Raw genomic sequence first — 55,148 nt, 5'->3', positions numbered from 1 at the left:
CCAGGATGGCCAACTGCCGGTCGTCCCCGGTCGAGCGGGCCGCCCGCCGGCCCCGTGCCCCGGCGCCGCGTCCGGGTGTACGGGCGGTGGCGGTCATGAGCGCAGATGCTACTACCTCGACACCGTGTCGATTCCACTCGACAGTGTGTTGACCAACGTCGACGGCGCTGGATAGGGTCCGGTCCACCACCCCTGTGACGGGAGACGCGCGATGGCCTCCGACCACGTCGACGTGTTGATCGTCGGTGCCGGTCTCTCCGGCGTCGGTGCCGCCTGCCACCTGCGCCGTAACCGCCCCGACAGGACGTACGCGGTGCTGGAGGCGCGCGGCGCGATCGGCGGCACCTGGGACCTGTTCCGCTACCCGGGCATCCGGTCGGACTCGGACATGTTCACCCTCGGCTACTCGTTCAAGCCGTGGACCAACCCGCTGGCCATCGCCGACGGCGACTCGATCCGCGACTACGTCCGCGAGACGGCCCACGAGTACGGCGTCGACGAGCACATCCGCTTCCACCACCGGGTGCTCGCCGCCGAGTGGGACAGCGCGAGCGCCCGCTGGACGGTGCGCGCCCACCGCGACGACACCGGCGAGGACGTCACCCTCACCTGCGCGTTCCTGTTCACCTGCTCCGGCTACTACCGCTACGACACCGGCTACACCCCGGACCTTCCCGGCGTGCGGGCGTACACGGGGCGGCTGGTGCACCCGCAGCACTGGCCCGCCGACCTCGACCACACCGGCAAACGGGTGGTGGTGATCGGCAGCGGCGCGACCGCGGTGACCCTGGTGCCGGCCCTGGCCGAGCGGGCCGCCCACGTCACCATGCTCCAGCGCTCACCGACGTACGTGATCGCGTTGCCCTCGCGCGACGCCCTCGCCGACGCGCTGCGCCGCTTCCTGCCCGCGAAGGCCGCATACCCGGTGGTGCGGTGGAAGAACGTGCTGTTCGGCACGGCCACCTTCCAGCTCAGCCGCCGCGCACCGAAGCTGGTGAAGCGGTTCCTGCGGCGGGCGGCGAGGGGGCGGCTGCCCGCCGGCTACGACGTCGACCGGCACTTCGCGCCCCGCTACGACCCGTGGGACCAGCGGCTGTGCGTGGTCCCCGACGGCGACCTGTTCACCGCCCTCGGGCAGGGCCGGGCCTCGGTGGTCACCGACCGGATCGAGACCCTCACCGCCACCGGCCTGCGGCTCGCCTCCGGCGCGGAGCTGACCGCCGACGTCGTGGTCACCGCCACCGGCCTCAACCTGCTCGTCCTCGGCGGCATGACGATCACCGTGGACGGCGAGCGGGTCGACCTCGCGCGAACGGTGGCGTACAAGGGCATGATGCTCTCCGGAGTGCCGAACTTCGCGATGACCATCGGCTACACCAACGCCTCCTGGACGCTCAAGGCCGACCTGGTCGCCACCTACGTCTGCCGGCTGCTGACCCACCTCGACGCCACCGGCCAGCAGGTCGTCACCCCGCTCGCCCCCGCCTCGGGCGACCTGGAGCCGCTGATCGACCTGAAGTCCGGGTACGTGCTGCGCAGCGTCGACGCGTTGCCGAAGCAGGGCGCGGCGACGCCGTGGCGGCTGCACCAGAACTACGCCCGGGACGTGCTGCTGATGCGGCACGGCCGGCTCACCGACGCCGGGGTGCGCTTCTCCCGCGCGGGCGAGGCGGCCAGCACCGGCCGGCGGGACCCCGCCGGCACCCCCGCCGGCTGACCGGACCCCGCCGACCGAGCAGAGGAGACCGACGTGCGCAGGTTCGACTTCGCGGCCGGGACGGCCGTGGTCACCGGGGCGGCCAGCGGCATCGGCGAGGCCCTCGCCCACGGCCTGGCCCGGCGCGGCGCCGACCTGGTCCTGCTCGACCGGGACGCCGACCGGCTCGCCGCCGTGATGGCCGCGATCCGGGCCGACCACCCCGACCGGCCGGTCACCACCCACCTGGTGGACCTCGCCGACGCCGCCGCGACCACCGTGGTGGCCGAGGAGATCTGCCGGCGCCACCCCCGGGTGCGGCTGCTGGTCAACAATGCCGGCGTCGCCCTGGGCGGCCGGTTCGACCAGGTCACCCTCGACGAGTTCGGCTGGGTGGTCGACGTCAACTTCCGGGCCGTGGTGCGGCTGACCCACGCCCTGCTGCCCGCCCTGAAGGCCGAGCCCGGCGCCCACCTGGTCAACGTGTCCAGCCTGTTCGGGCTCATCGCCCCCGCCGGGCAGACCGCGTACGCGGCGAGCAAGTTCGCCGTCCGCGGCTTCACCGAGGCGCTGCGCCACGAGCTGGTCGACGACGGCATCGGGGTGACCTCCGTGCACCCGGGCGGCATCCGCACCCGCATCGCGCAGAGCGCCCGGGTCGGCAGCGGCGTGCCCGCCGAGGAGTTCGAGGCCGGCCGCCGGCAGTTCGAGAAGCTGCTCTCCATCGACCCCGCCGTCGCCGCCGAGGTCATTCTGCGCGGCGTCGAGCGCCGCCGGGGCCGGGTGCTGATCGGCTGGTCGGCGAAGCTGCCGGACCTGCTGGCCCGGCTCGCCCCCGCCTCGTACGGGCGGGTCATCGCCCTCGCCCTCCGCCGCGCCCCCCGGCCGGCTGCCGCCGCACCCCCGTCAGGCCGTCCGGCAGGGCCGCCCACCACCCCGGCTCCGGCGGACGGCCCCGGGGGAGCCGGCGTGACCGGGCCGGACAGCCCGAAGGGGCAGCCGGCGTGACCGGTCCGGCCGACACGACCCTCACCGTCCGGGGGCGGGCGGTCCGCTGCCGGGTGGCCGGGCAGGGCTCGCCGGTGGTGCTGCTGCACGGCATCGGCCGCACCCTCGCCGACTTCGCCGAGCAGCACGACCTGCTCGCCCGCGACCACCGGGTGGTCAGCCTCGACCTGGCCGGGCACGGCGGATCCGCACCGCTGGACGAGCCGCACACCCTGCCGGCGCTGGCCCGGGCCACCGCCGACTGCCTCGACGCCCTCGGCGTCGACCGCCCCGCCCACCTGGTCGGCAACTCCCTCGGCGGGGCGGTCGCGATGCGGCTGGCCGTCGACGACCCGGCCCGCGCGGCCAGCCTGGTGCTGGTCAACAGCGCCGGCTTCGGCGCGGAGGTGACGATCGCGCTGCGCCTGCTGGCACTGCGACCGCTCGGCCGGCTGCTGCTGCGGCCGAGCCGGGCCGTGATCCGGCGCACCGAGCGGGCCCTGTTCCACGACCGGCGGCACGTCACGCAGGCGCGCCTCGCCGAGGCCCTCGCGGCGGCCCGCCGACCGCACGCCGCCCGGGTGATGCTGGAGCTCGTCGGCAGCCTCGGCACGTTCCGCGGCGTCGCCCCCGGGTGGCGCGCCGAACTGCTCGACGCCGTGGCCCGGTTGGACCTGCCCATCCTGGTGGTCTGGGGCGACCGCGACCTGATCCTGCCCGCCGCGCACCTCGCCGCCGCCCGCGCCCGGCTGCCCCTGGCCCGCGCCCACCTGTTCGCCGACACCGGCCACCTGCCGCAGGTCGAGCGGGCCGAGGAGTTGCACCGGCTGGTCACCGACTTCTGGGCCGACCACCCCGCGCATGGCTGAGGACGGTCAGGGCGGGCTGCCGCCGCGCTTGTCCTCCTGGGCCAGCACCGCCTCCCGCACCTGCGGGTCCTCGCGCTCGGCCAGCTCCGCGGCGAGCCGCGGATCGCCGGCCAGCCGCCCCCGGTTGCGGTGCAGAAAGGCGTCGAACCCCCCGGTGTACGGGCAGGCCAGGTCGCCGAGCACGGCGTCCGGCCGGTACCGGCAGCCGCCGCAGTAGTCGCTGAGCTCGTCGATGTACCGGCCGTCGACCGCGTACGGGCGGGTGTCCACCCGGCCCAGGTCGGCGTACCGGCTCATGCCGACCACCGTCGCGTTCATCACCCAGTCGGCGCCGTCGACGAAGCACCCCTTGAACCAGTCCACCAGCTCCGCCGGCCGCCAGCCGCGCTGCAACGCGTAGTTGCTGAGCACCAGCAGCCGCTGTGAGTGGTGCGCCCAGGCCCCGTCCCGCACCCCGGCCAGCACGTCGGCCAGGCAGCGGGCCTCGACCGCGTCGGCGTCCAGGTCGGCGAACCAGCCGGGCAGCGGCTCGGTCGCGGCCAGCCAGTTGCCGCCCCGGAACGCGGGCTCGAAGTACCAGTAGAGCTGCCAGAGGAACTCCCGCCAGCCGAGCAGCCCTCGGATGAACGGCTCCACCGCCGACAGCGACGCGGTCCCGTCACGCCACGCGCCCTCGGCCGCCCGGATCGCCTCCGCCGGGTCGAGCAGCCCCAGGTTGAACGACGACGACAACACGCTGTGCGCCAGCATCGGGTCGCCGACGCTCATCACCTTCTGGTAGCGGCCGTGGTCGGGCAGCCGGTGCTGGACGAAGTGCCGCAGCCGGGCGTCGGCCTCGGCGTACGTGGCGGGGTAGCGGCGCGGCCCGTCCCGGCCGACGAACCGCATCCCCTCCTTCTCCCACCGGTCCAGATCGTCGCGTACCTCCGCGTCGATCTCGTCCTCCACGATCGGCGGGGGAGCGGGGGCGACCGTGCCGCCGGAGCGCCGGGGCCGGCGCGGCACCCGCCCCGGCGGGCCGTCCAGCACGCGGTGCTCACTGCGGGCCCAGCGGTAGAACTCGGCCATCCGCAACGGCCCCCGCCGGTACGCGTCCGCCCAGGCGGTGAATTCGTCGCGGCTGATGAGGAAGCCCCGGGGCGGCAGAATGGTCAGCCCCGGCACGGAGCGGGCGAAGGCCAGACCCGCCCGCGACGGCGGGTGGCACACCTCGACGGGCCCGTCGACCCGGGCCAGGGCCTCCCGGAACGTCCCGGCCCGCACCAGCAGCGCCCGGTCGCCCAGCTCTGCGGCCCGGTGGCGCAACGCGGACAGGATCAGGTGGGCCTTCTGCCGGTGCAGGGGACGCCGCCGGAACAGCTCCCGGGCCTCCACGAGCAGCACCGGCTGCACCCCGTCGTCGAGGAAGTGCGGCCCGAGTTGATCGGCGAGCAGCCATCGGCGCGAAGACATGCGTCGATTCTGCCCAGTGCGGCGGGGCGTCGCCCGCCGTGCCGGCGTGTCCTGGGAGTGGCGCACGCCACACAACACCCTTCTCGCCAGGTGGCGACCGGGCCCCGGCGGCGCGACCCGGGCCGGCGGCCGGCGATGATGCCGCCAAGGGCCCACCCGCGGGCCCTGGCGCCCCTGGGCCCCGGCCCGGACGTGGCCCGGGCCACGTCCGGGCGGCCCGCGTTCCGGCCCGCAGGGGGTGCGACGCACCATAGATACATGACGCATCCCACCCCTGCGGCGCGCGCCGTCGCCCCCTCCGCCACGGAGCGGGCGTACCGGCACCTGAAGCGGTCGATTCTCGAACAGGTCTACCCCGGCGGGCTGCTGATCAGCGAGGGGGAGATCGCCGAGGCGGTCGGGATGTCCCGCACCCCGGTCCGGGAGGCCCTGCTGCGGTTGGAGGCCGAAGGGCTGGTCACCCTCTACCCGAAGCGCGGCGCGCTGATCCGGCCCGTGTCCGCCCGGGAGATCGTCGACGTGATCGAGGCGCGCCGGCTGGTGGAGCTGCACGCCGCCGAGCGGGTCTGGCCCCGCCGCGCCACGCTGCGGGCCGACCTGACCCGCTGGCTGGACCGGATGCGCGAGGCCCACGCCGCCGGCGACATCACCGCCCTGATGTCCGCCGACCGGGCCTTCCACGCCACCGTGGTCGAGGCCGCCGGCAACGAGATCCTCGCCGAGCTGTACCACCGGCTGCGCGACCGCCAGCTACGCATGGGCGAGGCCAGCTTCCGGCTCTCGCCCGGCTGGGCCGAGATGGCGATCACCGAGCACACCGCCCAGCTCGCCGCCCTCGACGGCGACGATCCGCAGGCCTGGCTGGACAGCGTCGCCGCGCACATCGACAACGCCGCGACAGTGCTGCGGACCCTTCGGTGAGCGTCGCCGCCACCGCCGTACCGACACCGACCGCCGCGCCCCGCCGCTCCGCCGCGCTGGTCTGGGCGGTGGCCCTCAGCGCGTACGTGGCGGCGGTGTTCCACCGCAGTTCCCTCGGCGTCACCGGCGTCGACGCCGCGCACCGCTTCGACATCAGCGCCTCCACCCTGGCCATCTTCACCGTCGCCCAGCTCGCCGTGTACGCCGCCATGCAGGTGCCGGTGGGGGTGCTGCTCGACCGGTTCGGCTCCCGGCGGCTACTGATCGCCGGCGGGGCGCTGATGGTCGCCGGCCAGCTCTGCTTCGCGGTGGCCACCGACGTCGGGCTCGCTGTCGCCGCCCGGGTGTTGGTCGGCCTCGGCGATGCGATGACCTTCATCAGCGTGCTGCGCATCGTCGCGTTCTGGTTCCCCGGCCGACGCAACCCGATGCTGGTGCAGCTCACCTGCACCTTCGGTCAGTTCGGCGCGGTCCTCGGCGCCGTGCCGCTGGTCGCCCTGCTGCACCGCGCCGGCTGGACCCCGGCGTTCCTCGCCGCCGCCGCGCTCGGCGCGACCGTGCTCACCATGATCGTCGCGGCCGTCAGGGACAGCCCGCACCGCGAGCACACCGCGGCGCCCACCCCCGACCTGGCCACCGTACGCCGGGAACTGGCCGCCGCCTGGGCCCAGCCCGGCACCCGGCTGGGGCTGTGGACGCACTTCGTCACCCAGTTCTCCGGCTCGGTGTTCGCGCTGCTGTGGGGGTACCCGTTCCTCGTGCAGGGGCAGGGAATGGCGCCCACCGTCGCAGCCTCCCTGCTCACCCTGATGACCCTGGCCGGCCTGCTGGCCGGGCCGCTGATCGCCCACCTGTGCGCCCGGCACCCGTTCCGCCGCTCGGTGCTGGTGCTCACCGTCACCGCGGCCACCGCCGCGATCTGGGCGGTGGTGCTGGCCTGGCCCGGCCGCGCCCCGGGCTGGCTGCTGGTCGCCCTGGTCGTGGTGCTGGCCGCCAACGGTCCCGGCTCGGCCATCGGCTTCGACTACGCCCGCACCTTCAACCCGGCCAGCAGGCTCGGCAGCGCCACCGGCATCGTGAACGTGGGCGGCTTCGCCGCCTCGATCGCCCTGGTGCTGGCCATCGGGGTCGTGCTGGACCTGGCCACCCCCGCAGGCCGCGCCGCACCGGACCTGACCGCCTTCCGGTGGGCCTTCGCCGTGCAGTACGGCCTGTGGGCGCTCGGCGCGGTCCAGGTGCTGCGCTACCGCAATGCCGCCCGCCGCCACCTCGCCGACCTGGCCCGCGACGTCGCCCCGGTCACGCAGCCCGTGCCGGCCCATCGACCCGCGTGATCACCCCCGTGGCCTCGGCCGTGGTAAGCGTCGGGCGTTGCTGGGCTCGGCACGGTGATCGGCGGTAGTTTCGCCGGGGAGCGTGATCGACGTGGGGTACCCGCCCGGTGGCGCTCTCCGTCGTCGTCCCGCCCACCGCGGGCCGCCGGCATCGACAGCGGTGGAGCAGGAGGAGAACGTGAGCCAGGAAGTCCGGGGAGTCATTTCACGGCGCAAGGGCGCGCCGGTCGAGGTCACCACGATCGTGGTGCCCGACCCGGGGCCCGGCGAGGCGGTGGTCCGCGTCCAGGCCTGCGGGGTCTGCCACACCGACCTGCACTACCGCGAGGGCGGGATCAACGACGAGTACCCGTTCCTGCTGGGGCACGAGGCGGCCGGCATCGTCGAACAGGTGGGCGAGGGCGTCACCGGCGTCGCGCCGGGCGACTTCGTGGTGCTCAACTGGCGGGCCGTCTGCGGGGTCTGCCGCGCCTGCCGGCGGGGCCGGCCGTGGTACTGCTTCGCCACCCACAACGCGGCCCGGAAGATGACCCTCACCGACGGCACCGAGCTGTCCCCGGCCCTGGGCATCGGGGCCTTCGCCGAGAAGACCCTCGTCCACGCCGGACAGTGCACCAAGGTCAACCCGGCGGCCCGGCCCGCCGCCGTCGGCCTGCTCGGCTGCGGGGTGATGGCCGGCCTCGGCGCGGCGATGAACACAGGCGGGGTCACCCGCGGCGACTCCGTGGCCGTCATCGGCTGCGGCGGGGTCGGTGACGCGGCCGTCGCCGGTGCGGCCCTGGCCGGGGCGACGACGATCATCGCCGTGGACACCGACTCCCGCAAGCTCGACTGGGCCCGGAAGTTCGGCGCCACCCACACGGTCAACGCCTCGGAGGACGACCCGGTCGAGGCGATCCGCGCTGCCACCGGCGGCTTCGGCGCCGACGTCGTCATCGACGCCGTCGGCCGGCCGGAGACCTGGAAGCAGGCGTTCCACGCCCGCGACCTCGCCGGGACGGTCGTGCTGGTCGGCGTGCCGACCCCCGAGATGACCGTCGACGTGCCGCTGCTGGACGTCTTCGGCCGCGGCGGCGCGCTCAAGTCGAGCTGGTACGGCGACTGCCTGCCCAGCCGCGACTTCCCCCTGCTCGCCGAGCTCTACCTGCAGGGCCGGCTCGACCTGGACGCTTTCGTCACCGAGGAGATCGCCCTGGACCAGGTCGAGGAGGCGTTCACCCGGATGCACCATGGCGACGTGCTGCGCTCGGTGGTGGTCTTCCCGTGACCGTCCGTGTCGACCACACCGTCACCTCCGGGACGTTCTCCCTCGACGGGCAGACCTTCGACGTCGACAACAACGTCTGGGTGGTCGGCGACGACAGCGAGTGCCTCGTCGTCGACGCCCCGCACGACGTCGACGCGATCCTGCGCGCCGTCGGCCGGCGCCGGGTGGTGGCGATCGTGGCCACCCACGCCCACGACGACCACGTCCGGGTGGCCCCGGAGCTGTCCCGGGCCACCGGCGCGCCGGTGCTGCTGCACCCCGACGACCGGGTGCTGTGGGACCTGGTGCACCCCGACACGGCCCCCGACGGGGAGCTGCACGACGGGGCCACGATCGAGGTGGCCGGCACCGGCCTGCGGGTGCTGCACACCCCCGGCCACAGCCCCGGCGCGTGCAGCCTGTACGCCCCGCAGCTCGGTGTGGTCTTCACCGGTGACACCCTCTTCGCCGGCGGACCGGGCGCCACCGGCCGCTCGTACAGCGACTTCGGCACCATCGTCGACTCGATCCGCACCCGGCTGCTCACCCTGCCGCCGGAGACGGTCGTGCACACCGGCCACGGCGACAGCACCACCGTCGGCGCCGAGGCCCCGCACCTCGACGAGTGGATCGCCCGGGGCCGCTGACCATCCGCCGCCACCCGCCCCGGCCGGCGTTCCGGCCGGGGCGGGCCGGGTCGGCACTCGCGGTCGTCGTCGCCCACCAGCACCGTCCCGTCGTCGGGTCCGTGCCGGTCGACACCGGATCGGCGGCCGACCCGCTGATCCGGCATGTGCTTCGTCCGGTTCGGGGCACCCCGCGCCCGGTGACGCTTGTGTCCGAGCTGACCGATTCTGGGCGTGACCGGGCTCGCAGCCCGGGCCGCTGCCCCGCATATCCGGAATGACGGACACGTGGGTCTGGTTGTGTCCCCCGTACCGTCCGTCGGTAAACCCCTACGGCGGAACGGTCCCCCCGAGGGGCGCTCAACCCGGAGCGCGTCGCAACGATCGAAAGGGCAACCATCGTGAAGGTTGACTTCACTCGATGGCTCCCGGCCATCGCGAAGACCACCGACCGGATCCCGGCCATCGCGAAGACCCCGAACCGCAGGATCGTCCTGAGCATCGCCGGCGTCGCCGTCCTCGGCGGCCTGGCGTTCGGCCCCATGGCCGTCGCCGCACCGGTCACCAGCGGCCCGCACGCCGGTGCGGTGGCCGCGATCGACCTGGCGACCGGCAAGAACCGCGAGGGCGCCACCGTCGAATCCGCGCTGACGACCGGCGAGAGCATCAGCAGCACGACGCCGGCCGAGAAGCCGGACCGGGACGAACTGATCCCGCACGGCCTCGAGGGCGCCCAGTCGCGCATCCCCCTCGACGACGCGCAGCTCGAGAACGCCGAGGTGATCATCAAGGCGGCCAAGGAGACCGGCGTCGGCGAGCGGGGCGCGGTGATCGGTGTGGCCACCTCGCTGCAGGAGTCGAAGCTGTACAACCTGGGCCACCTGGGGGCGTACAACGACCACGACTCGCAGGGCCTGTTCCAGCAGCGCCCGTCGTCGGGTTGGGGCTCGCCCGACGAGATCACCGACCCCGAGTACGCCTCCGAGGCGTTCTTCGACGCACTGAAGAACGTGGGCGGTTGGAACGAGCTGCCGCTGACCGCCGCCGCGCAGACGGTGCAGGTGTCGGCGTACCCGTACGCGTACGCACAGTGGGAGGAGCAGGCTGCGGACGTCGTCCAGCAGCTCTGGTGACGCAATCCTGACAATGCCCCGGCAGGCCCTTCACGGGGCCGGCCGGGGCATTGTCGTGGCCGGCCAGGGCTAGATCGGGAAGCGGCCGCGGCGTACGTGCCAGTGGCGGCCGGCCTTCAGATGGTCGACGATCGCGCGCTGGAGCACGGTGCGGCGCGGCAGCCGGTCGAGCGGCGTGGTCAGGGTGCGGAACACGAACCGCAGCACCTCGACGTCGGCGTTGAGCCCTTCCGGCTCCTTGTAGGGCTCCAGCTCGAACCTCCGCTGGAACCGGACGATGTTGGAGTCCCCGGGCAGGTACTCCAGCAGCTGCGGGTCGAGCAGCCACGAGCCGCAGGAGAACGCCGTGTAGCGCTCGTCGGGGAAGTGGCGCGGGAAGAACGCGCGAGCCTCGTCGAGCGACGCCGCGACCGCTTCCGGGGTCATCGGTCCCGACTCGGGGATGTGCAGGTCGATGGCGGTGCCGCCGCGCTGGTGCTGCAACCGGCCCAGCTCGTAGATGCCGCCGCGCGCGTGCAGGGTCAGCCAGCTCTGCATGACCGGCCAGCCCTCGCGGTGCATCCGCCGGTCGATCGCGAGGTTGCGGCCCAGGTCCGCGAGGGTCACCCACGACGCGGCAGCGGCGATGCCGTGATCGCGGTGGTACCCCGTGACGACGTCGACCAGGGCCAGGTACGCGTACACGTAGAGATGCCGCCAGGCGGGGCCCCGTTCGCGCGGCAGCGCCGGACCGGGCGACAGCCAACCGTGGCCCCCGAGATCGGCGCGGACCAGGGCGATCGAGCGGTCGAGCAGCCAGCGCAGCTCCGGAGTCCACAGCGGAGAGTCGGGGTCGGGCCAGCCCGCCATGATCTCGGCGGCGTCGTCCGGCCGCACCGCGAGCCGGTCGAGGATCGCGGGCGCGTCGGCCTTGGCGGGCAGCGGAGCCGACGGCCGGTCGCCGGCGAGCCGGTGCACGCGGTCGACGTCCTCGACGGGTACCCCGAGCCGGGCGGCGGTGTCGTCCAGATCCACGCGGACGACCCTACCGGCCGGTCGGCGTCTACCACCGGGCAGATCCCGCCACGGCGACCCGGTCCGCTTCACCCAGCGGCTCATCTCGCCGCCGCCGGCGGCCAGCATGGTCCGGGCCCAGTTCGCGTTGGCGTCGTAGGCGAGTCTGAATCGTTCAAGGTCTCCTTGTCGGGTTCACTGGACCGATGGACGAGTCGATCTGGAATTCGGTGCAGGCGTCGCGCGGCTGGTTGGACGCCGCCAACGGCACCGGGGACGCGGAGCTGACCTGCCGGATCCTCAAGCTGACCGAGGAGGCCGGAGAAGCTGCCGGGGCGTGGATCGGGGCGCTGGGCCAGAACCCGCGCAAGGGTGTGACGCACAGCCGCGAGGACGTCGCGGCCGAACTGGCCGACGTGGCGTTCACCGCCCTGGTGGCCATCGAGAGCCTTGGCCTCGACCCGCGGTCCCTGCTGCACGCCTGCGCCGCCAAGGTCCGCGCCCGTACGGGCGCCGGGTGACCGCCTCCGGGTGCGGCGCGCGGCGGCGTCCACCCGAGCACCGGCGAGCGGTCGGCAAGTGAGGTGGATTACCCCGGACGGCTGGAACAGCCCGTGGGGTGGGTAGGTTGTAGCAAGTGTCGGTGTGCTCAGTGTCCCCGGGCCTCACCTGAATTGCCTTCGCGGAATACCGTCCGGCTGGAGCCGCGTTGTGCCACGCGCCGAGAGGCGACCTGCACACCGACACCGAACCGCCCCCGGCCCAACGGCCGGGGGTGGTTTCGTGTCCCAGGCCGAGCGGCGACCCGCACGGGCTGGGCCCCTGCTCGCGGGAAGCCGGTCCGGGCCGTCCTCGCCCCGGTCGAACCGCCCGGACCGGTGACCCGCGGGTTCCGCACGGCGGAAAAGATCCGGGCCGGGGACACGACCCGGGCCGGCCTGGCCTATGTTCAGGAGGCCAGCGTCCGTCGAACGGGGGAGGGGGTGCTTCGGATGGGTCTGCGGACCTTCATCCAGGGCTGGCCGGTCTACCGGCAGCTCACCGGCACCGACCCGCTCGGCCGGGGCGCGGCGGCCCAGTCGGCCCGCTCGGCGGCGCTGACCGCGCGCACCGAGACCGCCGACAGCGTGGCCCGGTCGGTCTGCCCGTACTGCGCGGTCGGCTGCGGCCAGCGGGTCTTCGTCACCGACGGGCGGGTAACCCAGATCGAGGGGGACCCGGACAGCCCGATCTCCCGCGGCCGGCTCTGCCCGAAGGGCTCGGCCAGCAAGTCGCTGGTCACCAGCCCGCTGCGGCAGACCACGGTCCGCTACCGTCGGCCGTACGCGACCGAGTGGGAGGACCTGGACCTCGAGACGGCCGTCGACATGATCTCCGACCGGATCCTCGCCGCCCGCGAGGAGACCTGGGAGGACGTGGACGACGCCGGCCGGCCGCTGAACCGCACGCTGGGCATCTCCAGCCTGGGCGGGGCGACGCTGGACAACGAGGAGAACTACCTCATCAAGAAGCTGTTCACGGCGATGGGGGCGCTCCAGATCGAGAACCAGGCCCGCATTTGACACTCCGCCACCGTCCCCGGTCTGGGGACCAGCTTCGGTCGCGGCGGCGCCACGGACTTCCAGCAGGACCTGGTCAACGCTGACGTCATCGTCATCCAGGGTTCCAACATGGCGGAGGCCCACCCGGTGGGCTTCCAGTGGGTGATGGAGGCCAAGAAGCGCGGCGCCAAGGTCTTCCACGTCGACCCCCGGTTCACCCGGACCAGCGCGGTCGCCGACACGTACCTGCCGATCCGGGCGGGCACCGACATCGCGCTGCTCGGCGGCGTGGTGCGGTACATCCTGGAGAACGAGCTGGACTTCCGGGAGTACGTGCTGGCGTACACCAACGCGGCGGTGATCGTCAGCGAGCAGTTCGCCGACACCGAGGACCTGGACGGCCTCTTCTCCGGCTACAACACCGAGACCAACTCGTACGACCAGGCGAGCTGGCAGTACGAGGGCCAGGAGCGCAACTCCGGGGGCGAGGACACCGGGAAGGAACGGGACAGCGCGGCCGGCCTGGAGCGCGAGTCGCACGGCGTGCCCGCGTCGGGGCGGACCCGGCGGGACGAGACGTTGCAGCATCCGCGCTGCGTCTACCAGATCCTGCGGCGGCACTTCTGCCGGTACACCCCGGAAATGGTGGAGCGGGTCTGCGGGATCCCGCAGGAGAGGTTCCTCGAGTTGGCCCGCGCCTGGACGGAGAACTCCGGCCGGGAGCGCACCGGCGCGCTGGTCTACTCGGTGGGCTGGACGCAGCACAGCGTCGGCGTGCAGTACATCCGCACCGGCGCGATCATCCAGACCCTGCTGGGCAACATGGGCCGGCCGGGCGGCGGCATCCTGGCGCTGCGCGGGCACGCCAGCATCCAGGGCTCGACCGACATCCCGACCCTGTTCAACCTGCTGCCCGGCTATCTGCCGATGCCGCACCACGCCGACCACGAGACCTTCGACGACTGGGTGGGCAGCATCAGCCACCCCGGTCAGAAGGGTTTCTGGGGCAACTCCCGGGCCTTCGCGGCGAGTCTGCTCAAGGCGTACTGGGGCGACGCGGCGACGCCGGACAACGACTTCTGCTACGGGTACCTGCCCCGGATGACCGGCGACCACGGCACGTACCAGCAGGTGCTCAACATGATCGACGGCAAGATCAAGGGCTACTTCCTGCTCGGCCAGAACCCGGCCGTCGGCTCCGCGCACGGTAAGGCCCAGCGGCTCGGCATGGCCAACCTCGACTGGCTGGTCGTGCGGGACCTGTTCCTGATCGAGAGCGCCACCTTCTGGAAGAACAGCCCCGAGGTGGCCACCGGCGAGATCGTGCCGCAGGAGTGCCGCACGGAGGTGTTCTTCCTGCCCGCCGCGTCGCACGTGGAGAAGGAGGGCACCTTCACCCAGACCCAGCGGCTGCTCCAGTGGCGGGAGAAGGCCGTCGACCCGCCGGGCGACGCCCGCTCCGAACTGTGGTTCTTCTACCACCTGGGCCGCAGGCTGCGCGAGAAGTTGGCCGGCTCCCCCCACCGGCGCGACCGGGCGCTGCTCGACCTGGCCTGGGACTACCCGACCCATGGTGACCTGGCCGAGCCCAGCGCCGAGGCGGTGCTGCGCGAGATCAACGGCTACGACACGGCCTCCAGCCGGCCGCTGTCCGCGTTCACCGAGGCGCGCGACGACGGCTCCACCGCGATCGGCTGCTGGATCTACACCGGCGTGTACGCCGACGGCGTCAACCAGGCAGCCCGGCGCAAGTCCCGGCACGAGCAGGACTGGGTGGCCGCCGAGTGGGGCTGGGCGTGGCCGGCGAACCGTCGCACCCTGTACAACCGCGCCTCCGCCGACCCGCAGGGCCGGCCGTGGAGCGAACGCAAGCGCTACGTCTGGTGGGACCCGGAGAAAGCGGAGTGGACCGGCTACGACGTGCCGGACTTCGAGAAGAACAAGCCGCCGACGTACCGTCCGCCGGAGGGCACCGCCGGGCCGGACGGGATCGCCGGCGACGACCCGTTCATCATGCAGAGCGACGGCAAAGCTTGGCTGTACGCCCCGAGCGGGGTGCTCGATGGCCCGCTGCCGACGCACTACGAGCCGGCCGAGTCCCCGATGCGCAACCCGATGTACGGCCAGCAGGCCAACCCGGCCCGCAAGGTCTACGAGCACCCGGTGAACCCGATGAACCCGAGCCCGCCGGAGGCGCACAGCAACGTCTTCCCGTACGTGTTCACGGTCAGCCGGCTCACCGAGCACCACACGGCCGGCGGGATGAGCCGCACCGTGCGGCCCCTGGCGGAGTTGCAGCCGGAGATGTTCGTGGAGGTGTCCCCGGAGTTGGCCGCCGAGGTCGGGCTGGCCCACCTGGGCTGGGCGCACATGGTCAGCGGCCGGGCGGTGATCGAGGCGAAGGTGCTGGTCACCGACCGGCTCACCCCGCTGCGGGTGGACGGGCGGATCATCCACCAGCTCTGGCTGCCGTACCACTTCGGCACCGAGGGGCTGGTCACCGGGGACTCGGCCAACGACCTGTTCGGCATCACCCTGGACCCGAACGTGCTGATCCAGGAGAGCAAGGTCGGCACCTGCGACGTGCGGCCCGGCCGGCGGCCCACCGGGCCGGTCCTGCTCGACCTGGTCGCCGACTACCGGCGGCGGGCCGGGATGACCGTGGACCGGAGGGTCCCGCTGGTCACCACCGACGCGGTGGGCGGCGACGACGCGGCCGGCAGCACGAACGAGCGCTCGCCGGAGGCGTCGGCGGGCGAGAAGAGGGGCGAGGATGCCTGACGCCAACAGCTTCTACGGGCCGCTGGACCCGGCCCCGGACGCCGGCTGGACCGACGCGCGCCCCCGGATGGGTTTCTTCACCGACACCAGCGTCTGCATCGGCTGCAAGGCGTGCGAGGTGGCCTGCAAGGAGTGGAACGACGTGCCGGGTTCCGGGCTGGACCTGCTCGGCATGTCGTACGACAACACCGGCGCGTTGACCGCGAACTCGTGGCGGCACGTGGCGTTCGTCGAGCAGCCCCGCCCGGCCGGGCACCGCACGCCGCCGTTCGCCGGCTATCCCACCACCGGGTCGGTCAGCGCCGCGTCGGCGGCGGTGGCCGCCGGGACGGCCGACGACACCGGCACGGAACCCGGGCTCCCGCCGGGCGATCCGGTCGCCGCCGCCCGGATGGCCGCCGGGCCCGAGTTCCTCGGCATGCCCGGCGCCCAGCCGCCCGGCCGGGCCACCGGCGCGGCCGAGCGCACCGACTTCCGCTGGCTGATGATGTCGGACGTGTGCAAGCACTGCACCCACGCCGCCTGCCTGGACGTCTGCCCCACCGGCTCGCTGTTCCGCACCGAGTTCGGCACGGTCGTGGTGCAGGAGGACATCTGCAACGGCTGCGGCTACTGCATCTCCGCCTGCCCGTACGGGGTGATCGACCAGCGCAAGGGCGACGGCCGGGCGTGGAAGTGCACCCTGTGCTACGACCGGCTCGGCGCCGGTAACACCCCGGCGTGCGCGCAGGCCTGCCCCACCGAGTCCATCCAGTACGGCCCGTTGGACGAGCTGCGGGAGCGGGCCGCCGCGCGGGTGGCGACCCTGCACGAGCGGGGGGTGCCGGAGGCCCAGCTCTACGGCCACGACCCCAACGACGGCGTCGGCGGCGACGGCGCGTTCTTCTTGCTCCTCGACGCCCCCGAGGTGTACGGGCTGCCCCCGGACCCGGTGGTCACCACCCGGGACCTGCCCCGGATGTGGAAGCGCGCCGGGCTGGCCGCCCTGACCATGGCGGCGGTTGCCGTCGCCGCGTTCGTCGGAGGTTCCTCGTGAGCCCGCACCGCCCCCCGGTGGGTGACCGGTTCCGCCGCTTCCTGGGTCGCCTCGACGCCACCGGCCGGCCCGGCGGGGCCCCTACCGCCCCCACCCCCGACCAGCCCCGCCCGGCTGCCTCCGGGGAGCGGCGGCGGCGTGGCGGCGGGCGGCGTGGCGGCGGGGAACAGCTCAACGTTCCACCGGCCGAGTTCACCTCCTACTACGGCCGGCCGGTGCTCAAGCCGCCGGTGTGGAAGTGGGACATCGCGGCGTACCTGTTCACCGGCGGTCTGGCCGCGGGCTCGTCGCTGCTGGCCGCCGGCGGCCAGCTCACCGGCCGGCCGGCGCTGCGCCGGGCCGGTCGGCTCACCTCGCTGGCTGCGGTGAGCGCCAGCGCGTACTTCCTCGTCAACGACCTGGGCCGGCCCGACCGGTTCCACCACATGCTGCGGGTGGCGAAGGTGACCTCGCCGATGTCGGTGGGCACCTGGATCCTCACGGTGTTCGGGCCCGCCGCCGGGGTCGCCGCCGTCGCCGAGGCCGCGCCGTGGCTGCCCGAGCGGGGCGTGCTCGGGCTGGGCCGCAGGCTGCTGCCCCCGGTCGGGCAGGCCGCCGGGCTGGTGGCCGCCGCGACCGCGCCGGCCCTGGCCACGTACACCGGGGTGCTGCTGGCCGGCACGGCCGTGCCGTCGTGGCACGAGGCGTACCCGGAACTGCCGATGATCTTCGCGGGCAGCGCCCTGGCCAGCGGCGCCGGCGTGGGCCTGCTGGCCGCGCCCGGCGATCAGGCCGGCCCGGCCCGGCGGATGGCGGTGGCCGGCGCGGCCCTGGAGCTGTGGGGCTCGCACCGGGTGGAGCACCGGCTCGGCCTGCTCAGCGAGCCCTACCGCACCGGCACTCCCGGGCGGCTGCTGCGCGCCGGCCGGGCGTTGACCGCCGCCGGGGTGGCCGGGGCGCTCGTCGGCCGGCGCAGCCGTGTGCTGTCCGGGCTTTCCGGCGTCGCCCTGCTCGCCGCGTCGGTGGCCACCCGGTTCGGGATCTTCCACGGTGGCGTCGCCTCCGCCCGCGACCCGAAGTACACGGTCGTCCCGCAGCGCGAACGGCTCCGCCGCCGCGAGGCGGAGCGCCCCGCCGTCGAGGGCTGAGGCCCCTCCCGGCGGACGCTGAGGCCCTTCCCGCGCGGCCGGGCGGGCACTGTGATCGAATAGCCGACGGAGGCGTTCAGGCGGCTGGTGCCCCTCCCGGTCTTCAAAACCGGTGTGGTCCGGTACCCGGGCCAGGCGGGTTCGATTCCCGTCCGTCTCCGCCAGGCAGCCCTAGGAGAGGACGCGATGCGCGACGCCGATCCACGGCGGCGGGTGCCGCGCACGGATCTCCTGCTGGCCGACCCGCGGCTGGCCTCCGCCGCCACCACGCTCGGCCGCGGCCGGGTGAAGGCCGCGATCGTCGCCGCCCAGGACCGCGCCCGCCGCGGCGAGATCACCCCCGAGCGGGTACGCGACGCCGTGCTCGACGCCCTGCCCGCGCCCGCCCCTCGGGTGGTGCTCAACGCCACCGGCGTCGTGCTGCACACCAACCTCGGCCGGGCGGCGCTCTGCGCCGCCGCCGTGGACGCCCTCGTGGCCGCCGCCGGGCACACCGACGTGGAGCTGGACCTGACCACCGGCCGGCGGGCCCGGCGCGGCAGGGACGCCCTCGACGCGCTCGCCGCCGCCGTGCCCGACGCGGGTGCCGTGCACGTGGTGAACAACGGCGCCGCCGCACTGGTCCTCGCCGCCACGGCCCTCGCCGCCGGCCGGGAGATCGTGGTCAGCCGGGGCGAGCTGGTGGAAATCGGCGACGGGTTCCGCCTGCCGGAACTGCTGGCCAGCACCGGCGCCCGGCTGCGCGAGGTGGGCACCACCAACCGCACCAGCCTGGCCGACTACGCCGCCGCGATCGGCCCCGACACCGGATTCGTGCTCAAGGTCCACCCGTCGAACTTCGTGGTCACCGGGTTCACGAGTGCCGTCGGCGTCGACCGGCTGGCCACCCTCGGCGTGCCGGTGGTCGCCGACATCGGCTCCGGGCTGCTCGCCGCAGACCCGCTGCTGCCCGCCGAGCCGGACGCGGCCAGCACCCTGCGGGCCGGCGCCCACCTGGTCACCGCCAGCGGCGACAAGCTGCTCGGCGGCCCCCAGGCCGGGCTGCTGCTCGGCGACGCCGACCTGGTCGAACGGCTGCGCCGGCACCCGCTCGCCCGCGCCCTGCGGGTCGACAAGCTGACGCTGGCCGCCCTCGCGGCCACCCTGCACACCCCGGACACTCCCACCCGGGCCGCGCTGCACGCCGACCCGGTGGCCCTGCGGCAGCGCACCGAGGGGCTGCGCGACCGGCTGGCCGCCGACGGCTGCAAGGCCGAGGTGGTGCCCGCCGTCGCCGTGGTCGGCGGGGGCGGCGCGCCGGGCGTCGAGCTGGGCTCGTGGGCCCTGGCCCTGCCCGAGCGGTACGCGGGGCCGCTGCGCGCCGGCACGCCGGCGGTGCTCGGCCGGGTGGCTCAGGGGCGGCTGCTGCTGGATCTGCGCTGCGTCCCTGTCTCCGCCGACGACGCGCTGCGCGTGGCGGTCCTGTCCGTGCCCGTGGACGCCTGACGTGTGGGTGGTGGCCACCGCCGGGCACGTCGACCACGGCAAGTCGACCCTGGTCCGGGCGCTGACCGGGATGGAGCCCGACCGGTGGGCCGAGGAGCGGCGCCGGGGCATGACCATCGACCTCGGCTTCGCCTGGACCACGCTGCCCTCCGGCGGCACCGTGGCGTTCGTCGACGTCCCCGGCCACGAGCGGTTCGTGCCGAACATGCTCGCCGGCGTCGGCCCCGCCCCGGCCGCCCTGCTGGTCGTCGCCGCCGACGAGGGGTGGATGCCCCAGTCGGCCGAGCACCTAGCGGCGCTGCACGCCCTCGGGGTGGCGTACGGGCTGCTGGTGGTGACCCGCGCGGACCTGGCCGATCCGGGGCCGGCGCTGGCGCACGCCCGCGCGGAGATCGCCGCCACCTCCCTGGGAGCCGTGGACGCTGTGGCGGTCAGCGCCGTCACCGGGGCCGGCCTGCCCGAGTTGCGCGACGCCCTGGACCGGCTCGTGGCGCGGCTGCCCGACCCGGCGGCCAATGCCCCCGTGCGGCTGTGGGTGGACCGGTCGTTCACCGTCCGGGGCAGCGGCACGGTCGTGACCGGCACCCTCGGCGGCGGCCGGCTGTCCGTCGGTGACCACCTCGAACTGGCCGACACCGGCGAGCCGGTGCGGGTGCGTGGCCTGCACTGCCTCGGCGCGCCCCACGGCCGGGTCGACGCGGTGGCCCGGGTGGCGGTGAACCTGCGCAACGTGCCCCGCGAGCGGCTGGGGCGCGGCGACGCCCTGCTCACCCCCGGTCGGTTCCGCCGCACCGACCTGCTCGACGTGCGGGTCGCCGGGGACCCGGCCGCCGACCTGCCGGCCACCCTCACCCTGCACGTCGGTGCCGCAGCCGTCACCGCCCGGGTCCGCCCGCTCGGCCCGGACACCGCCCGGCTGCGGCTGGTCCGCCCGCTGCCGCTGCTCGTCGGCGACCGGGCGCTGCTGCGCGACCCCGGCCGGCACCACGTCGCCGGTGGGGTGACCGTCCTCGACGTGGCCCCGCCCCCGCTGACCCGGCGGGGGGCCGCCGCCGCCCGGGCCCGGGTGCTCGCCGGCCTCGACGGGCGGCCGGACCTGGCCGGGGAGCTGCGTCGCCGGCTCCTGGTCCGCCGGGGCGAGCTGGCCCGGATGGGGGTGCCGGTCACCACCGCCACCCCGGTCACCGGGGACTGGTTGGCCGACCCCGGCCACTGGCGGGCCCTCGCCGCCCGGCTGGCCGACGAGACCGCCCGGTACGTCGCCGCGCACCCGCTGGAGCCGGGCGTCCCGGTCGACGTGCTGCGTCAGCGCCTCGACCTGCCCGACCGGGCTCTGGTGGAGGCGCTGGTCCGCCCGCCGTTGCGGGTGCGCGCCGGCCGGGTCGGCGAGGACGCCGGGGATGCGCTGCCGGAACCGGTGGCCCGGGCCGTGGCCCGGGTCCGCGCCGAGTACGGCGACCGCCCGTTCCAGGCCCCCGAGGCGGACCGCCTCGCCGGCCTGGGCCTCGGGCCCCGGGAGATCGGAGCGGCCGTGCGCGCGGGGGCGCTGCTGCGGCTCGCGGAGAACGTGGTGCTGCAGCCGGGCGCGGTCGACGACGCGGCCCGGGTCCTCGCCCGGCTGCCGCAGCCGTTCACCCTCAGCGCCGCCCGGCAGGCCCTGGACACGACCCGCCGGGTCGCTGTGCCGTTGCTGGAGCTGCTGGACCGGCGGGGCGTCACCCGCCGCCTGCCCGACGACGCCCGCACGGTCGTCGCCCCGCCCGGCGTGGCCGCTTCATGATCGTCTGACCGTCGCGGGGGGTCTCCTCCGGCGGGTCGGCTCCGTCCACGGCGAACGATCATGGGTGGAGGGGGTTCCGCCGCGACGCGGCCCCGGCGGGGCCGGGCGTGGCCTAGCGTGGCGGCATGGACCCTTCGGCGGTCTGGCGGGACAAGAGCCACCGGTGGCGGATCGAGGCGTACCGGGCGCCGGACCTGCGCTTCGCCGTCTTCGCCACCAACGGCCCCACCGAGTCGGCCCCGTTGTGGCTGTTCGGGATGGCCGCCCTGGCCCGCTGGTTGATGACCCACGCCATCTCGTTGGACGACCTGGAGACCGACTGAGCCGGCCACCCCCTCGTCCGGGGGAACCGTCCCCGGTTCCGGAGTGTGGGCCGGTGTCGTCCCCGTACCGTGCGGGGCGTGAAGGACCGAGGAATGCGGACGGTCGTGACGGTGCTCGCCGGCCTCGCGGTCATCTACTTCGGCAGCAAGGGTCGCAGCCCCGACGAGGGCGGCGGGGTCTCCGGCGGGGTGGTGGTGCTCGCGGTGCTGGCCGCCGCCCTGGCCTGGCACCTGACCAAGCCGGGCGACAACGCGACCAAATGACCGCCGGTCCACCCCGCGGCGCCGGTGGCGGGTACGGGCGGGCACCGAACCGGGGGCGTCAGCGGGCGGCGGCGGTGCGGCCGACCTCGCCGGCGGACTCCTCGCCGAGGGCGACCCGGACCAGCGCCGAGGCGAACCGGCCGAAGTCGCCGCCGCCGACCAGCCCGGCCAGCCCGTCCGGGTTCGCCGGCAGGCCGAGGCGCTTCGCCCCGGTCAGCGTCCGCCGGTCGGTGTACGGGCGAACGTCGGGCCACACCTGCTGCGCCTCGCGCAGGAAGATGTCCGCGCCGGTGGGGCCGATGCCGGGAAACTCGGTGAGCAGCCGTCGCAGCGCGGGCCGGTTCCCGCCGGCCTCCCGGTGCAGCCGGCGCAGGTCGCCGTGCCACCGGTCCAGGCACAGCCGCGCGCCGGCGCCGAGCATCGTTGCGGTCCGCTCGTCGTAGCGGCGGTAGTGCCCCCGGCCCAACGCGTCGACCCGCTCCTGCCAGCCGGACGCCTCCATCGCCTGCGGGGTGCGGTAGCCGGCGGCGGACAGTTCCCGCGCGGCGGCCACCGCGACCGACGCCCGGATCCGGGTGCTCAGCAGCGTGGTCAGCACCAGCAGCTGGTACAGCGGCCCGGGCCGGTCGGCGAGCCGGATGCCGGCCTCCTCCGCGTACGTGCGGCCCTGCCGGTCCAGCAGGGCCCGTGCCGTCCTCCGCGCATCTGCCACACCCCGGGGATACCCCGATCGCCGCCGCCCACCCACCCGGCCCCCGACGTCGCGCTAATACACGGAATCAGTGGCCTTTGATGCGGTGCGAGGCCACTGATTCCGTGTATTAGCGCGATCCGGGCGTGGGGGGTGGGGCGGCATGGGGGCAACGGCGGCGGGTAAGCCGGTCGTGGCGTGGCCCACGCCGCGCCGTCCAACCCGGAAGGGAGACTCCCGTGACGAACCCTCAGCAGCCGGAGTTGCGCCGCAACGCGCGCAACGACGCGGTGCAGGACGCCAAGGGGCCCGGCGTGTCCGGTCACCCCGGCCACCGTGGCACGTCCCAGGGCGACCGGGGCCGTACGGTGCCGCGCGGCCAGGTGTCGCCGTACGGCCCGGCCGGCGGCCAGGTGGCCGACGACGAGAGCGCCGAACGCGGCTAGCACCCCCGGGAAGATGACGGCCGCAGCCGGTTCCAGGTGGCTGCGGCCGCCATCCCGTACGCCAGGTGCGGCACGAGGTCCGACAGCCAGTCGGTGCGGCTCCACCCGCGCGGATCAGTTACCCCCAGCGCGGTCATCGAGCCGTCCGACATCGCCATCACACTCCCGCCGAGCAGGGCCACCGCGACCGGCCCCGCGGTGCGCCGCCCCGCGAGCAGGGCGAAGGCGGCGCCGGCGGCGATGCCCATCCCGTACCCGAGCAGGGGCCCGAGGCCCGAGCGGCGGTTGGCCGCCCGGTCCTCGGGCCCGAGGTCGATGTGGGCGATTCCGGCCACCCGTCCGGCGGTCTCCTCGGGTGTGCTGCTCGCCGGTCGGGCGCGCAGCACCATGTCGAGGTAGCTGACCATGTTGAGCGCGGCGCTGCCCACCGCTCCGGCGATGGCCCCGTCGACCAGTTTGGCGCCGGTCACTTCGGGTCGCCCGGTTCGCGCTCACCCTTAGGGCCGTACGTCCGCTCGCCCCGCACGACGCCGCGCTGTCCCCGGTCCTCCTGCAGGATCCGGTTGGCGACCTGGTTGGCCTCCTGGTCGGCCGCCCGACCGGAGTTCTCGATCAGATCGCGCAGTCGCGCCCGTTCCTTGTCGTACGCGCTGCTGCCCGGCCGTGGTCCTGGCATAGCCGCCTCCTGACGTCGCGGTGACCGTTGGTCACGCCGTCTACCCGCCTGCGCCGGAGCCAACCGTCGCCCATGCCCGGGGGCGTGCCGGCGGCCCGGTGCGCAGGTGTCACACCGGGGCGCGGACCACGGCGACCGGGCAGTCGGCGCGGTGCAGCACGGCGTGGCTGACCGAGCCGAGCAGGAGACCGGTGAACTCGCCGCGTCCCCGGCAGCCGACCACCAGCAGCTGCGCCGCGTGGGACGCCTCGGTCAGCGCGGCGGCGGCCCGGCCCCGGGTCAGCACCCGCTCGACCCGCACCGCCGGCCGGCGTTCGCCGAGAGCGGCCAGCGACGCCGCCAGCACCCGCTCCTCCTCGCCGCGCAGTTGCCCCTCGTCGTACACCAGGGGCTGCATGTCACCGGGCCCGGCGGAGGCCGGGTGCCGGTAGGCGTGCACCGCGCGTAGCGCGACGCCGCGGGCCGTCGCCTCGTCGGCGGCGAACTCGACGGCGGCGCGGGCCGCCGCGGAGCCGTCCACCCCGACCACGACCGGACCGGCGGCCCGGTCGGCGCCGCGGGCCACCAACACCGGGCAATCGGCGTACGCCGCGACCTGGATCGCCACGGAGCCGACCGCCAGCGCGGCGAAGCCACCCAGCCCCCGGTCGCCGAGGACGATCAGCGCGGCGGTGGGCGACTCGCCGACCAGCACGGCGGATGCCTCCCCGTCGATGACCTCTCCGGTGACCCGCACCCCCGGTGCTGCCGCCTCGGCGTGCGCCACCGCCTGCGCGACCAGGCGTTCGGCCTGTTCGCGCAGGCCGGCGCCGGGCGGCGCGTCGGGCACCGGGCCCAGCGGCACCCGCAGCAGCGGCCAGACGAAGCCGTGCACCACCCGCAGGGTCCGGCCCCGGCGCGCGGCCTCCCCGGCGGCGAGCCGGACGGCCCGCTGGGCCGGTTCGGAGCCGTCCACACCGACCACCACCGCCGCGCCGCTGGCCGCGTTCACCGCCGTACCTCCTCCGCCGTGGTGTCGCGGTCAGTATCCCGGCCGTACGGGTGTCGCCGAGGCGATACCGCGCACGTCGGGGCGTCGCTACGCTGCCCCGGAACTTCACCGGAGAGGGCGACGCCCATGGAAGAGGCCGACCGGGCGAGCACCGCCCGTATGATCGATTTCTGGCTCGGCGGGGAGGACCACTTCCCGGTCGACGTGGCCGCCGCGCGGGCCTTCGAGGGGGCGTACGGCCCGTGCGCGCCGTTGTTCCGCGAGCTGCGCGCGTTCCTCGGTCGGGCGGTCCGGACGATCGCCGGGGCCGGGGTGGACGGCTTCCTGGTCTTCGGCGCGGGGGTGCCCACCAGGGGCAACGTGCACGAGGCCGCCCCGGAGGCGACGGTGCTCTACACCGACGTCGACCCGGTCACCATCCGGCTCGGGCAGCGCATCCTGGCCGGCAGCGACCGGGCCGGCTACGGCTACGGCGACGCCACGGACGTCGGCACGGTCGACTCCGCGTTGCTGCGCCGCTTCGTGCCCGGTTGGGGCCGCCGTCCGGTGGGGGTGGTCTTCCTCGGGCTGGCCGCCTTCCTCGACGACGCGACGCTGGCGCACACCCTCGACGAGCTGTACGCGGCGGTGGCCCCCGGCAGCTTCCTCGCCGTCGACTTCGACGGTGAGGAGCTCGCGGCGTACCCGGAGGCCCTGGCGATGATGGGGCCGCAGTTCCGGATGCGCCCGCCCGCGGCGTTCGGTTCCCTGCTGGGCCGGTGGACGCCGACGGACGACGGGATCGTCCCGGTGTCGCGGTGGCGTCCCGACGGTCCGCCGGCGGCCCTGCCGGACGCCTTCCACGGCGGGCTGGCCACCAAGCGCACCGGCTGACCGCCGCCGCGCCCGCCCCCGACCGACCGCGCCGGCCGGCCGGCGACGGCCCTCCGTATGATGCTTGCCCTACAGCAAGAGTTGTCGGAGGGGGATCATGTCGGACGCGTTCGGACCGGTGGCCCGCGCGCTGCGTGAGGCGGCGCCCGACCGGTTGGCCGAGGTCGCCGACCAGGCCGTCCGCGCCGGGTTGGGCGCGTCGCGCACGGACGTCTTCGTCGCCGACTACCGGATCAGCGGGCTGTGGCCCGTGCTCGATCCGGAGCTGCCCGACGCCGGCTTTCTCGCCTGCCACGGCGTGGCGCAACGCTGCTTCAGCAGCCAGCAGCCGGTGCTCGACGGCGGGGACGACGGCCGGTGCCGGGTGTACCTTCCGCTGACCGTGTGGGGCGAACGTCTCGGCGTGTTCCTGGTGGAGCTGCCGGTTCCCCCGTCGGCGGCAACGGTCGAGGCGGTCCGGGACGTCGCCGACGAGCTGGCGGTGGCGCTGCGCGCGGCGGACCGGCAGACCGACCGGTACCGCCGGGCCCGCCGCCGGGAGCGGCTGAGCATGGCCGCCGAGATGCAGTGGGATCTGTTGCCGGGCCGCAGTGTGACGCACGGCGCGTTCCTGCTGGCCGGGCAGCTCGAGCCGGCGTACACGGTGGGCGGTGACCACTTCGACTGGTCGGTGGACGGTGATCGACTCACCGTGACGGTGCTCAACGGCGCCGGCACGGGCCTGTCGGCGGCGCTGCTGACGGCGGTGTCGGTCAACGCCATGCGCAACGCCCGCCGCTCCGGCGGCAGCCTGGTCGAGCAGGCCGAGCTGGCCTCGGACACCATCTTCTTCCAGCACCGGGGCGAGCGGCACGTGGCGACGCTGCTGCTGGAGCTGGACACCACCGACGGCCGGGTCCGGGCGGTGGACGCCGGATCCCCGCACGTGCTGCGGGTACGCGGCCGGTCGGTCGCCCGGGTGCCGCTGGAGCAGCAACTGCCGCTGGGCATGTTCGCCGAGACCCGGTACGAGGTGCAGGAGTTCACCGTGGAGCCGGGGGACCGGCTCTTCGTGGTCAGTGACGGCGTGTACGCGGCGGATCCCGGTGGCCGCGAACCGTACGGGGAGCGGGCCATGGCGCGGTCCATGCGCGCGACGCGGCTGCAGCCGGCGACCGAGGCGGTTGGTACGGTGATGCGCGGGCTGCAGTCCTACCACGTGGACGTCGATCTCCGCGACGATGCCGTGGTCGTCTGCCTCGACTGGCGTGGCCAGGGCGGGGGAGGGGCCGGCTGGGCGCGGTGACGGGACGGTAAGCGGAACACGAGCGCACACTCGCAGGGGACGATCGGTGGAACAACCTCCGGATCTGGCCGCGGCGATCGCCGCGGCAGCCGAGGCGATCGTCGGCGTCCTGGACCCGGCGGGTTCCCGGCACCGGATGACCGTGTCGCCCACCCAACTGCGGGTGCTCTCGCTGATCAGCAGCCGCCCGGCGACCAATGTGAACCGGCTCGCGGAGCTGCTCGACGTGGTGCCGTCGTCGGCGAGTCGGCTGTGCGACCGGCTGGAGGCGATCGGGCTGCTGCGCCGGACCGCCGACCCACGGGACCGGCGGGAGGTACGGCTGATGCCGACGGCGGCCGCCGAGGCCCTCCTCAGGGAGCTGGCGGAACGCCGCCACCGCGCGATCGGCGCGGTGCTGGACCGGATGCCCCCGCGCGCCCAGCAGGAGCTGCTGCTGGCCCTGTTGGCGTTCGGGCAGGCGGCCACGCCCGTTCCGGTGGACGCCCAGTCGGACTCGCCGGCCCGAACGGCCTGACCCGTCACACCCCTATTTCCTAGGACGATCTACCCCACGTGACCTGCACCACAACACCAAGAAACACAGCACCCGGACGAACGCGGGCCCGTGGAGGCCGAAAGCGAGCCCGATATAGTGGCAGCGCAACTCGCCGGCCGGTGGTCCCCGTGACCGCAGGCCGACCAGGGGAGGTGATCCCGGTCCGGGATCACACAGGTGCCGGCGGAGCCCGGCCCGGCAACGCGCACGTCCTTCCGTAGCGCCCGCCCGCGGGTGCCGGACCGTGCTGCTGAGGGAGGTTCGGTGTCGCGTCGGCCGGCGGGGGCGTCACCCCCGGAGAACACCGCCGCGCCGAGCGGGGACCGGATCCTCACCCTGCCCAACCTGATCAGCTTCATCCGACTGCTCGGCGTCCCGCTGTTCCTGTACCTGCTGCTGGTCCGGCGCGCCGACGTCGCCGCCCTGGTGGTGCTGGCGATCGGGGGCACGACGGACTGGGTGGACGGCTGGGTCGCCCGCCGGCTGCAGCAGGTCAGCCGCCTGGGCGAGCTGCTCGATCCGTTCGCCGACCGGCTGTACATCCTGGCCACCCTGCTGGCGTTCACGGCGCGCGAGGTGGTGCCGTGGCAGTTCACCGCCGCGCTGCTGGTGCGGGAGTTGCTGCTGCTGGGGTCGCTCGGCGTGCTACGCAGGTACGGCTACGGCCCGCCGCCGGTGCACTACGTCGGCAAGACCGCCACGTTCCTGCTGCTGGCTGCGTTCCCGGTTCTGTTGCTGGCGCACGCGACGTCTGCGGCCACGGCGACGGTCGCGGGCGCGGTCGGCTGGGGCCTGGCGTGGTGGGGCCTGGTGCTGTACTGGGTGGCCGGCGCGCTCTACGTGGTCCAGGCGGCGCGGCTGGTGCGGTCGGTGCGGGCCGGGTCGTCGGGAGTGCCGGCATGACGGAGGAGCCGGCGGGGCAGCGGTCGGACGCGGCCGGCGAGGGGCGCGGTTCGGCGTCCCGGGTGTACACGCCGGATTTCCTGACCGAGTTGTTCCGCAACCCGTTGGATCCGGGGTACGCGGACGCGGCGGCCCGCCGTCGGGAGTCGCCATCGTCGTCGCCCTCGGGGTGGCGGGCGTGGTCGGTGCGGTCGGTGAGCCTGGTGGTGGCCGTGGCGTTGGGTTTCCTGTTCGCGGTGGCGTACCGGCAGACGATGGCCGAGGAGCCGGGGCGCAGCCAGGCGCGGGCCGGGTTGGTGGCGGAGATCAAGGAGCGCGAGGCGGAGACCGACGGGTTGGCGGCGCGGGCGGACCGGTTGCGTGAGGAGGTCGGTCGGCAGCGGGACGCGGCGTTGAGTGGTTCGCAGGCGTCGCGGCTGCGGCGGTTGGAGGCGGGCACGGGGCTGGGTCGGGTGCGTGGGGACGGTGTGGTGGTGCGGTTGGCGGATGCGCCGGCGCAGGACAAGGACGGGGTGACCGGGTCCGGGGGTGGTCCGCCGCGGGTGTTGTACACGGATCTGCAGAAGGTGGCCAACGATCTGTGGGCGGCGGGTGCGGAGGCGGTGGCGATCAACGGGCAGCGGTTGACGGCGACGTCGACGATCCGGTCGGCGGGTGAGGCCATCCTGGTGGATTTTCGGCCGGTGACGGGGCCGTACGAGGTGTCGGCGATCGGGCCGAGGTCGATGCGGGACCGGTTCGAGGACAGTCGGGCGGCGTATCTGATGCGGGACCTGGTGGAGTCGGTGGGGTTGTCGTTCCAGGTGCGTGAGGTGGAGGACATCACCCTGCCGGCGGCGCCGGAGCCGCGGCTACGCTACGCCGAGTCGTCGGTCAGTCCGAGTCCGTCCGTGGCGGGGTCGGGTGCCGATCGTTCGTCCCGGCCTGAGCCGTCCGGCTCGGGTGTGTCTCCCAGTCCTTCCGGAGGTGGCCGATGATCGCGGTGTTGGCGTTGCTCGCCGGTGTGGTGCTGGGGGTGTATCTGGATCCCACGGTTCCGGCGGCGTTGCAGCCGTATCTGCCGATCGCGGTGGTGGCCGCGTTGGACGCGGTGTTCGGCGGGGTGCGGGCGAAGCTTGACCGGATCTTCGATGACAAGCAGTTCGTGGTGTCGTTCATCTCGAATGTGCTGGTGGCGGGCCTGATCGTGTATCTGGGTGACCAGTTGGGAGTGGGTGGGCAGCTGTCCACCGGTGTGGTGGTCGTGTTGGGGGTGCGGATCTTCGGGAATGTGGCGGCGATCCGTCGGCACCTGTTCCGGGCGTAGGTTTGTGGCGATGAGCGAGGAACAGCGCGAGACGGGTACCGGTTGGCCGCGTCCGGAGGTGCCGGTGCGTCCGCAGGCCCCGGCGGGGGAGCCGGATCCGCGTCCGGAGGCGCCGGATCCGGACGAGATCAGTCCGTTGGCGCCGGAGAGTGAGCCGTCGGTGGAGGACCCGGGGCCTTCGGGTGCCGGGGCGCCGAAGGGTTCGTCGGGTGTTCCGGCTGTGTTCGGGGTGGGCCGGCGGTTGACCTCGGCGGGGGCGATGATCGCGTTGTTGTTGGGGTTGTTGGGGTTCACCCTGGTGGTGCAGTTGCGGACGACGTCGACGGATCCGACGTCGGCGGCGACGCGGCAGGAGGACCTGGTGCGGATCTTCTCGGATCTGGATTCGCGGGAGAAGCGGCTGCGGCAGGACATCGAGTCGTTGGAGGAGAGTCAGCGGCAGTTGCGGTCGGGTGAGCAGGGTCGGCAGGCGGCGCTGGAGGAGGCGACGCGGCGGGCGGACGAGTTGGGGATTCTGGCGGGGACGTTGCCGGCGCGGGGGCCGGGGTTGAGTGTGCGGTTCGAGGCGGGGTCGAAGCCGATTTCGGCGTACCGGATCCTGGACGCGGTGCAGGAGTTGCGGGGTGCGGGGGCGGAGGCGATGCAGGTTTCCGGTGGGGACGGCGCGTCGGTGCGGGTCATCGCGTCGACGTATTTCCTGGATGGCGGGGATGGTGCTCTGGTGGTGGACGGGCGTCCGTTGACGGGTCCGTTCACGATCACGGTGATCGGTGATTCGACGACGATGGCGACGGCGTTGAAGATTCCGGGCGGGGTGGCCGCATCGGTTGCCGGTGACGGCGGTAACGTGATCGTCGAGGATCGTGAGGTTGCCGAGGTTTCGGCGCTGCACGCGCCTGTGAAGTTGGAACACGCCCGTCCGGTCTCCTGACCGGCGCGGCGCGGCGCGCCGGTTCGCCGGCGCAGCGATGGTCGGCTCGACGGTGAAGGACGCGTCTGGTGATTCCTGAGGATCTGCGGTATACCGCTGAGCACGAGTGGGTGGCGGGTGACGGGTCGGGTTCTGTCCGGGTCGGCATCACGCACTTCGCGCAGGACTCGTTGGGTGACATCGTGTTCGTCCAGTTGCCGGAGGAGGGCGTGGAGGTGGCTGCGGGTGACTCCTTGGGTGAGATCGAGTCGACCAAGAGCGTGTCCGAGATCTACGCCCCGGTGAGTGGGGTCGTGGCGGCGCGGAACGAGGCGTTGACGGACACTCCGGAGGTGATCAACTCTGATCCTTACGGTGCGGGTTGGCTGGTGGAGATCACGCCGGGTGATCCGGTGGCGGTGGACGGCCTGCTGACCGCCGGGGCGTATCGCGAGCTCACCGAGAGCTGAGTGTCCGTGGGCGTGCGGGTGTTGTGTCCGCGCGTCCGGTTGCCCTGCATTTCGGCGCTGGCTAGGCTCGCCCAGTTGACCGAGAACCCAATGAGTTGAGCGTTGCGGAATTGCCTTTCCGGGCACGGGGAGCCAGCCGCCGGGTGGACTGCCCGGCGGCCAGACCCGCCATTACCCGTACGCCGACCTGAAACAGATCCGTGAGGTGGTCCCATGACGCGCCCAGACGACGAGTTCCCCCCGCTCGACGTCACTTCGACGCTCAATCTCGGTTCGCTCGACGAAGTGCTGGAGGGGCCGGACACCGATGTGGTGCCGAGCCGGATGTCCGGTTCGTTGCCGCCGGGTATGGCGCTGCTGGTGGTTCGTCGGGGTCCGAACGCGGGTGCCCGGTTCTTGTTGGACCATGATGTGACGACGAGTGGCCGGCATCCGGACAGTGACATCTTCCTGGACGATGTGACGGTGTCGCGGAGGCATGCCGAGTTCCACCGGGACGGTGGCACGTTCACGGTGCGGGACGTGGGAAGCCTGAACGGCACGTACGTGAACCGGGAGCGGGTCGAGGCGGCCACGTTGAGCAATGGTGACGAGGTGCAGATCGGCAAGTTCCGGGTGGTGTTCATCGCCGGTCCGCGCCCGGAGGAGGAGGCCGGCCGGGGGTGAACGAGCCTGCGGCTTCGACGCCTCCCGGGGTGGCCCGTGCCCAACCGCTGATGAGTATCGGCGAGGTGCTGGGTCAGCTTCGGGCGGAATTTCCTGACGTCACGATCTCGAAGTTGCGGTTCCTGGAGTCCGAGGGGCTGGTGGAGCCGCAGCGGACGGCTTCGGGGTACCGGAAGTACAGCTGGGACGATGTGGCGCGGTTGCGGTTCGTGTTGACCGCGCAGCGGGACCAGTATCTGCCGTTGCGGGTGATCCGTGAGCAGTTGGCGCAGTGGGATGCGTCGGCGGATGGGGCGGCGCCGTCTCGGCCGACGTTGGTGGCGGTGGGCCCGGATGGTGAGGTGCCGGGTCGTTTCGCTGTGGAGCAGCCGGTGGATTCGGCGCAGGTGCGGTTGGGTCGGGTTGATCTGGTCGCGCGGAGCGGGATCGACGAGTCGACGTTGGGTGAGTTGGAGCGGCTCGGGATCCTGGTGTCGGATCCGCCGGGTTGGTACGACGGGGATGCGTTGATCATCGCGCGGGCGGTGGCTGGTCTGGCGGCGTACGGGTTGGAGCCTCGGCATCTGCGGGGTTACCGGACGGCGGCGGATCGGGAGGTGGGGTTGTTCGCGCAGTTGGTGGCCCCGTTGGCGCGGCAGAGTGATTCGGCGGCGCGGGCGCGGGCGGCGGAGACGGCGCGGGAGTTGGTGGCGTTGTCGCAGCAGTTGCACGCGGCGTTGGTGCGGGTGGGGTTGCGGTCGACGTTGGGCCGGTGAGTTGTGGTGTGTGCTGCGCGGTCCGGGCTGTGGTCCGGGCCGCGTGGTGTTTGTGGGGGCCGGTGGGAAAGATCTGGGTGGGGGCGCGTGTCGTAGGCTTGCCGGGGTAATCCCTTTCTGGTGCGGGGCGTGGTGCACGTAAGCGCATGGGATGTGCGTGTCGCGGTCCGTGTACCGTGCAGGGAAGGTTGCGGTGCGGGCGTAGGTGACAACGACACGGAGGCGGCGGTGCGCGAGCTGAGCGTGGTCGGAGTTCGGGTGGAGTTGCCGAGCAACCAGCCGATCGTCCTGCTGCGGGAGGTCGAGGGGGATCGCTATCTGCCGATCTGGATCGGTGCGGTGGAGGCGACGGCGATCGCTTACGAGCAGCAGGGGGTCAAGCCGGCTCGGCCGTTGACGCATGATCTTTTGCGGGACGTGTTGGCGGCGCTGCAGGCGCCGTTGCGGGCGGTGGAGATCACCGAGTTGAAGGAGAACGTCTTCTACGCCGATCTGTTGATCGGTGACGGGGTGCGGGTGTCGGCGCGGCCGAGTGACTCGATCGCCCTGGCGTTGCGGGTCGGTGCGCCGATTCGTTGTTCGGAGCAGGTCCTCAGTGAGGCGGGGATCGTGATTCCGGATGAGCAGGAGGACGAGGTGGAGAAGTTCCGGGAGTTCCTGGATCAGGTGAGCCCGGAGGATTTCGCGGGTTGATCCCTGGCGCGGGTGGGGTTTCCCGCGTGTTTCTTCCCGTTCCGGCGTGGTCACTGTGGGTGGTCTGCCGTGGATCTTTGCTGTGGCCGTGCGGCGTGTCGTGGCCGTTCCTGCGCGGTGACTCCTCAAGGGCGCTATAGGGTTGCCGTGTCGAGGGGTGCACGTCCCGGAAGCGACGTGTCACCGCACTGGCGGGGAGGTTGTCCGGATGCACGAGCCGCGAGATCCCGAGCCTGGTACTCAGCAGCGCGGGGCGGGTGTGGTGCCGGCGGGGCCGGCGTCTGAGGGTGACGGCGCGGTGGGCTACCGGGGTGTGACGGCGTGCCACGCGGCGGGTATCACGTACCGGCAGTTGGACTACTGGGCGCGGACGTCGCTGGTGGTGCCGAGTGTGCGGGACGCGTCGGGTTCGGGGACGTCCCGGCTGTACTCGTTCCGCGACCTGGTGGTGTTGAAGGTCGTGAAGCGGTTGCTGGACGCCGGGGTGTCGTTGCAGAACATCCGGAAGGCGATCGAGGCGTTGCGGTCGCGGGGGGTGGCCGATCTGGCGGGCATCACGTTGATCTCGGATGGGACGACGGTGTACGAGTGCCGGTCGCCGGAGGAGGTGGTCGACCTGTTGCAGGGTGGCCAGGGCGTGTTCGGCATCGCGATCGGCGGGGCCTTCAAGGAGATCGAGGGTTCGTTGTCGAGTCTGCCGGCGGAGCCGGCGGGTGGGGTCGTTGAGGAGCCTGCGGCGGATCCGGTGGGTGACGAGTTGGCGGCGCGTCGGGCGCGTCGGCGGGCGGGTTGAGGCGTCGGGTGGGCTTGGGATGTCCGGTGTGGCCCGGCCGAGCGGGAAGCTTCGTGTGTGGACATTCCCGTTCTTGTTGACAGTCGTGGCGTTTCGGTAGTCCTATGTGCGGCGTTCGGCCCCTGACTCGGGGTTTCCACTGTCGGCGGCGGAGATGCCATGGGCGGCCGGGACCGGTACGACCAGTTGCTGCCGGTGGCGTCGGCGGGTGCGGCGAGTCAGCAGTTACGGCAGGACGTAGGCGGCTGGCCGGCGCGGGTGGGCCGGTCCGGTCCTGACGCGCGCCGCCGGGCGGGAACCCTGCGACGAAACGCCGGTCAGGCGACGGAGGCGACGGCGTCGGCGATCGGGGTGTTGCCGGCGACCAGTTCCAGGACCGTGCCGGCGCTGTTCGGGTGGTACAGCAGGGCTACGAGGACCCGGGCGACGTCGGCGCGGGTGACCGCCCCCGCATCGGCGTGTCGGGTCAGGGTGATCCGGCCGGTGGGCGGGTCGTCGGTGAGCCGGCCGGGGCGCAGCACCGTCCAGTCCAGGTCGCGGGCGGTGAGGTTGTCCTCGGCTGCCTTCTTGGCCCGCAGGTAGGCGGCGAACACGTCGTCGGTGCCGGCGGGTGGGGTGTCGTCGACGCCCATGGAGGAGACCAGCAGGTAGCGGCGTACCCCGGTCTGTTCGGCGGCGTCGGCGAGCAGACCGGCGGCGGCCCGGTCGACGGTGTCCTTGCGGGCGGCGTCGCTGCCGGGGCCTGCTCCGGCGGCGAAGACCACCGCGTCGGCGCCGTCGAGGTGGGTGGCGACCTGGGCGGTGTCGGCGTGTTCCAGGTCGCAGACGACGGGGTGGGCGCCGGTGGCGCGCAGCGCCGCGGCGTGGTCGGGGTTGCGGATCAGTCCGACGGCGGTGTCGCCGCGGCCGGCGAGTTCCCGGTGCAGCAGCTGGGCGATCTTGCCGTGTCCTCCGGCGATGACGACGCGCATACCTGCCACGGTAGCCGCCGGGGCGTCCGGGCACCGGCGCTGCGGCGAGGATGGTCACGGGGCCGGCGTTAGCCGGTGGGGCGACGCTGAGGCAGCATGGACTCTGTGACCAAGACGTTCGACGCGCTGGCGGGGCTGCTCGCCGAGGGCGGTGTCGTGGTGTTGAGCGGGGCGGGCCTGTCCACCGAGTCGGGCATCCCGGACTATCGGGGGCCCAGTGGTGTGGCGCGGCGGCACACTCCGATGACGTATCAGGCGTTCACCGGGGATCCGGTGGCGCGGCGGCGGTACTGGGCGCGTAGCCACCTGGGGTGGCGCACGATCGCCCGGGCCGTCCCGAACGGCGGGCATCGGGCGGTGGCCCGCCTGCAACGCTTCGGGCTGGTCGATGCGGTGATCACCCAGAACGTCGACGGTCTGCACACCGCGGCCGGGTCGGAGCCGGTGGTGCAGCTGCACGGCAGCCTCGACGAGGTGGTGTGCCTGGACTGCGGCAACCACACCTCGCGCGAGGAGCTGGACCGGCGGCTGCGGCAGGCCAACCCGGGGTTCGACGCGGTGGTCGCGGCGGTCAACCCCGACGGTGACGTGGATCTCGCCGACCGCGAGGTGGCCGGGTTCCGGACGGTGGACTGCGGGTTCTGCCGCACCGGCATGCTGAAACCGGACGTGGTGTTCTTCGGGGAGACGGTTCCCGCCGCCCGGGTGGCCCGCTGCTTCGACCTGGTCGAGGGTGCCCGGTCGCTGCTGGTGCTCGGGTCGTCGTTGACGGTGATGTCGGGGCGCCGGTTCGTGATTCGGGCGGCGAAACGGGGCATCGCGGTGGCGATCGTCAACCAGGGTGTGACCCGGGGTGACGGGTACGCCGCCGTGCGGGTCGACGCGCCGCTCGGCGTGCTGCTGCCGGCGTTGGCCGACCGGTTGGCCGGTGTGTCCCCGGTGCCGGATGTGGCGGCGGGCGCGTCCGTTGGGTGGGCGGCGCCGGTCGTGGGCTGACCCGCCGGGGCCGGGCCGACCGGCCGGTGATCCACTGGTCGGGGGGACGACATCCGCTGGGGGCGGCGGCGCTGGTAGCGTGGGTGTCGCCGGTACCCACGTGGGAGAGACCGTTCGGTGATCGTTGCCGGCGGCGCCGAAGGGGCAGCTTCCTCCCCGGAACCTCTCAGGCAAAAGGACCTCGTGGGCAGGCACTGTGGAGCGCCCTTCCCGGGGTGCGACTCAGGGGGAGGCCGACCTGTCGACCTCACCCCTTTTCCGGGAGCGCCGCCATGACCGTAGAGCAGTTCGCCGCCCGTCACATCGGTCCCGATCCGGCCGACGAGCGCCGCATGCTGGAGGCCGTCGGCTACGACTCGGTCGACGAGCTGATGGACGCCGCGATTCCCGAGGTGATCCGCTGGCACGGCACCCTGGACCTGCCGGAGCCGGCCAGCGAGCACGACGCCCTGGCCGAGTTGCGGGCCCTGGCCGCGCGTAACACCGTCGCCGTGTCGATGATCGGGTTGGGTTACCACGGCACGCACACCCCGGCGGTGATCCGCCGCAACGTGCTGGAGAGCCCGGCGTGGTACACGGCGTACACCCCGTACCAGCCGGAGATCAGCCAGGGCCGGTTGGAGGCGCTGCTGAACTTCCAGACGATGGTCACCGACCTGACGGGGCTGGCCACCGCGAACGCGTCGATGCTCGACGAGGGCACCGCGGCGGCGGAGGCGATGACCCTGGCCCGCCGGGCGTCGAAGAGCCGCAGCAGCGTGTACGTCGTCGACGCGGACGCGTTGCCGCAGACCCTCGCGGTGATCACCAGCCGGGCGGAGCCGTTGGGCATCGAGGTGCGGGTGGTCGACGTCGACGTCGAGGACCTGCCGGCGGAGTTCTTCGGCCTGCACCTGCAGTACCCGGGGGCGTCCGGGGCAGTGCGGGACCACGCCGCGCTGGTGGCGGCGGCGCACGCGGCGGGGGCGCTGGTGTGTGTGGCGGCGGACCTGCTGGCGTTGACGTTGCTGCGCCCGCCGGGGGAGATCGGCGTGGACGTGGCCGCCGGCACCACCCAACGGTTCGGGGTGCCGATGGGCTTCGGTGGCCCGCACGCCGGGTACCTGGCGGTGCGTTCGGGGTTGGAGCGGATGTTGCCCGGCCGGCTGGTCGGGGTTTCCCGCGACGCCGACGGCAACCCGGCGTACCGGTTGGCGTTGCAGACCCGTGAGCAGCACATCCGGCGGGAGAAGGCGACCAGCAACATCTGCACCGCGCAGGTGCTGCTGGCGGTGATGGCCGGCATGTACGCCGTCTACCACGGCCCGGACGGGCTGCGGGGCATCGCGGCGCGTACCCACGGCATGGCGGCGCGGCTCGCGGCCGGGTTGCGCGCTGGCGGGGTGGCGGTGGCGGACGTCGCGTTCTTCGACACGGTCACCGCGCGCGTGCCGGGTCGGGCCGCGCAGGTGGTGGCCGCGGCGGCCGGGCGGGGGGTGAACCTGCGCCTGGTCGACGCCGACCGGGTGGGGATCTCCTGCGACGAGACGACCACGGCGGCACACCTGTCTGCGGTGTGGGCGGCGTTCGGGGTGGCCGGGGACTGCGGGGACGTGGACGCGTCCCTGCCGGCGGCGTTGGCGCGCACCTCGGACTTCCTCACCCATCCGGTGTTCCGCAGCCACCATTCGGAGACGGCGATGCTGCGGTACCTGCGGCGGCTGTCGGACTTCGACTACGCCCTGGACCGGGGGATGATTCCGCTGGGGTCGTGCACGATGAAGCTGAACGCGACCACGGAGATGGAGCCGGTGAGCTGGGCGGAGTTCGCCCACGTGCACCCGTTCGCGCCGGCCGGGCAGACGGCCGGGTACCGGGAGATGATCGCCCAGTTGGAGGGGTGGCTGGCGGAGGTGACCGGCTACGACGCGGTCAGCGTGCAGCCCAACGCCGGGTCGCAGGGGGAACTGGCGGGGCTGCTGGCGATCCGCGCGTACCACCGGGACCGGGGTGAGGGGCACCGGGACGTGTGCCTGATCCCGTCGTCGGCGCACGGCACGAACGCGGCGTCCGCGGTGATGGCGGGGATGCGGGTGGTGGTGGTGGGTTGCGACGGCGACGGCAACGTCGACCTGGCCGACCTCGACGCGAAAATCGACAAGCATCGGGACGCGCTCTCGGCGATCATGGTGACGTACCCGTCGACGCACGGGGTGTACGAGACGGGTATCGCGCAGTTGTGCGCGAGGGTCCACGACGCGGGCGGTCAGGTGTACGTCGACGGGGCGAACCTCAACGCCCTGGTCGGGTTCGCCAAGCCGGGCCGGTTCGGGGCGGACGTGTCGCACCTGAACCTGCACAAGACGTTCTGCATCCCGCACGGTGGGGGCGGGCCGGGGGTGGGTCCGGTGGCGGTGCGGGCGCACCTGGCGGCGTTCCTGCCCGGTGACCCGGTGGGGGAGCCGGGTGCGGGCCGGCCGGCGATCTCGGCGGCGCGGTACGGGTCGGCGGGGATCCTGCCGATCCCGTGGGCGTACCTGCGGATGATGGGCGCGGCGGGCCTCACCCGGGCGACGGGGGTGGCGGTGCTGGCGGCGAACTACATGGCGGTGCGGCTGCGGGAACACTTCCCCGTGTTGTACGTGGGCAACAAGGGCCTGGTGGCGCACGAGTGCATCCTGGACCTGCGGCCGGTGACGAAGGCGACCGGGGTCACGGTCGACGACGTGGCGAAGCGGCTGATCGACTACGGGTTCCACGCGCCGACGATGTCGTTCCCGGTGGCGGGGACGTTGATGGTGGAGCCGACGGAGAGCGAGGACCTGGCCGAGCTGGACCGGTTCTGCGCGGCGATGATCGCGATCCGGGCGGAGATCGACAAGGTGGGCTCGGGCGAGTGGCCCGCGGGCGACAATCCGCTGGCGAACGCGCCGCACACGGCGGCTATGGTGGCCGGCGACGAGTGGCCGCACCCGTACCCGCGGTCGGTGGGGGCGTATCCGACGGGGGTGGACCGGGCCGGGAAGTACTGGCCGCCGGTGCGGCGGGTCGACGGCGCGTACGGCGACCGGAATCTGGTGTGCTCGTGTCCGCCGCCGGAGGCGTTCGAGCAGTGACATCGGGGCGCGCCGGGGCGGTGGTTCGCGCCGCCCCGGCGGGTGCGTCGACCCGGACAGGCCGGTCGGGGGACCGGGGGGAGGCCTGTGGTCGACGAGGGTGTGTCAGGTTGACGCTGGGTGAATGGTCAGGCGACCAGGGCGTGGCGGGCGGGGCCGCGGTGGGGGGCGATGGTGCTGCCGTCGGGGAGGAGTTCCCCGGTGTCCTCGAAGACGATGACACCGTTGCAGAGCAGGCTCCAGCCCTGCTCAGGGAAGCAGGCGAGGACCCGGGCGGCTTCCCGATCGGTCGCTTCAGCAGAGGGGCAGGTGGGTTGGTGCTGGCACATCGGGTTCTCCGGACTGTGGGGGCACTGTGTCATGGTTCACATGACCAGTGACGCACAGTACCAAGCGAACGCGAGCCGCATCGAGCAGGTTCACGTCATGTCGGGGGGAAATCCACTGAACGGACGAGGCGGATTGGGCCGGACGGCGTGGAAGCGTTTCCACTGACGCGGGTGGACGTGCCCGCCGCCCCCGCAGCCTGCCGCAGCACCCTCACCGAACGTGACCGCCTGCACTGGCGTCAGCGCGACGGCGGCGACCCGGCCCGCCTCGTCGAGGAGTTCCTCACCGCCCACGGGCTCGGCGTCGACGACCTGACCCGCCCCGCCTCCCACGACCCGGGCGGGGTGTGCGGGGCCGCCGTGTACGTCTCGGCCGCCGCCGGCGCCACGATGGCCGCCGCGCCGCCCGGCGCGCCCAGCCCCGCCCCCGCCCTGCCCGACCTGGCCGTGGTCGTCTACGCGCACACCCCCACCCGCACCGCCGCACCGGCCGTGCACGCCGGCCCCTGGCGGGTCGGCGACTGGACCCCGAGCTGGAGCACCCGCCAGCACGCCGACGCAGTGACCGCCGTGCGCGCCGCGATCGGCCGCGGCGACGTCTACCAGGTCAACCTCGTCGGTCACGCCGCCGCCCCGTACACCGGCGACCCCCGCCCCGCCCTGGCCCGGCTGGGCCGGCTGCCCGGCGCCCGCTACGGCGGCACCCTGCACGGCCCCGGCTGGGCGATCGGCTGCGCCTCCCCGGAGACCCTGATCGCCGTCGAAGGCGGCCGGCTGGTCACCCGCCCGATCAAGGGCACCCGCCCGGCCACCACCGCCGGCCGCGCCGAACTGCTCGCCTCGGCCAAGGAACGCGCCGAACACATCATGATCGTCGACCTGGAACGCAACGACCTGGCCCGCGTCGCGGCCACCGGCACCGTCACCGTCGACGAACTGTTCGCCGTACGCCGCTGGTGCGACCTGTGGCAGGCCGAGTCGACGGTGTCCGCGGCCCCCGCCGACGGCCTGGGCCTGGCCGACCTGCTGCGCGCGGTCTGCCCCGGCGGGTCGGTCACCGGCGCACCCAAACTGGCCGCCCTCGACGTCGTCGCCGCCCGCGAACCCGTGGGCCGGGGCGCGAGCATGGGCGCGCTGGGCTGGGTGGGCGCCGGCCGGGTCGACCTGGGCCTGACCATCCGCACCGCCGCCGCCGACGGGCACCTGCTGCACGGCTGGGCCGGCGGCGGCATCACCTGGGACAGCGACCCCGACGCCGAGGTCGCCGAAGCCGCCGCCAAGGCCCGGCCCGTCCGCGCCGCCCTCGCCTCCGCGCCCGCTTCACGGGCCGATAACCTGCTGCCATGACGATGCGGCCCATCCGGATCATCGGCGACCCGGTGCTGCGCACCGCCTGCGAGCCGGTGACCAGCTTCGACGCCGACCTGCGCGCCCTGGTCGGCGACCTGATGGACACCCTGCTCGGCGCACCCGGGCGCGCCGGCGTCGCCGCCCCGCAGATCGGCGTGCCCGCCCAGGTGTTCGTCTACGACGCCGCCGGCCACCGCGGCCACATGATCAACCCGACGGTGGAGCTGTCCGACGAACTCCAGGACGACGACGAAGGCTGCCTGTCCATCCCCGGGCTGTACTTCCCGACCCCCCGCGCCCTGCACGCCACCGCCCACGGATTCGACCAGCACGGCGAGCCACTGACCATCTCCGGCAGCGGATTCCTCGCCCGCGCCCTGCAACACGAGACCGACCACCTCGCCGGACGCCTCTACGTCGACACCCTGCGCGGGGACACCCGCCGGCGGGCGCTGCGGGAGATCCGCGCCGGCCGCTTCGACTCACCCACCCGCCGCCCCTGACCCGACCGCGTCCCGCCGCCCACCCCCACCTCCCTTGGCCACCCCGTGGGCGGTGCCGCCGACGGTGCCGGCCACGTGCGTACCGGGCGGCGGAACGCGGTCACACCCCCACCCGGCCGACGCCACCGCCGTGATCCGGCCGCCCCGACCCTCAGACCCGGCCGCCGCGCAGCATCAGCCCGGCGACCCCGCCGACCGGGATGAGCAGCCAGCAGGACAACACCCGGTAGACCAGCACCGCGGCGGCGGCGCTGACCGCGGTCGCGCCCGAGGCGGTCAGCCCGGCGACCAGAGCGGTGTCGATGACACCCACCCCACCAGGGGTCAACGGCACCTGCCGGACGACCTGCACACCGAGGTAGATGCCCGCCAGCGCGGTCACCCCCACCGGCAGACGCAACGCCTGGGCCGCAGCGGCCAGGCACAGCAGATCGGCCGCCCACTTCACCGCCGCGTAGCCCACCGCCCCCACCCAGTCCCGCACCCGCAGCGACGCCCCCGCCCACCACGCCTCACGGGCCGAGAGCAACAACGCCCGCACCCGCCGACGCACCGCACCCCCCGACACGTCAGAGGCGGACCCGACCGGACGCCGACGCGGCTGCCGACGCCCGACCAGCACCACCAGCGCGACCAGCCCGCCGAGCACCGCCACGACGGCCAGCGCACGCCAGTCCCACCCACCCGGGACACGGGTGAGCACCACCGCACCCCCACCCACGTAGAGCAGAGCCAACCCACCGATGGACGCCAACCCCGACACCACCGCCGAGGCCGCCGCGACCTCACGGGACGCCCCGGCGCGCTCGTACTCCCGGATGGCGTACCCGGTCGACACCGCCGCCCCGGCCGGCAGCGAGATCGACAACGCCGTGCCGGCCAGGCTGATCGCCACCACCCGGCTACGCCGCAGGCGCACCCCCAGGGCCTCGAGCAGCCGCCGCTGCTGCAACGCGAACGCCGCCAGCGAGACGACCTGCAGCAACACCGCCAGCACCACCCACCCGTAACCGGCGCCGGTCAGCGCGGCAAGGAACTCCCGCGGGTCCGGCAGCCGCCCCCGCAGACCCACCACAGCCGCGCCGAGCACCCCCACGGCGACGGCGAGCAGCCGCACCCACCGACGCCGCCACAGCCCCACGACGGGACCCGCCGGCGGCTCGGCGCGCGGCGGGGCCGTCACCGCGGTCCCGCGCACGCGGTGAGGGTGTACTCGTTGTACCCGGCCACCGGGGTGAACCCGAGCCGGTCGTACAGCCGCAGCGCCGCCACATTGTCGACCTTCACGTTCAACGTGACGTGGTCGACGTCGGCGGCCAGCCGCCGGCACAGCGCGGACACCGCCGCAGCCGCCAGGCCCCGCCCCCGGTACCCGGGACGGGTGGTGACGTTCCCCAGCGCCGCCACCCGCCACGCCGAGGAGTACACGTGCACCCCGGCCACCGCCACCAGCCGCCCGTCGCGGCGCACCCCCACATACCGGCCCGTGTCGAGCATCCTCGGGTCGAACCAGTTACCCGGGTACGCCGCCGCGTACAGCCGCGTCAGCTCCGGCAGGTCGGCGACGCCCAACGGCTGCCCCTCGCCGGGGACCGCGGCCAGCCGCACCCGGTCGGTCAACGCCATCTTCCGGTACGCGCCGCCATCGGTGACGTGGAACCCGCCCCCCAGCACCGACACCACACCGGGGGACAGATGCGCGTACAGACGCGCCGGCAACACCGGCGCCAGGTCGGTCAGCAGCGCCGCCAACTCCTCCCGGCCGGCGGCGTCGGCGAACGCCAGCAACGTCGGCGGCGCCACCGCGTGGTACAGCAACGCGACCTGCTCCCCGCGACGGAACCACGACGTGTATGGCCAAAAGAAATCGTCCAGGTCACCCAACTGGTACGCGTGCAGCGCCGGGTCGCGACCCAGCAACCGCCCCAGCAACACCCGGTCATGTTCGGCGCGCAACGGCATCCGACGATGATCACATGCCCCGGCGCGGTGACCCGCTCACGCCCGGCCGCACTCCTCGGCGGACAGATTCTCGTGCGCCCACCGGGCCAGAGCGTCCAACGCCGGCAACACCGCCGCACCCCGCTCGGTCAGCTCGTAGCTCACCCCCAGCGGCGGACCCTGCCGCACGGTGCGGCGCACCAGCCCCACCCGGGCCAACTCGCCGAGCCGGTCGGACAGCACCGACTCGCTAATCCCCGGCAACGCCCGGGTCAGCTCGGCGAACCCCGCCGGCCCATGCGCCAGGGTGCCCAGCAGCACCCCGTTCCACCGCTTGCCAAGGAACGCGAACGCCCGCGTCAACCCCCCGTCGCAGGACCGGGGAACCTCACCGGTGGGGGAGCGGGGCGTCATGGCCCCCACGATACGTGGCCTTACCCACGACGAAGTAACTTCGAAAAAACTAGCTGCTAGCCTCCGAGTAGTTAACGTCCCCGCCCCGAAGGAAACCCCACATGACCGACACGGTCACACCCAACCTGATCACCCTCGACGCCACAGCCCAAGCACAACTGTTCACCGACGCCCGCACCCCCAACACCTTCACCGACGAACCCGTCACCGACGCCCAACTGCGCGCCATCTTCGACCTCGCCAAGTACCCACCCACCGCCGCCAACACCCAGCCCCTGCGAGTGCTCTACACCCGCCCCGGCGAAACCCGCGACCGACTGCTCACCCACATGTCCGAAGGCAACCGCGCCAAGACCGCCACCGCCCCCGTCGTAGCCGTCCTCGCCGCCGACACCGACTTCCACGAATTCATCCCCCGCATCTTCCCCATCCGCCCCGAGATGCGCGACGGACTCGCCGCCGACGCCGCCGCCCGCGAAGGCATGGCCCGCTTCAACGCCACCCTCCAAATCGGCTACTGGCTGCTGGCCGTCCGCGCAGCAGGACTCGCCGCAGGCCCCATGGCCGGCTTCGACGCCGCCGCCGTCGACCGCGACCTCTTCGCCGACAGCACCTGGCGCTCCCTGCTCGTGGTCAACCTCGGCAGGCCCGGCCCCAACGCCTGGTTCCCCCGCCTGCCCCGCCTCGACTACGACGACATCGTCCGCCACGCCTGACCCACCCCGGCCGGCCGGCGCGCGACCCGCACCGGCCGGCACCTCACCGCCCCACCCACCGGCCGACACCACCGACCCGGCCCCACACACCAGACCCAACGGCGTCACCGCCCACGCCGACGCCGCAGCCACACCCCCACGAAACCCACCGCCACGAACACCACCATCGAACACACCAACACCTTCAGCATCCGCCAACCCTCCCACCACCCACGTAGGGTGCAAAGGTGCGCCTGGCCACCTTCAACCTGCTCCACGGCCGATCCCTCACCGACGGACTCGTCGACCCCGACCGGCTCACCGCCGCCGTCACCACACTCGACGCCGACATCCTCGCCCTACAGGAAGTCGACCGCGACCAGACCCGCAGCGGCAACCTCGACCTCACCGCCATCGCCGCCCGCGCCCTCAACGCCCCCCAACACCGCTTCGCCGCCGCCCTCGTCGGCACCCCCGGCGAACACTTCCGCCCCCTCCGCCACGACGACGACGGACACGGCGAACCCTGCTACGGCATCGGCCTGATCACCCGCCACCCCGTCCGCACCTGGCAGGTCACCCGCCTCAAACCCGCCCCCGTCCGCTCACCCGTCTACATACCCGGCCCCGGCCTCACCCTCCTCGAAGACGAACCCCGCGTCGTCCTCGCCGCCGTCCTCGACACCCCCCACGGCGACATCACCGTCGCCGCCACCCACCTGTCCTTCGTCCCCGGCTGGAACGCCCACCAACTCCGCCAGACCATCCGCGCCCTACGCGCCCTACCCGCCCCCCGCATCCTCCTCGGCGACCTCAACCTTCCCGCCGGCCCCGCCCGACTCATCTCCGGCTGGACCCCCCTCGGCCGCCGCCCCACCTACCCCGCCGCCCGACCCCGCGTCCAACTCGACCACATCCTCGCCGACCCCCACCACCGCCACCGCCTCCCACCCGTCACCGCCGTAACCACCCCCGCCACCACCATCTCCGACCACCGCCCCCTCCTCGTCGACCTCGGCTGACCCCGAGTCGACCTCGGCTGACCCCGACGAGCACACACCTCCCGACCCCGACAACCGTTCGGCACCTGCCAACGGCCGTCGGACCGAGTGCGGCACCCACCGGAGGAACGGTCAACCCCGCCCAGCCGCCCGCCGCGCCGCCACCACCGCATTACGGAACAACATCGCCACCGTCGTCGGCCCCACCCCACCAACCCGCGGTGTGATCGCCCCCGCCACCCGCGCACACGACTCGTCCACATCCGGCAACAACCGCCGACCCTCGTACCGCACCCCACCACCGACCACCACCGCACCCGGCCGCACATGCTCCGGCCGCACGATCCCCGGCACCCCCGCCGCCGCCACCAGGATCTCCGCCCGCCGCGTATACCGCGGCCAGTCCGCCACCCCCGTGTGCACCACCGTCACCGCCGCATTCGCCGTCGGCCGCTTCTGCGCCAACAACATCGCCAACGGCCGCCCCAACGTCGCACCCCGACCCAGGACCACCACCTCACGACCCGCCACCGGCACCCCATGGAACGCCAACAACGCCTCGATCCCCGCCGGCGTACACGGCAACGGCCCCGGCAACCCCAGCGCCAACCGCCCCATGTTCACCGGATGCATCCCGTCGACGTCCTTGTCCGGATCCAACACCTGCAACGCCCGGTCGTAGTCCAGGTGCCCCGGAATCGGATGCTGCACCAACACCCCGTGCACACCCGCATCGGAATTGAACTCCTCGACCACCCGGTGCAGATCGGCCTGCGACGCCGACGCCGCCAGATGCACATGCGGCGACGCAAACCCCAACTCGGCCGCCTGCCGCTGCTTGATCCGGATGTACCCGGCACTCGCGTCGTCGTCGCCCACCAGCACCGTCGCCAACGACGGCGTCACCCCCACCGCCCGCAACGCCGCGACCTCCGCCGCCACCTCACCCAGCACCTGCTGCGCCACCGGCCCACCCGGCAACAACCGCGCCGAGCCCGAAGAAACCCCACCCGAGGAAACCGCAGAAGAAGACATGGCACCACCTCGCCCGCAGGAGCCCAGGCGGACGACCCCCACGGCGAGCTCCCCGATGGTCGATCCCATCCCCGATGCCGCCAGTCGCGTACCCCTGCACCCTGCCACACCCCACACCCCGCCGGTCACCCTGCCGCGCCCTCCTCCAACCGCACCAACCCCACCAGCGCCCGGTTGGTGCGGTTGGACCGCACCGCCGCCCGCTGCTGACCCGCCGTCACCTCGATGTACGTCTGCGACGACGCCAACGACGCGTGCCCCAGCAACCGCATGATCTCCGCCGCGCTCGCCCCGTCCTCCGCCAACCGCGTCGCGAACGTGTGCCGCAACGCGTGCAACTGCGCCCCCCGCGGCACCCGGTCGACCACCCCGGCCCGCCGGTAACAGGACTCCACCAGGTACTGCAGGCCGCCCCGACGCAGCGGCTCACCCCGCCGGTCCAGCAGCAACGGCGAATCGGGCCGCACCGACCGCGACCCGAACCGTCGAGCCCGGCTGTCCAGATACGCCACCACCACCCGGTCCAGCTCCGGCTCGATCGGCACCACCCTCGGCCGGCCGCCCTTGCCGATCACGTCGACCCGCCGCTCGCCGGGCCGCCCCTCCAGCGACGCGACCCGCAGCGCCAGCAACTCCGACAGGCGCAGCCCCGCACACAGCGCCAACGCCAACACCGCCACGTCCCGCTCCGGCCACGGATCGCGCTGCCGGCCGTCCTCCCGGGACACCGCAGCGAGCAACTGCTCCGGGGTGTCCTCACCGCGCAGCGGCTTGGGCTGGGGGAGCGGGGCACGGGGTCGGTCCACCGCCGGCATCGGGTTGCCCGCCACCACCCCCTCGGCGACCAGGAACGAGAAGAAGCTGTTCCACGTCGACCAGGCGCGATGTACCGAGGCCACGGCGCGGGGGGCGGCGAACCGGGCGAATGCCGCCCTCATGACCCTGGGGGAGAGGCCGGTGACCGGAAGCGCGTCCGACGGCAGGGGAGGGGCAAGAGTCTCGCCGGCCAGGGCCGCCACCGCGCACAGATCCCGCCGGTACGCCTCCAGCGTGTGGGGGGAAGGCTTGCGTGTGGCCCGAGCGGTCAGGAACTCCTCGATCAACGACCGTACCGATTCGTCCTGTTTGTCATGCATAAGGGATATTATGCATGATCCTCGGGTTACTGGCGACCCCCAAGGGGAGTGAAGCCCTGACGCTTCAACCCCGGCCGGCATCGCCCAACTCCCGCTCCCGCCTTCGGTGGCGATCAGGAAGGCTTACGTCGGGGACAGGTCCGAACCGGACGCAAACCTCTTGATCACGGCCTTCAGGCCGGCGTTGGATCAAGGAGCCTGCACGGCCAAGCGGGCCGACCGACCTCGGCCTGGCCGGAGACGGTGGCGGGTGCTGGAGCCGCGGGCGCTGGAGTTCCGTCGCGACGGACGTTGCCCCGGAGAGCCGGCCCTTTACCGGGTGCCTGCTCCTGCAGGAGGGTCCCCCGAACGGTCTACTTTACATAATGTACATTATCGAATCGCCGACCGGGAGCGCCGTGAGCTGCAAGGACTCCCACACCCGAAGGGCAATTCGGCCACACGCACCTGTGCGCATCGCCAGGTGATCCCGCGTCGCCAACGTGTTCGTCACCGTCGGCTGTCGACTCGCGCGGCTGCGCCGCGCACGCGAAAGGTACGGCCGCATGTCCACCGCCACCGCCTCGCCCCGGTGATCATGGAGTTATTGCCACGACACGCCCGAGTTCCATGGCAATAACTTCATGATCACCGAGGCGGAGGCGAGGCGGAGGCGAGCGGGTGAGGTGGGCGGGGTGAGGTGGGTGGGTGCTCGGCGTGGGGAGCGAGCCTCGGGCGGAGAGTCTTTCGTCAACTTTCGGGAAGAAGGCAGCATGCTTTCCGCACTCGACCGTCGGCACACTGTCGCGCCGCCCGGGTACAGCCGTTGGCTGATTCCGCCGGCCGCGTTGGCGATCCATCTGTGCATCGGGCAGGTCTACGCGACCAGCGTGTACAAGAACTCGCTGATCGCCCACTTCGACGCGAGCCAGACGGCGATCGGGGTGATCTTCAGCATCGCGATCGTGATGCTGGGGTTGTCGGCGGCGGTGGCCGGTACGTGGGTGGAGCGCAACGGTCCGCGTAAGGCGATGTTCGTCTCGGCGTGCTTCTGGGCGGCGGGGTTCCTGGTCGGTGCGGTGGGGATCGCGACGGATCAGTTGTGGCTGCTGTACGTGGGGTACGGGCTGCTGGGCGGGATCGGGTTGGGGATCGGCTACATCTCCCCCGTGTCGACGTTGATCAAGTGGTTTCCGGACCGGCCGGGCCTGGCTACCGGGTTGGCGATCATGGGGTTCGGGGGTGGCGCGATGGTGGCCTCTCCCCTGTCCCGGCAGCTGTTGTCGCTCTACGACTCGGGCTACGACCCGGACGCAGTCGCCGGCGCGACGGCGTCGGGGACGGCGCTGGTGTGGCTGTTCGTGACGCTGGGCGTCGGCTACTTCGTGATCATGATGTTCGGGGTGGCGAACGTGCGGGTTCCGGCGGCGGACTGGCGGCCGGCGGGGTTCGAACCGGCGCGGACGACGGCGAGGCCGATGGTGACCACGGCGAGCGTGTCGGCGGCGAACGCGGTGCGGACGCGGCAGTTCTGGTTGCTGTGGGTGGTGTTGTTCTGCAACGTGACGGCCGGGATCGGGATCCTGGAGCAGGCGAGTCCGATGATCCAGGACTTCTTCCGTGAGGAGGGCTCGTCGGCGGTGTCGGTGGCGGCGGCGGGCGGTTTCGTGGGGCTGCTGTCGCTGTTCAACATGGGTGGCCGGTTCGTGTGGTCGTCGGCGTCGGACATGATCGGCCGTAAGCCGGTGTACGTGCTGTACCTGGGTGTGGGGGTGGTGTTGTACCTGCTGCTGGCGTTGTTCGGGCAGGTGGCGACGGCGCTGTTCGTGTTGGTGGCGTGCGTGATCGTGTCGTTCTACGGTGGTGGGTTCGCCACGATGCCGGCGTACCTGCGGGACCTGTTCGGCACGTACCAGGTGGGGGCGATCCACGGCCGGGTGTTGACGGCGTGGTCGGCGGCGGGGGTCGCCGGTCCGTTGATCATCAACGGGTTTCTCGACGCGAAGGGTGCGCCGGGGACGCTGACGGCGGCAGGGTACCGGCCGGCGCTGTTGACGATGGTGGGGGTGCTGGCGGTGGGGTTCGTGGCGAACCTGCTGGTGCGGCCGGTGCCGGAACGGTTCCACGAGCCGACGCCCGTCGGTTCGGGCGGGGTGCAGGGAGGGATAGCGCGATGAGCAACGGTTCGTCCGGGCAGACCGGCCGGTTGTGGATCTCTTGGTTGCTGGTGGGCGCGCTGCTGGGGTACGGGGTGGTGCAGACGGTGCTGACGGCGGCGAATCTGTTCACGGGCTGAGGAAACCGACCTGGGTGCGTACGTGGTGGCCAGGGCTGCCTCGGGCAGCGGACGACCGGCTCGCCTCGAGGGCCCCGGCCGGGGTGATTCGCTACGTGCGGCGCGTCAAGGAACGGCGGGCCCGTCACTGACCTGGCGTGCCGGTCCCAGGGCTTCTCCCCCAGGTCGCCCGTCCGTGGCTTCCAGCCCCAGGACGAAAGGTGTCAGGGAGTTGTCGCCGCCGGTCGCGCTGCCGCCGGGCCGTCGGCCGGCGCGGCGCGGGCGCGGGTGTCGGGATGAGCCGCCGGGGTCATCCCGACGTGGCGCTGCCGGGCGTGCGGGATCGCCTGTGGGCTGACCGACCGGTTCGTGACGTGGGCGCGCCCGCGCGGGTAGCGGGGCGTGCCCACGTCAGAGGCCGCCGGAGACGCGTAGGACGGCGCCGGTGGTGTAGCTGGCGTCGGGGCTGAGGAGCCAGGCGATGGCGGCGGCGATCTCGTCGGGTTCGCCGGCGCGGCCGAGTGGGATGCGGTCGGCGGCGGTGTCGGCGCGGTCGGGTGCGCCGGAGAGGGCGTGCAGGTCGGTGCGGACGATGCCGGGGGCGACGCCGTTGACGCGGATGCCGTGGGGGGCGAGTTCCTTGGCCAGGCCGACGGTGAGGGTGTCGGTGGCGGCTTTGACGGCGGCGTAGTGGACGTACTCCCCCGGGCTGCCGAGGGTGGCGGCGGCGGAGGAGACGTTGACGATGGCGCCGCCGTGGGTGAGGCGGCGGGCGGCTTGTTGGGCGCAGAGGACGTACCCGATGAGGTTGACGTCGACGACGTGGCGCAGGTCGTCGGCGCGTAGCTCGGTGAAGGGGCCGATAGGGCTGGTGACGCCGGCGTTGTTGACGAGGCCGGTGAGGGGGCCGAGGTCGGCGGCGGCGTCGAAGAGGCGGGTGATGGCGTCGGGGTCGGTGGTGTCGGCGGGGACGGCGACTGCGTGGCGGCCGGTGGCGCGGATGTCGGCGACGACGGTGTCGGCGGCGTGGTGGTCGCGGCGGTAGCCGATGGCGACGTGGTGGCCGTGGTTGGCGAGGCGGCGGGCGGTGGCGGCGCCGATGCCGCGGCTGCCGCCGGTGATGATGGTGACGGGATTCAATGGGTGCTCCTCCCCCGGGTGCTGGTGGTGACGGTACCGGCGGGGGTGGCGGTGTTGGTGGAGAGCGCGGTCACACCGGTGATCGCTTACGCTGCCGGCGTCGACTAGTGGAGGTGTGCGGGTGTCGGGTGTGCGGGTTGGTGACGTGGTCGAGGATTTCGAGTTGCCGGACGAGACGGGGACGCTGCGGCGGTTGTCGGAGTTCCTGGCGGTGGGGCCGGTGGTGTTGTTCTTCTATCCGGCGGCGATGACGCGGGGGTGCACGGCGGAGAGCTGTCACTTCCGGGATCTGGCGGCGGAGTTCGCGGCGGTGGGCGCGTCTCGGGTGGGGATCAGTCGGGACGCGGTGGAGAAGCAGGCGGAGTTCTCCCGGTTGCACGGGTTCGATTATCCGTTGTTGTCGGATGTGGACGGTGTGGTGGCGCGGCGGTTGGGGGTGTTGCGGCGGGTGCCGTTGGGGCCGTTGGGTTCGCGGCGGATGACGTTTGTGATCGGGTCCGACCGGCGGGTGGTGGAGGTGGTGCACAGCGAGTTGGGGATGAACGAGCATGCGGATCGGGCGTTGCGGGCGTTGGGGGGCTGATCTTCGGGGTGTCGCAGCGTGCTGGTATCAAGGCAGGAATCAGACAGGTGTACGGAAGAGGGTTGTGATGGTTGCCGCGGGCCAGGGTTTGTCCACTGACGAGGTGCAGAGCATCCGGGAGGCGTTGGCGGCCGGCCGGAAGCCGAAGGTGGTGTTCACGTCGTCGGCGGGTCAGATCGCCGGTCAGGTGGGCCAGGTGGTGGAGTTGACCGATCCGTCGGTGTCCGACGAGTTCGTGGTGGTGCGGTTCGGTCGGGACGAGTTGCCGTTCTCCCCCGCCGATGTGGCGGTGGCGCCGCGGGGGGCAGGGCGTCGGGTGGCGGAGGTGAAGGCGGAACCGGAGCCGGAGCCTGAGCCGCCTGCGGCGGAGCCGGAGTTCGTGTTGGACACGCCGCGGGTGCCGGTGGCGCGGCGGGAGGAGCCGAAGGTGGAGCAGCAGCAGGTGGAGGCGAAGCCGGCGCGGCGGCCGGTGAAGGCGGTGAAGGCGAAGGGTCCGGCGGGGTTGACGGTGACGTTGGCGTATGCCGACGGTGAGTGGACGGTGGCGGCGCAGCAGGGTGCGAAGTCGTTGGCGAAGCCGTATGTGGTGAAGCCGGCGGAGGCGTTGCGGATGGTGGTGTTGGTGGATGTTCCGGGGGTGCAGGAGGCGGTGGAGCAGATCCTGGCCGCGGAGCGGGCGGAGGCGGAGCAGCAGGCGGGGAGGCTGCGGGCGGAGTTGGCGGAGATCGAGGCCCGGTTGGCGGAGTTGCGCGAGGCGGGTTGATCGCGCCTGGTGTGCCTGTCCCCCGCCCTCCGTCGCCGTGTGCGGCGGGGGGCGGGGGCGTGTCGGGGTTCAGAAGTAGTCGTGCAGGTGGGCGGGGCCGGCGGCGGCGAGCAGGTCGAGTGGGCGGGGGTCGGCGGTGGTGTGTAGTTGGCCGGTGTGTCGGAGGGTTTCGGCGTCGGTGGTGCCGGTGTAGAGCTGGGCGAAGCCTCGGACGGTCAGGTGCAGGGGTGTGTCGGTGGTGGTGCGGTGTAGTTCGGCGGTGCCGTCGGCGACGTCGAGGTGCCAGGTGCCGGTGTTCCAGTCGGCGAGGTGGTCGTGGAGGGTGAAGGTGACGGTGCCGTGGGCGTGGGTGGGCCAGCCGCGTTGGGTGATGGCGCGGGTGACGTCGACGGGTCGGTGCATCCAGGTGTTCTGGTGGTGTTCGCGGGTGGCTTCGACGGGTAGGTGGGCGGTGATGGCGTCGCCGTCGAGGAGTTTGAGTCGCAGGGTGGGTGTGACGCTGGCCCAGGTGGCGAGGGTGCGGATGAGTTCGCGGGCGGCGTCGGCGGTGGTGGCGAGGGCGTTGTTGACGGTGAGGACGGCGTCGGGGCCGTAGCCTCGGCCGCGGTCCCAGGTGGCGTAGGCGACGAGGTGGCCGTCGTGTTCGACGAGGGTGAGGCCGTCGGTGGGCAGGGTGTCGGTGGAATGGTCGTGCAGGGGGCCGCGGCGGGTGAGTAGGCCGCGGCGGTGGCGGGTGACGGTTTCGTACAGGTCGGTGATGGCGGGTAGGTCGGCGGGGCTGCCGTCGCGGACGGTGAGGTGGGGTGCGGGTGGGTGTCGGGGTAGTGCGGCGGTGGGCAGGTCGAGGGTGCGGAGGGTGCCGGCGACTTCCCAGCCGCAGGCGCGGTAGGGGGCGGTGGTGGTGGGGAACAGTGCGCTGACGGCGGCGCCGCGGTCGTGGGCGCCGCGTAGGAGGCCGGTGAGTAGGGCGCGGGCGACGCCTCGGCCGCGGGCTGCGGGGGCGACGGCGACGCCGGCTACGTCGGCGGCGGTCACGGGGCGGCCGTTCCACCACTGGTCGTGGTGCAGGTCGACGGCTTTGCCGAGGAGTTGGCCGGTGGGGTCGAAGGCGCCGTAGCGGGTGAGGCCGGGTGGGGTGGTGGTTGGTGGTGGTCGGGTGGGGTCTGACCCGAAGGCGTGGCGGCCGAGGGTCCAGGCGGCGGTGAGGTCGTCGGGGGTGAGTTCCCGGACGTCGATGGTGGGCATCGGGTGACGGTAGCGGTGGTGTGGTGTGCCTGGCTGGGTTTTGTTGTTCGGGGTGTGCGGCAGGGGCCGGCGCGGTTACCGCGCCGGCCCCTGCCGTGTTGTCGGTGGTCAGTGGTGTGGGATGTGGGCGACGCCGATGCGCTTGCGGAACACCCAGTACGTCCAGCCCTGGTAGGCCAGGACGATGGGGGTGAACACGACCGCCACCCAGGTCATGATCTTCAGGGTGTAGGGGGTGGAGGCGGCGTTGGTGGCGGTGAGCGTGCCGGCGGCGTCGAGGGTGGAGGGCAGCACGTTCGGGAACAGCGCCGCGAACAGTGTTGCCACGGCCAGCGCGATTGCCACGGCGGTGCCGGTGAACGCCCAGCCCTCGCGGCGTACGCGGGCGGCGGCGAGGCCGCCGAGCAGGGCCAGCGCCGCGCCGACGGCGAGGACGACGGCGGCCGTGCTGGAGCGGATGGTCAACGTCCAGCTCAGGAACGCCACTGCGAGCACGGCGGTGGCGATGCCCAAGCGCACCGCGAGCTTGCCGGCGCGTTCGCGGACGTCGCCGACGGTCTTCAGGGCGATGAACACGGCGCCGTGGGTGAGGAACAGGGTGGCGGTGGTGGCGCCGCCGAGCAGGGCGTACGGGTTGAGGAGGTTGAGCAGGCCGCCGACGTATTCGTGGTCGGCGTCCAGGGGTACGCCGCGCACGATGTTGGCGAAGGCGACGCCCCAGAGGATCGCCGGCACCAGGGAGCCGACGAAGATCGCCGTGTCCCAGCGGCGTTTCCAGGAGGCTTCGGGGCGCTTGTGGCGGTATTCGAAGGCGACGCCGCGGATGATCAGGGCCAGCAGGATCAGCAGCAGCGGCAGGTAGAAGCCGGAGAAGAGGGTGGCGTACCACTCGGGGAAGGCGGCGAACATGGCGCCGCCGGCGGTGATGAGCCAGACCTCGTTGCCGTCCCAGACGGGGCCGATGGTGTTGATCAGGACGCGGCGTTCGCGGTCGTTGCGTCCGAGGACGGGTAGCAGCATGCCGACGCCGAAGTCGAAGCCTTCGAGGATGAAGTAGCCGGTGAACAGCACGGCGACGAGGAGAAACCAGATGGTTGTCAGTTCCATGGTGGGCTCCGGGTCAGTAGGCGAACGCGAGCGGGCGCTCGGTGTCGTCGTGGCTGTCGTCGATTTCGGGGGTGTCGGTGAGGTCGGGTACGCCGGCCTTGGCGTAGCGGAGCAGGAGTTTGACCTCGATGACGGCGAGGATGGCGTAGATGAGGGTGAAGGCGGTGAAGGAGGTGAGGACCTCGGTGAGGGAGACGCTGCGGGACACGCCGTCGCGGGTGAGCATCTCGCCGAAGACGATCCAGGGTTGGCGGCCCATTTCGGTGAAGATCCAGCCGAACGAGTTGGCGGCGAGGGGTAGCAGCGGCATGACCAGGCCGGCGCGCAGGAGCCACTTGCTGGTGGGGGTGCGGCCCTTGCGCTGGGTCCAGAGGACGAGCAGGGCGATCGCGGCGGCGGCGAGCCCGAAGGCGATCATGAAGCGGAAGCTCCAGTAGGTGATGGGGATGATCGGGGTGTAGCTGCCGGCGCCGTACTGGCTGGCGTATTGGGCCTGTAGGTCGTCGATGCCGTGGACGGTGCCGTTGGGGTCGCCGGTGCCGAGGTAGGACAGCAGGTAGGGGATTTTGAGGGCGAAGACCTCGCGGCTGCCGTCGAGGCTGCCGATGGTGAGTACGGAGAAGGAGGCGGGGCTCTCGGTGGTGTAGAGGCCCTCGGCGGCGGCCATCTTCATCGGCTGCACCTGGGTCATGATCTTGCCCTGGATGTCGCCGGTGATGAGTACGAGCGCCGAGGAGATGAGCACGACCCAGGAGCCGAACTTGGTGGCGAAGCGGTAGGCGCCGGTGTCGGCGCTGTCGCGGTGGCGGATGACGTGGTACAGGCCGACGGAGACGACGAGGGACCCGGCGACGAGGAACGCTCCGGCGAGGGTGTGCGGGAAGGTGATGAGGGCGACCTTGTTGGTGAGCACGGCGAGGAAGTCGGTGAGCTCGGCTCGGCCGGTGTCGGGGTTGATGCGGTAGCCGACGGGGTTCTGCATGAAGGAGTTCGCGGCGAG

General features: G+C 73.2%; 57 protein-coding genes, 1 tRNA gene and 1 riboswitch (2 of these 59 running past the window's edge). Of the genes, 40 read left to right on the top strand and 18 right to left on the bottom strand.

The genetic code is table 11. The annotated features are described in order from the left end of the window. Positions 1-97, bottom strand: the 5' end (the start) of a protein-coding gene (locus ACH4T9_RS29185; RefSeq protein WP_396674190.1) for a TetR/AcrR family transcriptional regulator. It extends 569 nt beyond the left edge of the window; only the first 97 of its 666 coding nucleotides appear in the window; the start codon lies at positions 95-97; its stop codon lies off the left edge, out of view. A gap of 114 nt (positions 98-211) precedes the next feature. Between ACH4T9_RS29185 and ACH4T9_RS29180 the strand changes: the two genes are divergently transcribed. From ACH4T9_RS29180 to ACH4T9_RS29170, 3 genes are read left to right on the top strand one after another with little or no spacing between them, the layout of a single operon-like run. Next, entirely contained in the window at positions 212-1,717 is a 1,506-nt protein-coding gene (locus tag ACH4T9_RS29180; protein WP_396674191.1) for a flavin-containing monooxygenase, read from the top strand. A gap of 33 nt (positions 1,718-1,750) precedes the next feature. After that, positions 1,751-2,704 (top strand): SDR family NAD(P)-dependent oxidoreductase, encoded by a 954-nt coding sequence (locus ACH4T9_RS29175; RefSeq protein ID WP_396674192.1) that lies wholly within the window; start codon positions 1,751-1,753, stop codon positions 2,702-2,704. Further along, the gene (locus ACH4T9_RS29170) at positions 2,701-3,552 is read left to right on the top strand and encodes an alpha/beta fold hydrolase (RefSeq protein ID WP_396674193.1); all 852 of its coding nucleotides are present in this window, start codon (positions 2,701-2,703) and stop codon (positions 3,550-3,552) included. Before ACH4T9_RS29175 ends, ACH4T9_RS29170 begins: the two co-directional genes overlap by 4 nt. Before the next feature lie 6 nt (positions 3,553-3,558). Here ACH4T9_RS29170 and ACH4T9_RS29165 read toward each other — a convergent pair whose 3' ends face one another. Then, complete coding sequence (locus tag ACH4T9_RS29165) at positions 3,559-5,004, bottom strand: cryptochrome/photolyase family protein (RefSeq protein WP_396674194.1); 1,446 nt, start codon at positions 5,002-5,004, stop codon at positions 3,559-3,561. 258 nt (positions 5,005-5,262) lie between these two features. Between ACH4T9_RS29165 and ACH4T9_RS29160 the strand changes: the two genes are divergently transcribed. The 5 genes from ACH4T9_RS29160 to ACH4T9_RS29140 all read left to right on the top strand — a co-directional run bounded on the left by ACH4T9_RS29160 (position 5,263) and on the right by ACH4T9_RS29140 (position 10,264). Continuing rightward, positions 5,263-5,925 carry a GntR family transcriptional regulator gene (locus ACH4T9_RS29160; RefSeq protein WP_396674195.1) on the top strand — a complete coding sequence of 221 codons (663 nt, stop codon included), beginning with the start codon at positions 5,263-5,265 and terminating at the stop codon, positions 5,923-5,925. Next, positions 5,922-7,259: a nitrate/nitrite transporter gene (locus ACH4T9_RS29155; RefSeq protein ID WP_396674196.1), complete on the top strand. Its 1,338-nt coding sequence runs from the start codon at positions 5,922-5,924 to the stop codon at positions 7,257-7,259. Before ACH4T9_RS29160 ends, ACH4T9_RS29155 begins: the two co-directional genes overlap by 4 nt. Before the next feature lie 178 nt (positions 7,260-7,437). Beyond that, positions 7,438-8,526, top strand: a complete 1,089-nt coding sequence (locus ACH4T9_RS29150) for an S-(hydroxymethyl)mycothiol dehydrogenase (protein ID WP_396674197.1) — start codon at positions 7,438-7,440, stop codon at positions 8,524-8,526. Next, on the top strand, positions 8,523-9,152 hold the full coding sequence (locus tag ACH4T9_RS29145) for an MBL fold metallo-hydrolase (protein WP_396674199.1): 630 nt from the start codon (positions 8,523-8,525) through the stop codon (positions 9,150-9,152). Before ACH4T9_RS29150 ends, ACH4T9_RS29145 begins: the two co-directional genes overlap by 4 nt. Positions 9,153-9,532: 380 nt before the next feature. After that, the gene (locus ACH4T9_RS29140; protein WP_396674201.1) at positions 9,533-10,264 is read left to right on the top strand and encodes a hypothetical protein; all 732 of its coding nucleotides are present in this window, start codon (positions 9,533-9,535) and stop codon (positions 10,262-10,264) included. Positions 10,265-10,333: 69 nt separating this feature from the next. Here ACH4T9_RS29140 and ACH4T9_RS29135 read toward each other — a convergent pair whose 3' ends face one another. Further along, positions 10,334-11,278, bottom strand: a complete 945-nt coding sequence (locus tag ACH4T9_RS29135) for an acyltransferase domain-containing protein (protein ID WP_396674203.1) — start codon at positions 11,276-11,278, stop codon at positions 10,334-10,336. Between the two features lie 185 nt (positions 11,279-11,463). On the opposite strand from ACH4T9_RS29135, the gene ACH4T9_RS29130 reads away from it, so the two are divergent. The 9 genes from ACH4T9_RS29130 (at position 11,464) to ACH4T9_RS29090 (ending at position 21,594) form a co-directional block, all read left to right on the top strand. Beyond that, entirely contained in the window at positions 11,464-11,778 is a 315-nt protein-coding gene (locus tag ACH4T9_RS29130) for a MazG-like family protein (RefSeq protein WP_396674205.1), read from the top strand. Between the two features lie 471 nt (positions 11,779-12,249). Next, positions 12,250-15,579 (top strand): formate dehydrogenase, encoded by a 3,330-nt coding sequence (fdh, locus tag ACH4T9_RS29125; protein WP_396674206.1) that lies wholly within the window; start codon positions 12,250-12,252, stop codon positions 15,577-15,579. Further along, positions 15,572-16,615, top strand: a complete 1,044-nt coding sequence (locus ACH4T9_RS29120) for a 4Fe-4S dicluster domain-containing protein (RefSeq protein WP_396674208.1) — start codon at positions 15,572-15,574, stop codon at positions 16,613-16,615. The genes fdh and ACH4T9_RS29120 overlap by 8 nt, the downstream gene beginning before the upstream one ends. Next, a complete protein-coding gene (nrfD, locus tag ACH4T9_RS29115) occupies positions 16,612-17,742 on the top strand; it encodes an NrfD/PsrC family molybdoenzyme membrane anchor subunit (RefSeq protein ID WP_396674209.1) in 1,131 nt (376 codons plus the stop codon). Before ACH4T9_RS29120 ends, nrfD begins: the two co-directional genes overlap by 4 nt. Before the next feature lie 68 nt (positions 17,743-17,810). Continuing rightward, positions 17,811-17,906, top strand: a tRNA-Sec gene (locus tag ACH4T9_RS29110). Between the two features lie 22 nt (positions 17,907-17,928). Further along, positions 17,929-19,227 (top strand): L-seryl-tRNA(Sec) selenium transferase, encoded by a 1,299-nt coding sequence (selA, locus tag ACH4T9_RS29105; RefSeq protein WP_396674211.1) that lies wholly within the window; start codon positions 17,929-17,931, stop codon positions 19,225-19,227. Between the two features lies 1 nt (position 19,228). Then, positions 19,229-21,007, top strand: coding sequence for a selenocysteine-specific translation elongation factor (gene selB, locus ACH4T9_RS29100; protein ID WP_396674212.1), 1,779 nt, complete (start codon positions 19,229-19,231; stop codon positions 21,005-21,007). 125 nt (positions 21,008-21,132) lie between these two features. Continuing rightward, positions 21,133-21,330, top strand: coding sequence for a hypothetical protein (locus tag ACH4T9_RS29095; RefSeq protein WP_007071112.1), 198 nt, complete (start codon positions 21,133-21,135; stop codon positions 21,328-21,330). A 78-nt stretch (positions 21,331-21,408) separates the two neighbouring features. Then, a complete protein-coding gene (locus ACH4T9_RS29090; RefSeq protein ID WP_387024262.1) occupies positions 21,409-21,594 on the top strand; it encodes a hypothetical protein in 186 nt (61 codons plus the stop codon). A gap of 58 nt (positions 21,595-21,652) precedes the next feature. Here ACH4T9_RS29090 and ACH4T9_RS29085 read toward each other — a convergent pair whose 3' ends face one another. Beyond that, positions 21,653-22,306 carry a hypothetical protein gene (locus ACH4T9_RS29085; RefSeq protein ID WP_396674214.1) on the bottom strand — a complete coding sequence of 218 codons (654 nt, stop codon included), beginning with the start codon at positions 22,304-22,306 and terminating at the stop codon, positions 21,653-21,655. A 218-nt stretch (positions 22,307-22,524) separates the two neighbouring features. Between ACH4T9_RS29085 and ACH4T9_RS29080 the strand changes: the two genes are divergently transcribed. Then, positions 22,525-22,731 carry a hypothetical protein gene (locus tag ACH4T9_RS29080; protein WP_161683707.1) on the top strand — a complete coding sequence of 69 codons (207 nt, stop codon included), beginning with the start codon at positions 22,525-22,527 and terminating at the stop codon, positions 22,729-22,731. Here the strand turns inward: ACH4T9_RS29080 and ACH4T9_RS29075 are convergent. The 3 genes from ACH4T9_RS29075 to ACH4T9_RS29065 form a co-directional block, all read right to left on the bottom strand. Beyond that, a complete protein-coding gene (locus ACH4T9_RS29075) occupies positions 22,728-23,201 on the bottom strand; it encodes a hypothetical protein (protein WP_396674215.1) in 474 nt (157 codons plus the stop codon). The two genes, ACH4T9_RS29080 and ACH4T9_RS29075, sit on opposite strands and share 4 nt — an antisense overlap. After that, positions 23,198-23,407: a phosphatidylethanolamine-binding protein gene (locus ACH4T9_RS29070; protein WP_396674217.1), complete on the bottom strand. Its 210-nt coding sequence runs from the start codon at positions 23,405-23,407 to the stop codon at positions 23,198-23,200. Before ACH4T9_RS29070 ends, ACH4T9_RS29075 begins: the two co-directional genes overlap by 4 nt. Positions 23,408-23,516: 109 nt before the next feature. Beyond that, positions 23,517-24,398, bottom strand: a complete 882-nt coding sequence (locus ACH4T9_RS29065) for a universal stress protein (protein ID WP_396674219.1) — start codon at positions 24,396-24,398, stop codon at positions 23,517-23,519. A 126-nt stretch (positions 24,399-24,524) separates the two neighbouring features. Between ACH4T9_RS29065 and ACH4T9_RS29060 the strand changes: the two genes are divergently transcribed. The 12 genes from ACH4T9_RS29060 (at position 24,525) to ACH4T9_RS29005 (ending at position 33,590) form a co-directional block, all read left to right on the top strand. Then, the gene (locus ACH4T9_RS29060) at positions 24,525-25,271 is read left to right on the top strand and encodes an SAM-dependent methyltransferase (protein ID WP_396674221.1); all 747 of its coding nucleotides are present in this window, start codon (positions 24,525-24,527) and stop codon (positions 25,269-25,271) included. Between the two features lie 97 nt (positions 25,272-25,368). After that, complete coding sequence (locus tag ACH4T9_RS29055; RefSeq protein ID WP_396674223.1) at positions 25,369-26,556, top strand: PP2C family protein-serine/threonine phosphatase; 1,188 nt, start codon at positions 25,369-25,371, stop codon at positions 26,554-26,556. A gap of 46 nt (positions 26,557-26,602) precedes the next feature. Then, the gene (locus ACH4T9_RS29050) at positions 26,603-27,073 is read left to right on the top strand and encodes a MarR family transcriptional regulator (protein ID WP_396674224.1); all 471 of its coding nucleotides are present in this window, start codon (positions 26,603-26,605) and stop codon (positions 27,071-27,073) included. Positions 27,074-27,358: 285 nt separating this feature from the next. After that, positions 27,359-27,997: a CDP-alcohol phosphatidyltransferase family protein gene (locus ACH4T9_RS29045; protein WP_396674226.1), complete on the top strand. Its 639-nt coding sequence runs from the start codon at positions 27,359-27,361 to the stop codon at positions 27,995-27,997. Continuing rightward, the gene (locus ACH4T9_RS29040) at positions 27,994-28,974 is read left to right on the top strand and encodes a DUF881 domain-containing protein (protein WP_396674228.1); all 981 of its coding nucleotides are present in this window, start codon (positions 27,994-27,996) and stop codon (positions 28,972-28,974) included. The genes ACH4T9_RS29045 and ACH4T9_RS29040 overlap by 4 nt, the downstream gene beginning before the upstream one ends. Then, positions 28,971-29,303 carry a small basic family protein gene (locus tag ACH4T9_RS29035; protein WP_007071104.1) on the top strand — a complete coding sequence of 111 codons (333 nt, stop codon included), beginning with the start codon at positions 28,971-28,973 and terminating at the stop codon, positions 29,301-29,303. The genes ACH4T9_RS29040 and ACH4T9_RS29035 overlap by 4 nt, the downstream gene beginning before the upstream one ends. Positions 29,304-29,313: 10 nt before the next feature. Then, positions 29,314-30,234 (top strand): DUF881 domain-containing protein, encoded by a 921-nt coding sequence (locus ACH4T9_RS29030; RefSeq protein ID WP_396674387.1) that lies wholly within the window; start codon positions 29,314-29,316, stop codon positions 30,232-30,234. A gap of 68 nt (positions 30,235-30,302) precedes the next feature. Further along, a complete protein-coding gene (gene gcvH, locus ACH4T9_RS29025; protein WP_396674230.1) occupies positions 30,303-30,683 on the top strand; it encodes a glycine cleavage system protein GcvH in 381 nt (126 codons plus the stop codon). A gap of 213 nt (positions 30,684-30,896) precedes the next feature. Next, the gene (locus ACH4T9_RS29020; RefSeq protein WP_007071101.1) at positions 30,897-31,349 is read left to right on the top strand and encodes an FHA domain-containing protein; all 453 of its coding nucleotides are present in this window, start codon (positions 30,897-30,899) and stop codon (positions 31,347-31,349) included. A 50-nt stretch (positions 31,350-31,399) separates the two neighbouring features. Next, positions 31,400-32,104 carry a MerR family transcriptional regulator gene (locus tag ACH4T9_RS29015; RefSeq protein ID WP_396674231.1) on the top strand — a complete coding sequence of 235 codons (705 nt, stop codon included), beginning with the start codon at positions 31,400-31,402 and terminating at the stop codon, positions 32,102-32,104. A gap of 228 nt (positions 32,105-32,332) precedes the next feature. Then, entirely contained in the window at positions 32,333-32,797 is a 465-nt protein-coding gene (locus tag ACH4T9_RS29010) for a bifunctional nuclease family protein (protein WP_387024035.1), read from the top strand. Between the two features lie 208 nt (positions 32,798-33,005). Then, on the top strand, positions 33,006-33,590 hold the full coding sequence (locus tag ACH4T9_RS29005) for a MerR family transcriptional regulator (RefSeq protein ID WP_396674232.1): 585 nt from the start codon (positions 33,006-33,008) through the stop codon (positions 33,588-33,590). Between the two features lie 317 nt (positions 33,591-33,907). On the opposite strand, the gene ACH4T9_RS29000 is transcribed toward ACH4T9_RS29005, so the two are convergent. Next, positions 33,908-34,561 carry an SDR family oxidoreductase gene (locus ACH4T9_RS29000; protein WP_396674233.1) on the bottom strand — a complete coding sequence of 218 codons (654 nt, stop codon included), beginning with the start codon at positions 34,559-34,561 and terminating at the stop codon, positions 33,908-33,910. 96 nt (positions 34,562-34,657) lie between these two features. Here ACH4T9_RS29000 and ACH4T9_RS28995 point away from each other — a divergent pair, with 96 nt between their 5' ends. Further along, positions 34,658-35,557, top strand: coding sequence for an NAD-dependent protein deacetylase (locus ACH4T9_RS28995; protein ID WP_396674235.1), 900 nt, complete (start codon positions 34,658-34,660; stop codon positions 35,555-35,557). 91 nt (positions 35,558-35,648) lie between these two features. Continuing rightward, positions 35,649-35,749, top strand: a riboswitch (glycine riboswitch). Positions 35,750-35,829: 80 nt separating this feature from the next. Continuing rightward, positions 35,830-38,652, top strand: coding sequence for an aminomethyl-transferring glycine dehydrogenase (gene gcvP, locus ACH4T9_RS28990; RefSeq protein WP_396674236.1), 2,823 nt, complete (start codon positions 35,830-35,832; stop codon positions 38,650-38,652). A 128-nt stretch (positions 38,653-38,780) separates the two neighbouring features. Here the strand turns inward: gcvP and ACH4T9_RS28985 are convergent, their stop codons facing one another. Beyond that, positions 38,781-38,981, bottom strand: a complete 201-nt coding sequence (locus ACH4T9_RS28985; RefSeq protein WP_036371784.1) for a DUF5999 family protein — start codon at positions 38,979-38,981, stop codon at positions 38,781-38,783. Between the two features lie 147 nt (positions 38,982-39,128). Between ACH4T9_RS28985 and ACH4T9_RS28980 the strand changes: the two genes are divergently transcribed. Together ACH4T9_RS28980 and def are read left to right on the top strand one after the other, a co-directional pair. Continuing rightward, a complete protein-coding gene (locus ACH4T9_RS28980) occupies positions 39,129-40,328 on the top strand; it encodes a chorismate-binding protein (protein ID WP_396674238.1) in 1,200 nt (399 codons plus the stop codon). Next, the gene (gene def / locus ACH4T9_RS28975; protein ID WP_396674240.1) at positions 40,325-40,834 is read left to right on the top strand and encodes a peptide deformylase; all 510 of its coding nucleotides are present in this window, start codon (positions 40,325-40,327) and stop codon (positions 40,832-40,834) included. Before ACH4T9_RS28980 ends, def begins: the two co-directional genes overlap by 4 nt. Before the next feature lie 151 nt (positions 40,835-40,985). On the opposite strand, the gene ACH4T9_RS28970 is transcribed toward def, so the two are convergent. The 3 genes from ACH4T9_RS28970 to ACH4T9_RS28960 are packed head-to-tail and all read right to left on the bottom strand — an operon-like array spanning position 40,986 to position 43,189. Beyond that, entirely contained in the window at positions 40,986-42,032 is a 1,047-nt protein-coding gene (locus ACH4T9_RS28970) for a YbhN family protein (RefSeq protein ID WP_396674241.1), read from the bottom strand. Then, on the bottom strand, positions 42,014-42,796 hold the full coding sequence (locus ACH4T9_RS28965; protein WP_396674242.1) for a GNAT family N-acetyltransferase: 783 nt from the start codon (positions 42,794-42,796) through the stop codon (positions 42,014-42,016). The genes ACH4T9_RS28970 and ACH4T9_RS28965 overlap by 19 nt, the downstream gene beginning before the upstream one ends. A gap of 36 nt (positions 42,797-42,832) precedes the next feature. Continuing rightward, the gene (locus tag ACH4T9_RS28960; RefSeq protein ID WP_396674244.1) at positions 42,833-43,189 is read right to left on the bottom strand and encodes a winged helix-turn-helix transcriptional regulator; all 357 of its coding nucleotides are present in this window, start codon (positions 43,187-43,189) and stop codon (positions 42,833-42,835) included. A 101-nt stretch (positions 43,190-43,290) separates the two neighbouring features. On the opposite strand from ACH4T9_RS28960, the gene ACH4T9_RS28955 reads away from it, so the two are divergent. Both ACH4T9_RS28955 and ACH4T9_RS28950 read left to right on the top strand, forming a co-directional pair. Continuing rightward, positions 43,291-43,905 carry a malonic semialdehyde reductase gene (locus ACH4T9_RS28955; protein WP_396674245.1) on the top strand — a complete coding sequence of 205 codons (615 nt, stop codon included), beginning with the start codon at positions 43,291-43,293 and terminating at the stop codon, positions 43,903-43,905. A gap of 227 nt (positions 43,906-44,132) precedes the next feature. Then, complete coding sequence (locus ACH4T9_RS28950; protein WP_396674247.1) at positions 44,133-44,906, top strand: endonuclease/exonuclease/phosphatase family protein; 774 nt, start codon at positions 44,133-44,135, stop codon at positions 44,904-44,906. A gap of 111 nt (positions 44,907-45,017) precedes the next feature. Here the strand turns inward: ACH4T9_RS28950 and ACH4T9_RS28945 are convergent, their stop codons facing one another. Continuing rightward, the gene (locus ACH4T9_RS28945; RefSeq protein WP_396674389.1) at positions 45,018-45,920 is read right to left on the bottom strand and encodes a bifunctional 5,10-methylenetetrahydrofolate dehydrogenase/5,10-methenyltetrahydrofolate cyclohydrolase; all 903 of its coding nucleotides are present in this window, start codon (positions 45,918-45,920) and stop codon (positions 45,018-45,020) included. Positions 45,921-46,045: 125 nt separating this feature from the next. Continuing rightward, positions 46,046-47,056: a tyrosine-type recombinase/integrase gene (locus ACH4T9_RS28940; protein WP_396674248.1), complete on the bottom strand. Its 1,011-nt coding sequence runs from the start codon at positions 47,054-47,056 to the stop codon at positions 46,046-46,048. A gap of 752 nt (positions 47,057-47,808) precedes the next feature. On the opposite strand from ACH4T9_RS28940, the gene ACH4T9_RS28935 reads away from it, so the two are divergent. Together ACH4T9_RS28935 and ACH4T9_RS28930 are read left to right on the top strand one after the other, a co-directional pair. Next, a complete protein-coding gene (locus tag ACH4T9_RS28935) occupies positions 47,809-49,212 on the top strand; it encodes an OFA family MFS transporter (protein WP_396674250.1) in 1,404 nt (467 codons plus the stop codon). Beyond that, a complete protein-coding gene (locus tag ACH4T9_RS28930; RefSeq protein ID WP_256371549.1) occupies positions 49,209-49,331 on the top strand; it encodes a hypothetical protein in 123 nt (40 codons plus the stop codon). The genes ACH4T9_RS28935 and ACH4T9_RS28930 overlap by 4 nt, the downstream gene beginning before the upstream one ends. 390 nt (positions 49,332-49,721) lie before the next feature. Here the strand turns inward: ACH4T9_RS28930 and ACH4T9_RS28925 are convergent, their stop codons facing one another. Continuing rightward, positions 49,722-50,450: an SDR family NAD(P)-dependent oxidoreductase gene (locus ACH4T9_RS28925; RefSeq protein WP_396674251.1), complete on the bottom strand. Its 729-nt coding sequence runs from the start codon at positions 50,448-50,450 to the stop codon at positions 49,722-49,724. A gap of 121 nt (positions 50,451-50,571) precedes the next feature. On the opposite strand from ACH4T9_RS28925, the gene ACH4T9_RS28920 reads away from it, so the two are divergent. Together ACH4T9_RS28920 and ACH4T9_RS28915 are read left to right on the top strand one after the other, a co-directional pair. Beyond that, complete coding sequence (locus ACH4T9_RS28920) at positions 50,572-51,033, top strand: peroxiredoxin (protein ID WP_396674252.1); 462 nt, start codon at positions 50,572-50,574, stop codon at positions 51,031-51,033. Positions 51,034-51,100: 67 nt separating this feature from the next. Then, a complete protein-coding gene (locus ACH4T9_RS28915) occupies positions 51,101-51,796 on the top strand; it encodes a hypothetical protein (protein ID WP_396674253.1) in 696 nt (231 codons plus the stop codon). A 69-nt stretch (positions 51,797-51,865) separates the two neighbouring features. Here ACH4T9_RS28915 and eis read toward each other — a convergent pair whose 3' ends face one another. The 3 genes from eis to ACH4T9_RS28900 all read right to left on the bottom strand — a co-directional run. After that, positions 51,866-53,032 (bottom strand): enhanced intracellular survival protein Eis, encoded by a 1,167-nt coding sequence (gene eis / locus ACH4T9_RS28910; RefSeq protein ID WP_396674390.1) that lies wholly within the window; start codon positions 53,030-53,032, stop codon positions 51,866-51,868. Between the two features lie 117 nt (positions 53,033-53,149). Next, positions 53,150-54,148, bottom strand: a complete 999-nt coding sequence (gene cydB / locus ACH4T9_RS28905; RefSeq protein ID WP_396674255.1) for a cytochrome d ubiquinol oxidase subunit II — start codon at positions 54,146-54,148, stop codon at positions 53,150-53,152. A gap of 13 nt (positions 54,149-54,161) precedes the next feature. Next, positions 54,162-55,148 carry the 3' portion of a cytochrome ubiquinol oxidase subunit I gene (locus ACH4T9_RS28900; RefSeq protein ID WP_396674256.1) on the bottom strand. The gene runs 429 nt beyond the window's last position, so 987 of the gene's 1,416 nt are visible here — the last part of the coding sequence; its start codon lies beyond the right edge, outside the window; the stop codon is at positions 54,162-54,164.

The sequence above is a fragment of the Micromonospora sp. NPDC020750 genome (genome assembly GCF_044334565.1).
In the GTDB taxonomy this organism is placed as follows: domain Bacteria; phylum Actinomycetota; class Actinomycetes; order Mycobacteriales; family Micromonosporaceae; genus Micromonospora.
The sequence above is the reverse complement of the archived record's forward strand: the minus strand, read 5'-3'. Positions and strand labels throughout refer to the sequence as shown.

What these genes read in the sequence shown, in the direction of transcription:
- ACH4T9_RS29120 (WP_396674208.1), top strand. Translation starts at nt 15,572, where the DNA reads ATGCCTGACGCCAACAGCTTCTACGGGCCGCTGGACCCGGCCCCGGAC.
- ACH4T9_RS29005 (WP_396674232.1), top strand. Translation starts at nt 33,006, where the DNA reads ATGCACGAGCCGCGAGATCCCGAGCCTGGTACTCAGCAGCGCGGGGCG.
- ACH4T9_RS29180 (WP_396674191.1), top strand. Translation starts at nt 212, where the DNA reads ATGGCCTCCGACCACGTCGACGTGTTGATCGTCGGTGCCGGTCTCTCC.
- ACH4T9_RS29040 (WP_396674228.1), top strand. Translation starts at nt 27,994, where the DNA reads ATGACGGAGGAGCCGGCGGGGCAGCGGTCGGACGCGGCCGGCGAGGGG.
- ACH4T9_RS28930 (WP_256371549.1), top strand. Translation starts at nt 49,209, where the DNA reads ATGAGCAACGGTTCGTCCGGGCAGACCGGCCGGTTGTGGATCTCTTGG.
- ACH4T9_RS28985 (WP_036371784.1), bottom strand. Translation starts at nt 38,981, where the DNA reads ATGTGCCAGCACCAACCCACCTGCCCCTCTGCTGAAGCGACCGATCGG.
- ACH4T9_RS29070 (WP_396674217.1), bottom strand. Translation starts at nt 23,407, where the DNA reads ATGCCAGGACCACGGCCGGGCAGCAGCGCGTACGACAAGGAACGGGCG.
- ACH4T9_RS29055 (WP_396674223.1), top strand. Translation starts at nt 25,369, where the DNA reads ATGTCGGACGCGTTCGGACCGGTGGCCCGCGCGCTGCGTGAGGCGGCG.
- ACH4T9_RS29035 (WP_007071104.1), top strand. Translation starts at nt 28,971, where the DNA reads ATGATCGCGGTGTTGGCGTTGCTCGCCGGTGTGGTGCTGGGGGTGTAT.
- ACH4T9_RS29020 (WP_007071101.1), top strand. Translation starts at nt 30,897, where the DNA reads ATGACGCGCCCAGACGACGAGTTCCCCCCGCTCGACGTCACTTCGACG.
- ACH4T9_RS28965 (WP_396674242.1), bottom strand. Translation starts at nt 42,796, where the DNA reads ATGCCGTTGCGCGCCGAACATGACCGGGTGTTGCTGGGGCGGTTGCTG.
- selA (WP_396674211.1), top strand. Translation starts at nt 17,929, where the DNA reads ATGCGCGACGCCGATCCACGGCGGCGGGTGCCGCGCACGGATCTCCTG.
- ACH4T9_RS29060 (WP_396674221.1), top strand. Translation starts at nt 24,525, where the DNA reads ATGGAAGAGGCCGACCGGGCGAGCACCGCCCGTATGATCGATTTCTGG.
- cydB (WP_396674255.1), bottom strand. Translation starts at nt 54,148, where the DNA reads ATGGAACTGACAACCATCTGGTTTCTCCTCGTCGCCGTGCTGTTCACC.
- ACH4T9_RS28955 (WP_396674245.1), top strand. Translation starts at nt 43,291, where the DNA reads ATGACCGACACGGTCACACCCAACCTGATCACCCTCGACGCCACAGCC.
- def (WP_396674240.1), top strand. Translation starts at nt 40,325, where the DNA reads ATGACGATGCGGCCCATCCGGATCATCGGCGACCCGGTGCTGCGCACC.
- ACH4T9_RS28960 (WP_396674244.1), bottom strand. Translation starts at nt 43,189, where the DNA reads ATGACGCCCCGCTCCCCCACCGGTGAGGTTCCCCGGTCCTGCGACGGG.
- ACH4T9_RS29130 (WP_396674205.1), top strand. Translation starts at nt 11,464, where the DNA reads ATGGACGAGTCGATCTGGAATTCGGTGCAGGCGTCGCGCGGCTGGTTG.
- ACH4T9_RS28915 (WP_396674253.1), top strand. Translation starts at nt 51,101, where the DNA reads ATGGTTGCCGCGGGCCAGGGTTTGTCCACTGACGAGGTGCAGAGCATC.
- gcvP (WP_396674236.1), top strand. Translation starts at nt 35,830, where the DNA reads ATGACCGTAGAGCAGTTCGCCGCCCGTCACATCGGTCCCGATCCGGCC.
- ACH4T9_RS28945 (WP_396674389.1), bottom strand. Translation starts at nt 45,920, where the DNA reads ATGTCTTCTTCTGCGGTTTCCTCGGGTGGGGTTTCTTCGGGCTCGGCG.
- ACH4T9_RS29160 (WP_396674195.1), top strand. Translation starts at nt 5,263, where the DNA reads ATGACGCATCCCACCCCTGCGGCGCGCGCCGTCGCCCCCTCCGCCACG.
- ACH4T9_RS29030 (WP_396674387.1), top strand. Translation starts at nt 29,314, where the DNA reads ATGAGCGAGGAACAGCGCGAGACGGGTACCGGTTGGCCGCGTCCGGAG.
- ACH4T9_RS29015 (WP_396674231.1), top strand. Translation starts at nt 31,400, where the DNA reads ATGAGTATCGGCGAGGTGCTGGGTCAGCTTCGGGCGGAATTTCCTGAC.
- ACH4T9_RS28935 (WP_396674250.1), top strand. Translation starts at nt 47,809, where the DNA reads ATGCTTTCCGCACTCGACCGTCGGCACACTGTCGCGCCGCCCGGGTAC.
- ACH4T9_RS29000 (WP_396674233.1), bottom strand. Translation starts at nt 34,561, where the DNA reads ATGCGCGTCGTCATCGCCGGAGGACACGGCAAGATCGCCCAGCTGCTG.
- ACH4T9_RS28940 (WP_396674248.1), bottom strand. Translation starts at nt 47,056, where the DNA reads ATGCATGACAAACAGGACGAATCGGTACGGTCGTTGATCGAGGAGTTC.
- ACH4T9_RS28995 (WP_396674235.1), top strand. Translation starts at nt 34,658, where the DNA reads ATGGACTCTGTGACCAAGACGTTCGACGCGCTGGCGGGGCTGCTCGCC.
- ACH4T9_RS29095 (WP_007071112.1), top strand. Translation starts at nt 21,133, where the DNA reads ATGGACCCTTCGGCGGTCTGGCGGGACAAGAGCCACCGGTGGCGGATC.
- ACH4T9_RS29165 (WP_396674194.1), bottom strand. Translation starts at nt 5,004, where the DNA reads ATGTCTTCGCGCCGATGGCTGCTCGCCGATCAACTCGGGCCGCACTTC.